The 44,465-nt window shown below is 63.0% G+C and carries 41 protein-coding genes; 25 read left to right on the forward strand and 16 right to left on the reverse strand.

Features of this window, described 5'->3' with window-relative positions:
* Positions 1 to 95: 95 nt before the first annotated feature.
* Positions 96 to 800 carry a glutathione S-transferase family protein gene (locus EOB36_RS16550; RefSeq protein ID WP_128243444.1) on the forward strand — a complete coding sequence of 235 codons (705 nt, stop codon included), beginning with the start codon at positions 96 to 98 and terminating at the stop codon, positions 798 to 800.
* 92 nt (positions 801 to 892) lie between these two features.
* Here EOB36_RS16550 and EOB36_RS35970 read toward each other — a convergent pair whose 3' ends face one another.
* Entirely contained in the window at positions 893 to 1,081 is a 189-nt protein-coding gene (locus EOB36_RS35970; protein WP_348631801.1) for a winged helix-turn-helix transcriptional regulator, read from the reverse strand.
* Between EOB36_RS35970 and EOB36_RS35750 the strand changes: the two genes are divergently transcribed.
* The 3 genes from EOB36_RS35750 to EOB36_RS16565 all read left to right on the forward strand — a co-directional run bounded on the left by EOB36_RS35750 (position 1,037) and on the right by EOB36_RS16565 (position 3,158).
* A complete protein-coding gene (locus tag EOB36_RS35750; protein WP_281035491.1) occupies positions 1,037 to 1,171 on the forward strand; it encodes a hypothetical protein in 135 nt (44 codons plus the stop codon). The two genes, EOB36_RS35970 and EOB36_RS35750, sit on opposite strands and share 45 nt — an antisense overlap.
* 176 nt (positions 1,172 to 1,347) lie before the next feature.
* Positions 1,348 to 2,097 (forward strand): SDR family oxidoreductase, encoded by a 750-nt coding sequence (locus EOB36_RS16560; RefSeq protein ID WP_128285256.1) that lies wholly within the window; start codon positions 1,348 to 1,350, stop codon positions 2,095 to 2,097.
* 233 nt (positions 2,098 to 2,330) lie between these two features.
* The gene (locus EOB36_RS16565) at positions 2,331 to 3,158 is read left to right on the forward strand and encodes a DUF2189 domain-containing protein (RefSeq protein ID WP_127290469.1); all 828 of its coding nucleotides are present in this window, start codon (positions 2,331 to 2,333) and stop codon (positions 3,156 to 3,158) included.
* A gap of 114 nt (positions 3,159 to 3,272) precedes the next feature.
* Here the strand turns inward: EOB36_RS16565 and EOB36_RS16570 are convergent, their stop codons facing one another.
* Together EOB36_RS16570 and EOB36_RS16575 are read right to left on the reverse strand one after the other, a co-directional pair.
* Complete coding sequence (locus tag EOB36_RS16570) at positions 3,273 to 3,905, reverse strand: LysE family translocator (RefSeq protein ID WP_127290471.1); 633 nt, start codon at positions 3,903 to 3,905, stop codon at positions 3,273 to 3,275.
* 172 nt (positions 3,906 to 4,077) lie between these two features.
* Entirely contained in the window at positions 4,078 to 6,030 is a 1,953-nt protein-coding gene (locus EOB36_RS16575; protein WP_128243445.1) for a pilus assembly protein, read from the reverse strand.
* A 340-nt stretch (positions 6,031 to 6,370) separates the two neighbouring features.
* Here EOB36_RS16575 and EOB36_RS16580 point away from each other — a divergent pair, with 340 nt between their 5' ends.
* On the forward strand, positions 6,371 to 7,231 hold the full coding sequence (locus tag EOB36_RS16580; protein WP_128243446.1) for a TIGR01459 family HAD-type hydrolase: 861 nt from the start codon (positions 6,371 to 6,373) through the stop codon (positions 7,229 to 7,231).
* Positions 7,232 to 7,257: 26 nt separating this feature from the next.
* Positions 7,258 to 8,241 (forward strand): bifunctional riboflavin kinase/FAD synthetase, encoded by a 984-nt coding sequence (locus tag EOB36_RS16585; protein WP_128285257.1) that lies wholly within the window; start codon positions 7,258 to 7,260, stop codon positions 8,239 to 8,241.
* 58 nt (positions 8,242 to 8,299) lie between these two features.
* Here the strand turns inward: EOB36_RS16585 and EOB36_RS16590 are convergent, their stop codons facing one another.
* Positions 8,300 to 8,854: an HdeD family acid-resistance protein gene (locus EOB36_RS16590; protein WP_127204650.1), complete on the reverse strand. Its 555-nt coding sequence runs from the start codon at positions 8,852 to 8,854 to the stop codon at positions 8,300 to 8,302.
* Positions 8,855 to 9,062: 208 nt separating this feature from the next.
* Between EOB36_RS16590 and EOB36_RS16595 the strand changes: the two genes are divergently transcribed.
* Positions 9,063 to 9,875, forward strand: a complete 813-nt coding sequence (locus tag EOB36_RS16595) for a MipA/OmpV family protein (protein ID WP_128285258.1) — start codon at positions 9,063 to 9,065, stop codon at positions 9,873 to 9,875.
* Here the strand turns inward: EOB36_RS16595 and EOB36_RS16600 are convergent.
* The gene (locus EOB36_RS16600; protein WP_128285259.1) at positions 9,851 to 10,138 is read right to left on the reverse strand and encodes a hypothetical protein; all 288 of its coding nucleotides are present in this window, start codon (positions 10,136 to 10,138) and stop codon (positions 9,851 to 9,853) included. The two genes, EOB36_RS16595 and EOB36_RS16600, sit on opposite strands and share 25 nt — an antisense overlap.
* A gap of 43 nt (positions 10,139 to 10,181) precedes the next feature.
* Between EOB36_RS16600 and ileS the strand changes: the two genes are divergently transcribed.
* Both ileS and EOB36_RS16610 read left to right on the forward strand, forming a co-directional pair.
* Positions 10,182 to 13,166, forward strand: coding sequence for an isoleucine--tRNA ligase (gene ileS, locus EOB36_RS16605; protein ID WP_128285260.1), 2,985 nt, complete (start codon positions 10,182 to 10,184; stop codon positions 13,164 to 13,166).
* Positions 13,167 to 13,476: 310 nt separating this feature from the next.
* Positions 13,477 to 14,154, forward strand: coding sequence for a hypothetical protein (locus EOB36_RS16610; RefSeq protein ID WP_095485829.1), 678 nt, complete (start codon positions 13,477 to 13,479; stop codon positions 14,152 to 14,154).
* 23 nt (positions 14,155 to 14,177) lie between these two features.
* On the opposite strand, the gene EOB36_RS16615 is transcribed toward EOB36_RS16610, so the two are convergent.
* Complete coding sequence (locus EOB36_RS16615; protein ID WP_095485627.1) at positions 14,178 to 14,630, reverse strand: nucleoside deaminase; 453 nt, start codon at positions 14,628 to 14,630, stop codon at positions 14,178 to 14,180.
* 77 nt (positions 14,631 to 14,707) lie between these two features.
* On the opposite strand from EOB36_RS16615, the gene EOB36_RS16620 reads away from it, so the two are divergent.
* The 5 genes from EOB36_RS16620 to EOB36_RS16640 all read left to right on the forward strand — a co-directional run bounded on the left by EOB36_RS16620 (position 14,708) and on the right by EOB36_RS16640 (position 21,219).
* Positions 14,708 to 16,816: a pseudouridine synthase gene (locus EOB36_RS16620; protein WP_128285261.1), complete on the forward strand. Its 2,109-nt coding sequence runs from the start codon at positions 14,708 to 14,710 to the stop codon at positions 16,814 to 16,816.
* Entirely contained in the window at positions 16,797 to 17,351 is a 555-nt protein-coding gene (gene rsmD, locus EOB36_RS16625; protein ID WP_128285262.1) for a 16S rRNA (guanine(966)-N(2))-methyltransferase RsmD, read from the forward strand. The genes EOB36_RS16620 and rsmD overlap by 20 nt, the downstream gene beginning before the upstream one ends.
* A 97-nt stretch (positions 17,352 to 17,448) precedes the next feature.
* The gene (locus EOB36_RS16630) at positions 17,449 to 18,813 is read left to right on the forward strand and encodes a pitrilysin family protein (RefSeq protein WP_126107022.1); all 1,365 of its coding nucleotides are present in this window, start codon (positions 17,449 to 17,451) and stop codon (positions 18,811 to 18,813) included.
* 223 nt (positions 18,814 to 19,036) lie between these two features.
* Positions 19,037 to 20,329, forward strand: a complete 1,293-nt coding sequence (locus tag EOB36_RS16635) for a pitrilysin family protein (RefSeq protein WP_245465560.1) — start codon at positions 19,037 to 19,039, stop codon at positions 20,327 to 20,329.
* Positions 20,330 to 20,349: 20 nt separating this feature from the next.
* Complete coding sequence (locus EOB36_RS16640) at positions 20,350 to 21,219, forward strand: patatin-like phospholipase family protein (RefSeq protein ID WP_095485632.1); 870 nt, start codon at positions 20,350 to 20,352, stop codon at positions 21,217 to 21,219.
* Positions 21,220 to 21,331: 112 nt separating this feature from the next.
* On the opposite strand, the gene EOB36_RS16645 is transcribed toward EOB36_RS16640, so the two are convergent.
* Positions 21,332 to 22,201 carry an ADYC domain-containing protein gene (locus tag EOB36_RS16645; protein ID WP_128285263.1) on the reverse strand — a complete coding sequence of 290 codons (870 nt, stop codon included), beginning with the start codon at positions 22,199 to 22,201 and terminating at the stop codon, positions 21,332 to 21,334.
* A 102-nt stretch (positions 22,202 to 22,303) separates the two neighbouring features.
* Complete coding sequence (locus EOB36_RS16650; RefSeq protein ID WP_128285264.1) at positions 22,304 to 22,696, reverse strand: hypothetical protein; 393 nt, start codon at positions 22,694 to 22,696, stop codon at positions 22,304 to 22,306.
* Positions 22,697 to 23,023: 327 nt separating this feature from the next.
* Here EOB36_RS16650 and EOB36_RS16655 point away from each other — a divergent pair, with 327 nt between their 5' ends.
* A complete protein-coding gene (locus tag EOB36_RS16655; protein ID WP_128285265.1) occupies positions 23,024 to 23,719 on the forward strand; it encodes a hypothetical protein in 696 nt (231 codons plus the stop codon).
* A 49-nt stretch (positions 23,720 to 23,768) separates the two neighbouring features.
* On the opposite strand, the gene EOB36_RS16660 is transcribed toward EOB36_RS16655, so the two are convergent.
* Positions 23,769 to 24,482 (reverse strand): response regulator transcription factor, encoded by a 714-nt coding sequence (locus EOB36_RS16660; protein WP_128285266.1) that lies wholly within the window; start codon positions 24,480 to 24,482, stop codon positions 23,769 to 23,771.
* Positions 24,479 to 27,139 carry a PAS domain-containing sensor histidine kinase gene (locus EOB36_RS16665; protein WP_128285267.1) on the reverse strand — a complete coding sequence of 887 codons (2,661 nt, stop codon included), beginning with the start codon at positions 27,137 to 27,139 and terminating at the stop codon, positions 24,479 to 24,481. The genes EOB36_RS16660 and EOB36_RS16665 overlap by 4 nt, the downstream gene beginning before the upstream one ends.
* Before the next feature lie 282 nt (positions 27,140 to 27,421).
* Between EOB36_RS16665 and EOB36_RS16670 the strand changes: the two genes are divergently transcribed.
* Positions 27,422 to 28,123 (forward strand): response regulator transcription factor, encoded by a 702-nt coding sequence (locus tag EOB36_RS16670; RefSeq protein ID WP_128285268.1) that lies wholly within the window; start codon positions 27,422 to 27,424, stop codon positions 28,121 to 28,123.
* A gap of 11 nt (positions 28,124 to 28,134) precedes the next feature.
* Here the strand turns inward: EOB36_RS16670 and EOB36_RS16675 are convergent, their stop codons facing one another.
* Positions 28,135 to 29,286, reverse strand: a complete 1,152-nt coding sequence (locus EOB36_RS16675) for a helix-turn-helix transcriptional regulator (protein WP_128285269.1) — start codon at positions 29,284 to 29,286, stop codon at positions 28,135 to 28,137.
* Positions 29,287 to 29,643: 357 nt separating this feature from the next.
* Here EOB36_RS16675 and EOB36_RS16680 point away from each other — a divergent pair, with 357 nt between their 5' ends.
* The 3 genes from EOB36_RS16680 (at position 29,644) to EOB36_RS16690 (ending at position 31,302) form a co-directional block, all read left to right on the forward strand.
* Positions 29,644 to 30,003 carry a hypothetical protein gene (locus EOB36_RS16680; RefSeq protein ID WP_127290495.1) on the forward strand — a complete coding sequence of 120 codons (360 nt, stop codon included), beginning with the start codon at positions 29,644 to 29,646 and terminating at the stop codon, positions 30,001 to 30,003.
* A 113-nt stretch (positions 30,004 to 30,116) separates the two neighbouring features.
* On the forward strand, positions 30,117 to 30,734 hold the full coding sequence (locus tag EOB36_RS16685) for a cupin domain-containing protein (protein ID WP_128285270.1): 618 nt from the start codon (positions 30,117 to 30,119) through the stop codon (positions 30,732 to 30,734).
* 163 nt (positions 30,735 to 30,897) lie between these two features.
* On the forward strand, positions 30,898 to 31,302 hold the full coding sequence (locus EOB36_RS16690) for a c-type cytochrome (protein ID WP_128285271.1): 405 nt from the start codon (positions 30,898 to 30,900) through the stop codon (positions 31,300 to 31,302).
* Positions 31,303 to 31,329: 27 nt separating this feature from the next.
* Here EOB36_RS16690 and EOB36_RS16695 read toward each other — a convergent pair whose 3' ends face one another.
* Entirely contained in the window at positions 31,330 to 32,457 is a 1,128-nt protein-coding gene (locus EOB36_RS16695) for a CapA family protein (protein WP_128285272.1), read from the reverse strand.
* Between the two features lie 115 nt (positions 32,458 to 32,572).
* On the opposite strand from EOB36_RS16695, the gene EOB36_RS16700 reads away from it, so the two are divergent.
* On the forward strand, positions 32,573 to 33,391 hold the full coding sequence (locus tag EOB36_RS16700) for a phosphosulfolactate synthase (protein WP_095485644.1): 819 nt from the start codon (positions 32,573 to 32,575) through the stop codon (positions 33,389 to 33,391).
* Between the two features lie 217 nt (positions 33,392 to 33,608).
* On the opposite strand, the gene EOB36_RS16710 is transcribed toward EOB36_RS16700, so the two are convergent.
* Positions 33,609 to 34,499, reverse strand: coding sequence for an MBL fold metallo-hydrolase (locus EOB36_RS16710; protein WP_206637173.1), 891 nt, complete (start codon positions 34,497 to 34,499; stop codon positions 33,609 to 33,611).
* Between the two features lie 159 nt (positions 34,500 to 34,658).
* Here EOB36_RS16710 and EOB36_RS16715 point away from each other — a divergent pair, with 159 nt between their 5' ends.
* Positions 34,659 to 35,570: a LysR family transcriptional regulator gene (locus tag EOB36_RS16715; protein ID WP_128285274.1), complete on the forward strand. Its 912-nt coding sequence runs from the start codon at positions 34,659 to 34,661 to the stop codon at positions 35,568 to 35,570.
* A 49-nt stretch (positions 35,571 to 35,619) separates the two neighbouring features.
* Here EOB36_RS16715 and EOB36_RS16720 read toward each other — a convergent pair whose 3' ends face one another.
* Complete coding sequence (locus tag EOB36_RS16720; RefSeq protein ID WP_245329876.1) at positions 35,620 to 36,894, reverse strand: hypothetical protein; 1,275 nt, start codon at positions 36,892 to 36,894, stop codon at positions 35,620 to 35,622.
* A gap of 313 nt (positions 36,895 to 37,207) precedes the next feature.
* On the opposite strand from EOB36_RS16720, the gene EOB36_RS16725 reads away from it, so the two are divergent.
* A complete protein-coding gene (locus tag EOB36_RS16725; protein WP_095485648.1) occupies positions 37,208 to 37,474 on the forward strand; it encodes a LysR substrate-binding domain-containing protein in 267 nt (88 codons plus the stop codon).
* Between the two features lie 364 nt (positions 37,475 to 37,838).
* Here EOB36_RS16725 and EOB36_RS16730 read toward each other — a convergent pair whose 3' ends face one another.
* Positions 37,839 to 38,381: a dihydrofolate reductase family protein gene (locus EOB36_RS16730; protein ID WP_095485649.1), complete on the reverse strand. Its 543-nt coding sequence runs from the start codon at positions 38,379 to 38,381 to the stop codon at positions 37,839 to 37,841.
* 214 nt (positions 38,382 to 38,595) lie between these two features.
* Between EOB36_RS16730 and EOB36_RS16735 the strand changes: the two genes are divergently transcribed.
* Positions 38,596 to 39,489, forward strand: a complete 894-nt coding sequence (locus EOB36_RS16735) for an HNH endonuclease (protein WP_095485650.1) — start codon at positions 38,596 to 38,598, stop codon at positions 39,487 to 39,489.
* 156 nt (positions 39,490 to 39,645) lie between these two features.
* Here EOB36_RS16735 and EOB36_RS16740 read toward each other — a convergent pair whose 3' ends face one another.
* Positions 39,646 to 41,376: an adenylate/guanylate cyclase domain-containing protein gene (locus EOB36_RS16740; protein WP_095485651.1), complete on the reverse strand. Its 1,731-nt coding sequence runs from the start codon at positions 41,374 to 41,376 to the stop codon at positions 39,646 to 39,648.
* Positions 41,377 to 41,829: 453 nt separating this feature from the next.
* Here EOB36_RS16740 and EOB36_RS16745 point away from each other — a divergent pair, with 453 nt between their 5' ends.
* On the forward strand, positions 41,830 to 42,867 hold the full coding sequence (locus EOB36_RS16745; protein WP_095485831.1) for a LacI family DNA-binding transcriptional regulator: 1,038 nt from the start codon (positions 41,830 to 41,832) through the stop codon (positions 42,865 to 42,867).
* Between the two features lie 236 nt (positions 42,868 to 43,103).
* Positions 43,104 to 44,345, forward strand: coding sequence for a sugar ABC transporter substrate-binding protein (locus tag EOB36_RS16750; protein ID WP_095485652.1), 1,242 nt, complete (start codon positions 43,104 to 43,106; stop codon positions 44,343 to 44,345).
* Positions 44,346 to 44,465: the final 120 nt, after the last annotated feature.

Below are 44,465 nucleotides of genomic sequence, written 5' to 3' on the forward strand. Positions count from 1 at the left end.
TTACAGAATAGTGCGTAATTTACATGGGGCGACCAGCGTTTAGGGTCAAGTTTCGCTGCGCAGCGTGATCCCTAAATCATGGAAGAGACAAAGAAATGGAACCTATCCTCCTTTACGGCATCCCGGCGGGAAGTTCGATGGGGCTTGTCGCTGCTTTTGAACGCGTCGGACAGCCCTACCGCCTGTGCCGCGTCGACATGCTCGCTGAAATGAAGAACGACGCCTATGCCAGCATCAACGGCCGTCAGGAAACGCCGGTGTTGATCACGGACCAAGGCAAGGTGCTCACCGAGACCATGGCGATTGCCGCTTGGCTCGAAGCCCGCGACACGCAACGTCGTATCAGCTTCGACCCTCGCTCGCCGGAAGCCGACCGGATGCATCAGCTGATGGCTTTCGTGAACACCGGCTTCACCGCCGCTTTCACCCCACTCTGGGCCGCATATGAAATGGAATCGGCCGAGCCTGTCCTGCTGGCGACCTTGCGCGACTTCGGCCGCAAGGCCGTTACCGAACGCCATGACCGGCTTGAGGCGATGATCGCCGACACCGACTTTCTGGTCGGCGACCGCCTGACGCTTGCCGACACCACGCTGATTGGCGTGGCACGTTGGGCGGGATTCCACCAGGCCGTCGACGCGACGAGCTACCCCAAGCTGGCTGCGTTGCGCGGCAGGATCGAAGCCGATCCGGCCGTGCGATATGCGCAAGCCATCGAGGATGGCGAAAAGCTCGCTGGTTCGGGCGCCTGCCTCGGCCATGTTCCATTGGCCGAGGTGATCGAACGCTTCGCTGCCTAGTTTTGTCACGCGTCTCACCGCGCGGCGCCAAAGTGTGGCGCCGCGCGGTGACCGGCTGTGGCTTGGTCGGGCAGGGTGGAGAATCCGTCAAGTCAGGTGATCAGGTGGGATGCGTTGACACGCATCCAGTGGGCCAGCGAATCCAGCGTGCCGCGCAAGGTTCTGCCCAGCGGCGTTATCTCATACTCCACGCGCGGCGGCATCTCGGCATAGACCCTCCGATAGACCAGGCCGCGATGTTCGAACAGGCGCAGCTGCCGCGTGAGCTCCTTTTGCGTAATCGGCGCGACGGCCCGCTGGAGCTCGCCGAAGCGGATCGGGCAACCGGTGACGATCAGGCGGAATGGCCCATTTTCCCGAAACCAGATTGACGAAATCGATCATCGGGCAACGATCGGTCGCGCCATTTCCGCCTTCGATTGGCGGGACCTCGATGGCTTTTGCCTGTGCCATGAAATTATTTTCTTTAGTACCCATTCGGTGCCTACTATACAAAGCATACTATCATGCAAACAATGCCGTTCTCATCTCATTGGGAAGGCAAATCATGGGTCGCTTAAAAGGCAAATATGCCCTCATCACCGGGGCAACCAGCGGCATCGGTCTCGAAACCGCGCGCCAGTTTCTGGCCGAGGGCGCTACGGTGGCAATCACTGGCAGAAACCCGTCCGGGCTCGACGCTGCGCAGCGCGAGCTGGGCGGATCGGCGCAGGTGATCAGGAATGATGCCGGCAATCTCGCCGATCAGCGTGCGCCTGCCGCCGAGCTTGCGCAGCGCTGGCCTCGGCTCGATATACTCAACGTCAACGCCGGCGATGTGATGCACCAGCCGCTGCAGGATTGGGACGAGGTGGTCTACGACCGTCTGATGCAGACCAACCTGAAGGGGCCGTTCTTTCTGATCCAGGCCCTGTTGCCGATGTTTTCCAACCCGTCGTCGATCATTCTGTGCGGCTCGGTCAGTGCCCATATCGGCCTGCCCCAGAGCAGCGCCTACGCCGCCAGCAAGGCGGGTCTCCTGTCATTGGCGCGCACCCTCTCGGGGGAGATGATCGAGCGCGGTATTCGCGTCAATGGCCTCAGCCCCGGCCCGACCGAGACGCCGGCCCTGGGCAAGCTGGGTCTGCCCGAAGCGGAAGAGAAGGCGCTGGGCGATCGGATACGCGCGCTGGTGCCGATCGGCCGGATGGGCAAACCCTGGGAGCTCGCCAAGGCGGCGGTGTTTCTGGCCTCGGATGAGTCGAGCTTCGTCGTCGGCACGGAACTGCTCGTCGATGGCGGCGTCGGAAATCTCTAGAGCATTTTGCAGCCAAGTGGTTACACTTGGCGTCGCACAAATGCGGCTGAAACACAGATAAAGCGGGATGCCCCGTTCAACCCAAATGCATCCCGCTCTAGCCGGATTTACCATCGCGACCGTCGACTTGGCGACAATCACCCCTAAATCGACTATCATAGTGCTTGTACGAGAAGTGGCAGCTACGGGCGGCCATCCTGGCGGTGACCGCCCCGACACACGGGAGAATGGTCATGGCAAGCTTTCATGTCATGTCGGACGCACGTGGAATGCACGTGCAGCCCACGGTGCGCCGCATCACGACGGCGGACCTGATGGATGTGCTGCGGCTCGGCGTCGAGGATTTCTGGGCCAAGCCATCGCATTACGTGTTCCTGTGCCTGATCTATCCGGTGGTCGGATTGATCCTGGCGCAGTGGACGACATCCGGGTCCTATGCCATCCAGCTCCTCTACCCGCTGATGTCCGGCTTCGCCCTGCTTGGACCCTTCGCCGCGATCGGGCTCTACGAGATCAGCCGCCGCCGCGAACTCGGCATGGACACGTCCTGGTGGCACGCGCTCGATGTGCGTCACTCGCCGGCGCTGCCCGCGATCGCGGTCATCGGCGTCATGCTGGTGGCACTGTTCCTGCTCTGGCTGTTCACCGCGCAATCCATCTACACCAGCCTGTTTGGCAATCAGCCGCCGGCCTCGATCGGCGGCTTTGTGCGCGAGGTGCTGACGACGACCAAAGGCTGGACGCTGATCCTGCTCGGCAATGCGGCTGGGTTCGTTTTCGCCGTGATCGTGCTGGCGACGACCGTCATCGCCTTTCCGCTGCTGCTCGACCGCGATGTCGGCGCTGTCTCGGCAATCGAGACCTCGGCACGGGCGGTGATGGCTAACCCGCTGCAGATGGCGCTGTGGGGCTTGATGGTCGCCGTGCTGCTGGTCATCGGCTCGATCCCGCTGTTTGCCGGGCTCGCCGTCGTCATGCCCGTGCTTGGCCATGCGACGTGGCATCTCTATCGCAGGGTGGTCGAGCCGGAGCGGGTGCAGCAGGACCGGCGGCCGATGTAAGCAAGCGCAGCGGTGCCGCCGCTCTATCTTTTTGTTTGAGCATCGGATTTTCCCAAAACCGGTATCCACCCTCGGGTCAGGCCCGAGGGCATGCTTTTGGATCCGATGCTCAAGTCAACGCTGCGCGTCGGTCGCCATCTTCAGGGCCAGCACGGTCAGCACCGTGCCCATCATCCAGCGCTGGATCACCAGCCACAGCGGCCGGCCGGCGAGGAAGACGGCGATCGAGCCGGCGGTGACCGCGATGATCGCGTTGACGGTGAGGCTTATCGCGATCTGGGTGGTGCCGAGCACCAGAAGCTGCGACAGCACGTGGCCCTTACCGGGGCTGATGAACTGCGGCAGCAGCGACAGATAAAGCACCGCCACCTTCGGGTTGAGCAGATTGGTCATCAGGCCCATGGCGAACAGTTTGCGCGGCCTGTCCTTCGGCAGTTCCCGAACCTGGAACGGCGAGCGTCCGCCTGGCCTCACTGCTTGCCAGGCAAGCCACAAGAGGTAGAGCGCGCCGGCAAAGCGCAGCACGTCATAGGCGTAAGGCACGGCAAGCAGCAGCGCGGTGATGCCGAATGCCGCCGACAACACGTAGAAGACAAAGCCGAGCGCCACGCCACTGAGCGAAATCAGGCCGGCCTTCGGCCCCTGTGACAGCGACCGCGAGATCAAATAGATCATGTTCGGGCCAGGCGTCAGCACCATGCCAAGGCAGACCAGCGCGAAGGCGAGATGGTTGGCGGCGTCGGGCACGGGCGCATCTCCGGTGGCGGTGGGGACACTCACCATGTCCGTTCGACCGCCGCAAGGGCAAGGTGGCGATAGCCTTTGCGCCAGCCCCGCTGTCAGCCGGAAGAACGGTTAGGTCAGCGATCCTTCGCCCCCTTTGTCCTGCCAACCTGTCATTTCTGGGCGATGGCGCCCCTCAGCCGACGATGCGCAGGTTCGACAATTCGTTGGCGATTTCCTTGAAATTGTCTGACAGAGTCGCCCCGGTAGCGTTCCAGAACAGCTTGGCCGGCTTGGTCGGATCGGTGGGATCCTTGCGGAAGCGCGAGTCCGAGGAGCATGCCTTCAGGGCGTCGAGCGCTTTCTTGTCGCCGGCGTCGGTGGTCGACAGGTCGAGCGCAACGGTCATGACGAGAACGTTCGAATTCTTCGCATTGGCGCAAAGGGTCTGCATCTGCTCGTCCAGCGCGGCCGTGTAGTTGCCGCCGGTATAGGTCGTCTTGCCGATGTCGGTGCTTGTGTTCATGAACAGGCGCGTCACGCTTCCCGACCCTGGATATGTGAGGCCGGTGTAGCCGTAAGCGGCATAGGTCGACCTGTTATTGGCATAGTCGCTGTCGCTGACGGCGCTGTAGGTGTTGGCGCCGTCGGTCAGCACGATGACCACTTTGTCGTTGCCCTTTTCGGCGTTCGGTCGGCCTTCCGTGAAAGGTTCGTTGCTCGACACCGTCCGCCAGCCCCAGGCAAGGCCTTCCGGCACGTTGGTGTTGCCGTTCGGTGCCATGGCGTCGATGGCGTCGTTGATCTCCTCTTTCTGGGCAAGCTGGCTTACGTCTTTGAGCGTCGTGACCGGGTTGGTCGTGCAGGACGCATTCGGGCCGTCGCCCGCGGCAGCCGACTTCGAACCGTAAGGCTTCACCAGGAAATATTTGCGCATGTCCGACTGCCGCTGCGAGGCGGTTGGGCTATCGCTGTAATACGGCCAGTCGGCCCACCAGTTGTTGCCGTAGCTATAGGACAGGTAGGTCGCGTCGTTGACACCGTCTCGGTCGAAATCGAGCCAGAGGGTGCCAGCTTCGTCCGGCGCAAACATTGGCACGAACAGCGTGGCAGGCGCGGCGCTGGTCGGCGTCGTGTCGTCGTTATTATACGGGTACGGCCTCGCCTCCACGCAACCCTGCCAGCTCGCATAGCGGCTGGTGGTGTAGATGTATTCCGGGGTGGTCCAATGGCCGCTGCTGCAGTTGCCTTTTTTGTTATAGGTGTCGCAGATGTACTGTTTCGTGTTAGGCACTTCTTCGCGGCCGGACTCGACCGTGATGTCGGCGTAAAGGCTGAAGCGGGTCAGTGGTTGATCCTGAGTGTCGCCCCAGCCGGTGCCGCGCTTGTACCAGACGCCGTTGAGCTTCTCGGCGTATTTGTCCGGATTGTTGGCGGGGGTCATCGTCGTCCAATCGAAATCCTCGTGCTGGATCGGGGAGATGCCGTCCTGATCCATCCAGCCTTCTTGGTCATGGGTGGGGCCGACATTGACCGAAGCAGCGAACGGCACGAGGGAGAACTGCACCGGTTTGCTGACCTGCTTCATCTGCTGTGCCTGCAGCGCCAGCGTGTCGACAAGCTGCTTGGCGGCAGTCTTCAGCAGGTCTATTCGCTTCACGCCGGTGCCGGAACCGAGGTTGTTCATCGAGCCGGAATTGTCGAGCACAAGGGCTACTTCCAGCGTGTTCTTGAGGCGGATTTCCGAGCAAGCCGTGAAGGCTGTGCCGCTCCCACCCGTCAGCATGGCGGCAGCCGGCAGGAAATAAGGCGTATACGTCAGGGCGCTGCAGAGCTTCAACGTGCCGCCACCCGCATTGTTGTTGGGCAGGGTGACGGTAAGCGACGTATTCGCCGGATCGACGGGACCAAGATTGGCTTCGAAGAAGGTCTTGGCAAAGGCCACGGTGTCGGCGTCGCTTGCGCCGGCGACGATGTGCTGAGCGGTGGCGAGGCCGGCGGCGTCAAGGGCGTTCAACGTACCGTGCTTCTGGCGGAGCAGTTCCGAGTAATCGACGCTGAGCGCCAAGCCCCCCATGAGCGGCACAATCGTGATGGCCGTCATGAGCGTATAGTTGCCACGCCGGTCCCTACCGAATTTACGGAACATTGCCTTCAGAACCCCGCCAGAACCCTTTGTCGGCGAACGATGCCACCAATAGTTAAATTTCAGATTGCTAAAATATGTCCAAGATCGGCACAGTTTTTTAAAGCTCGTTAACCATGCCGCAGATGGCGGCAGTGCTGCCCACGATTGGACCCCGGGGAAGACTCCGCAATGGGCTAAACCTCTGGAAAGAGGCGGCTTTTATGCTTTGTGCGCCTGCCTTGATCATCGCCAGGCAATCCTGAACGTTGCGAAAGCTGGTGACAGGATCAAGCGCTTCGGTTAATGCGGGCCTGCCGCACGGACCGTCGGTAGCGGCCGATCATGACTTGGGAAAAATAGTATGGCGGATTCACCCGACATCATCGGCTCGCTCGCAGATTTGTCGGGAGCCTATTCGGCCATCCTGTGCGATGTCTGGGGCGTGGTTCACAATGGCGAACGGCATTTTCCGGCCGCGGCTCTGGCGCTGGCCACTGCGCGCGAGGCGAAAATACCTGTCGTGCTGATCACCAATTCGCCGCGGCGAAGCACCGACGTGGTGGCGCAGATGAATGCGATCGGTGTTCCCCCAAGCGCCTATGACCGCGTCGTCACGTCCGGCGACGTGACCCGCGACCTGATCATCGAGGGGCCGCGAAAAATCTTTCACATCGGCGGTGATCGCGATCTCACGCTCTATGACGGTCTTGATGTCGAGCTCGTCGAGGAGTTCGAGGCGTCCGGCGTGGTCTGCACCGGGTTGTTCGACGACGAGGTGGAGAAGCCGGAAGACTACGCCGAACTTCTGCGGCGGTTGCGCGCCAGGAACCTGCCGTTCATCTGCGCCAATCCCGACATCGTGGTCGAGCGCGGCGAGCGGATGATATGGTGCGCAGGGGCCTTGGCCCGCGACTATGCCCAGCTCGGCGGGCGCACGCTGATCGCCGGAAAACCTTATGCCCCCGTCTATGACGTCGCGATGAAAGAGATCGCCGAACTGCTCGGCGGCCCGATCGAGCGCTCGGACGTGCTGGCCATCGGCGATGGCATGATGACCGACATCAAAGGTGCTGCCGACAACGGCTTCGACGTGCTCTACGTATCGGGCGGCATCCATGCCCGCGACTATGGCGATCCGCTACAACCGGATCCGGCCAGGCTAATTGCCTTTCTGGAAAAGCACGGCTACCGGCCGGTCGCGGTCATTCCGAGACTGCGGTAGGGTCGCTCGATGACGGAAGCCTCGAAATGACGCAAGCCTTCGAACGCGTTTCTGCAATCTCGCCGCTGCCGGCCCATTTGCGCGGCGGCGTGGTGGCGATCGGCAATTTCGACGGCGTTCACCGCGGCCATCAGGCCGTGCTCGAGCGCGCGCTTGCCGAGGCGCGCCAGCGCGACGTGCCGGCTCTGGTGCTGACCTTCGAGCCGCATCCGAGAAAGGTGTTCCGGCCTGATATACCGCTGTTCGTGCTGACGCCGCCGCCGATGAAGGCACGACTGCTGTCGTATCTAGGCTTTGCCGCACTCGTCGAACAGCCGTTCACGCGCGACTTCGCCGCGCTGTCGGCGGAAGCGTTCGTGACCGACGTGCTGGACAGGAATCTCGGCATCGTTCACGCCGTGACCGGCTTCGACTTCCACTTCGGCAAGGACAGGCAGGGCGGCCCGGCCTATCTGATGGCGGCCGGCGAACGCCACGGCTTCGGTGTCACGCTGGTCGACGCGTTTCGCGACGAGGGCGCCGAGGTGGTGTCGTCGAGCCGCATTCGCGCGCAGCTCGGCGAGGGCGAGGTGACCGAGGCCGCCGGCCTGCTCGGTTATCGCTTCACGGTCGAGAGCGAGGTGATCGGCGGCCAACGGCTTGGCCGGACGCTGGGCTTTCCAACCGCCAATATGAGGCTTTCGCCGGAAGCCACTCTGAAGGAAGGGATTTATGCCGTCCGCTTCCGTCGCGCCGACGGCACGCTTCATGACGGCGTTGCCAGCTTCGGCCGCCGCCCGACCGTCGACGACAACGGCACGCCGCTTCTGGAAACCTTCGTTTTCGATTTTTACGGCGACCTCTACGGTGAGATATGCGCGGTATCCTTCTTCGGCTTCCTGCGCGCCGAGGTGAAGTTCGACGGGCTCGACGCGCTGGTCGCGCAGATGAAACGCGACGAAGCGGAGGCGAGGGCGCTGCTGGCCGGCGTCAGCCCGCTTTCCGAGCTCGACGCGGCCATTGCTTTCTAAAGCATGATCCCAAAAAGTGGGAACCGGTTTTCGGACAAGATCATGCTAAAACAAGAACCTATTTCTTCAGCGCCAGGCCGACTGCAATGAAGGCCCAGCCCTGGAAGATCAGGTCGATAGCGAGAAACAGTCCCAGCACCCATACGCTGTTGACTGGCCAGCCCATGGCGATGACCAGGCCTGCCAGCGCGCTGATGATGCCCGCCGCAACGAGCCAGCCCCAACCCTTGGCCGGTCTGTGCTTGTACCCGACCCAGGCCCTGAGCACGCCTGAAGCGAGAAGGGCGACCGCCAGCAGGAAGGTCAGCACCGCCGAGGCCAGCAGCGGATTATAGAAGGCGAAGAACCCGGCGACTGCATAGAGAAGACCGCTGAGCAGCCAATAGAAGAACCGGCTCCATGTCTTCACACCTAAGGCATGCATGATCTCGATGACACCGGCCATCAGCATCAGCCAGCCGACGACGTAGACCGAGGCGACCGTGGCAATGAACAGATTGCCGAAGGCGATGCCGCCGAGGATCAGCAGCAGCACGCCGAGCCCGACGAACCACCCCCATTTCGCCTGCGTCTGCCCAATCGCATCCTTTAAAACATCGCCTTGCAGGGTCATTGCCGCCATCTCCACCGAAGTTGCCTGGCATCTTGCCAATTGGAGGGTAGCGCCTAAGGCCTTGCCCGTCCAGCGAGCAGCTTGCGCCGGACGCATGCCAAAAAAGCGAGGAACCGTTTCGAATTTAAATCAAAGTTTACCGAACCGGCGCCATGGCTCTTGGCCAGGCCGGTTGTTCCTGCCGGTGTTCCGTGCGTATGGAGTGACGATGCGTTCTGTCAGGGTGTTTCAGCTGGTCTTGGCCACCTTCATGCTTGGCGCGCCCAGTGCCGCCGAAGCAGGCGAGGGCGCCTTGGGCTGGCTGTCCGGCGACTGGTATCTGACGGTCGGCGCCACCGGCATGGTCGCGCCGGATTTCGAGGGCAGCAAGAAGTACCTGCTCAGCGCCTCGCCGATCATCTCGCTCGGCAAGGCGGGTCCCGCGGCCCGCTTCACCTCACGCAACGACAACATCTCGCTGGCGCTGATCGACGATGGCGGCCTGCGCGCCGGCTTGACCGGAAAAATCCTGTTTTCGCGCGATGGCGGCGACGCCGACGAGCTGAAGGGCCTCGACCCGGTGCGCTGGGGCGGCGAGGCCGGCGGCTTCTTCGAATTCTATCCTTTTGACTGGTTGCGCGCTCGCGCCGAATTGCGCCACGGCATTCGCGCCCATAGCGGCTTTGTCGCCGACATCGCCGCCGACGCCTTTTATGATGTGACGCCGGAGATCAGGATTTCGGGCGGGCCGCGCGTCTCGTTCGCATCATCGGACTATTTCGACGCCTATTATGGCGTCAACGCCGAGGAAGCTGTGGCTTCGGGCCTCAGCGAATACCATCCGGGCGGCGGGGTGAGATCGACAGGCCTTGGCGGCGCGGTGACCTGGAAGGTGACCGAGCCGATGACGGCCAGCCTGTTCGGCGAATATTCGCGCCTGATGGGTCCGGCGGCCGATTCCAGCCTGGTCAAGGAGCGCGGCGACCGCAACCAGTTCACGATCGGCGTCTCGACGACCTACCGGTTTGATTTCTCGATGTGAGTGCTTTGTTCCGGCAATCGCCTATTGGCCGGATGCATCCGGATGCATTGTAACGGCACACGCTGCAAGGAAGGCACCGAGAGTTCGGGCTTTTCAATGTCGCCTGTCTCGGTTAAAAGCCCAGCCATGACGAGCTTTTCGCGCCTTCTCGCGATTGCGATACGAATTACGAGCCCGGTGTTCCGGGCGGCTTGAGCGCCGCCGGAGCCGCCGGGAATCTTGCGTGCGGCCTCTCGCGCTTTTTCCAGATCATGATAGTTCAACGCCCGGGCTCTTTTGCCGCCGGGCAATGCATATGGCAGACCAATGACCGACACTGTTGAAACGATCGACTATTCCAAGACGCTTTATCTGCCGCAGACGGATTTCCCGATGCGCGCCGGCTTGCCCGAGAAGGAGCCGCTGCTGGTCAAGCGCTGGCAGGACATGGATCTTTACCGCAAGCTGCGCGAAAACGCCGCCGGCCGCGAAAAATACGTGCTGCATGACGGGCCGCCCTACGCCAACGGCAATATCCACATCGGCCACGCGCTGAACAAGATCCTCAAGGACGTCATCACCCGCTCGTTCCAGATGCGCGGCTATGACTCGAACTATGTGCCCGGCTGGGATTGCCACGGCCTGCCGATCGAATGGAAGATCGAGGAGCAGTACCGCGCCAAGGGCAAGAACAAGGACGAGGTGCCGGTCAACGAGTTCCGCAAGGAATGCCGCGAGTTCGCCGCGCACTGGATCAAGGTGCAGGGCGCAGAATTCCAGCGGCTGGGAGTCGTCGGCGACTTCGACAATCCCTATACGACCATGGCGTTCCATGCCGAGGCGCGCATCGCCGGCGAACTGTTGAAATTCGCCACGTCGGGCCAGCTCTATCGCGGCTCCAAGCCGGTGATGTGGAGCGTGGTCGAGCGCACCGCGCTGGCCGAGGCCGAGGTCGAGTACCAGGATTATGAGAGCGACACGATCTGGGCGAAGTTTCCGGTCGTCAGCCTCGCTCGTCAGGTCACCAACGTCGAAGATGGGCAGCCAGCCTTGGATCCAAAGCTGACGGAGACGTCACTGGACTTGCTGGAGGCCCACGTTGTCATCTGGACGACCACGCCGTGGACGATCCCCGGTAACCGCGCCGTCAACTATTCGCCACGCATCAACTATGGCCTCTATGAGGTCACGGCAGCTGAGAACGCTTTCGGCCCGCAGTCCGGCGAAAGACTGATCTTTGCCGACGCTCTGGCGGAAGAGTCCGCTCTCAAGGCCAAAGTGACGATGAATCGTCTTCGTAGCGTTTCCGCCGAAGAGCTTGGAAGCCTTACGCTTTCCCATCCCTTCAAAGGTTTGAATGGCGGTTACGATTTCCCCGTGCCGATGCTCGCCGGCGACCATGTCACCGACGAAGCCGGCACCGGCTTCGTCCACACCGCGCCCGGCCATGGCCGCGAGGACTTTGACGCCTGGATGGATGCTGCGCCGGACCTGCGCCAGCGCGGCGTCGACACCGCCATCCCGTTCACCGTCGACGATGCCGGCTTCTTCACCAAGGACGCGCCGGGTTTTGGTCCGGACCGCGAGGGCGGATCGGCGCGCGTCATCGACGACAACGGCAAGAAGGGCAATGCCAACCAGGCGGTCATCGACGAGCTGATCAAGCGCAACGCGCTGTTCGCGCGCGGGCGATTGAAGCATTCCTACCCGCATTCGTGGCGGTCGAAGAAGCCGATCATCTTCCGCAACACGCCGCAATGGTTCGTCTATATGGACAAGGAGCTGGGCGACGGCACGACGCTGCGCAGCCGTGCCTTGAAGGCGATCGACGACACCCGCTTCGTGCCGGCCGCCGGCCAGAACCGCATCCGCGCCATGATCGAGGAGCGCCCCGATTGGGTGCTGTCGCGCCAGCGCGCCTGGGGCGTGCCGATCGCCGTCTTCGCCGATGCCGACGGCAACGTCCTGCGCGACGAGGCCGTCAACCAGCGCATCATGGATGCCTTCGAGAAGGAAGGCGCCGACGCCTGGTTTGCGGCCGGCGCCAAGGAGCGTTTCCTTGGCAATCACGATGCCTCGATATGGCAGCAGGTTATGGACATCCTCGACGTCTGGTTCGATTCCGGCTCGACCCATGTCTTTACGCTCGAGGATCGTCCGGACCTGAAGTGGCCGGCCGACGTCTACCTGGAAGGCTCCGACCAGCATCGCGGCTGGTTCCATTCCTCGCTGCTTGAAAGCTGCGGCACCAGGGGCAGGGCGCCTTACGACACCGTCGTCACCCATGGCTTCACCATGGACGAGGAGGGACGGAAAATGTCGAAGTCGCTCGGCAACACCGTGGTGCCGCAGGACGTCATCAAGCAGTCGGGTGCCGATATCCTGCGGCTATGGGTGGTGACGACCGATTACTGGGAAGACCAGCGGCTCGGCAAGAATGTGCTGCAGACCAACATCGACGCCTACCGCAAGCTGCGCAACACCATCCGCTGGATGCTGGGCACGCTTGCCCATGACGATGGCGAGGAAGTGCCGCTGGACAAGATGCCGGAGCTGGAGCGGCTGATGCTGCACCGGCTCTCCGAACTCGATGAGGTCGTGCGCGCGGGCTACGACGCTTTCGAGTTCAAGCGCATCACCCGCATGCTGCTCGATTTCATGGTGGTCGAGCTGTCGGCCTTCTATTTCGACATCCGCAAGGACGCGCTCTACTGCGAGGCCCCGTCCAGCGTGAAGCGCAAGGCCTCCGTTCAGGTGGTGCGCCATCTGTTCGACTGCCTGGTGAAATGGCTGGCGCCGATGCTGCCCTTCACGATGGAGGAAGCCTGGCTCGACCGTCATCCTGACGCCGTCTCGGTTCATCTCGACCAGTTTCCGCAAATCCCGGCCGACTGGAAGAACGAGGCGCTGGCGGAAAAATGGCGCAAGGTCAGGCAGGTCCGCCGTGTCGTCACCGGCGCGCTGGAGATCGCACGCGCCCAGAAGGTCATCGGCTCGTCGCTGGAAGCGGTGCCGGTCGTCACGCTCGACGATGCGGCGCTCGAAGCGGCGATATCAGATGTCGACATGGCCGAGATGGCGATCACCAGCGATCTGGTCATTGCGCATGGCAGCGCGCCTTCTGGCGCCTTCACGCTGGACGACGTCAAGGGCGTCGCCGTCGTGGTCGAGAAGGCCGAGGACCGGGGCCTGGTCAAATGCGCGCGCTCATGGCGCTATACCGCAGATGTCGGCAGCGACGCGGAATTCCCCGATGTTTCGGCCCGGGATGCCGCTGTGCTGCACGAGTTGAAGTCGCTTGGTCGTATATGATGCATGTCGCCCAAAAGTGTGAAGCGGTTTTGGGATAACGACATGCACAGCCGCCATATCGGTGCATGTCGCCCAAAAGTGTGGAGCGGTTTTGGGATAACGACATGCACAGCCGCCATATCGGTGCACAAATGCCACGGCGGGCGGCTGATCGGCCCCCGCGCGTTGCCCTTAACGAGTGGTTGAGGTAAACACGCGAAACTCCGGACGACAAATTGTCGCCGGATTTCCGTCGGAAGAGCATAAGCGATGGGGACCGGACCTTTTGGCCGGTGCGATCGAGAGGCTGTCTAGAGTGGGACTTTTTGGCATGACCGAAAGAACTTGCGCGCGCGTTGCGCTGCTGGCGCCGCTTGTCGTATCCGGCCTGGCCCTGTCCGGCTGCATGGGCTCGCCGACCTACGGCACCGACAAGCCCGCCGCTGCACAGCTTGCCGGCGATCTCACCAGCGCTTTTTCAGTCGTGCCGAAGAACAAGGACAGGATCGACTACAAGCCGCGTCCCGAGCTGGTGAAGCCGGCGCCGGGGCAGAAGGAACTGCCGCCGCCGCAAGACAGTATCGCGACGGCGAGCGCCGATTGGCCCGAATCGCCGGAGCAACGCCGTGCTCGCCTGCGCGCCGACGCCACGCTCCATCAGGACGATCCGGACTACCAGGCGCAGATCGTCGATGACGTCCAGACGGATCCAACGGCGATCAAGGCTGCGATGGCGCAGTCGGGATCCAGCCATCCGCCGGCCTGGACTCCGGCGGATTCGGACAAGGGCCGCGCCGCCGAGGTCAAGCGCCGCCTCGCCCAAGGCAAGCAGGGCGACCCGAACACCCGCAAATATCTGAGCGAGCCGCCCGTGCAATACCGCGCCGCTGCCGGCACCGCGCCTGCGGGCGATCTCGGCGAGGACGAGTACAAGAAAGAACGCCGCCTCAAGAAGGAAGCGGCCGCCAAGAACAAGAGCGGCGGCATGTTCGACTGGCTGCCGTGGTAAGCTGCTAGGGAAAGCTGGCGCCGCTACGGTTCGCGTCGCTCCCTGAAAAAATCCTTCAGAAGCAGCGCCGCGTCGCTCTCGGCCATGCCTGGGTAGATGTCTGGCACATGGTGGCAGGTCGGTGAGGCGAAGAAGCGGACGCCGTTGACCACAGCGCCGCCCTTCTCGTCGGCGGCGCCGAAATAGAGCCGGCGCAGCCTGGCGAAGGAAATGGCGCCGGCGCACATGGCGCAGGGCTCCAGCGTCACATAGAGATCGTGGCCGGTGAGCCGCTCGCTCGACAGCTTGCTGCAGGCTTCGCGGATCACCAGCATTTCGGCATGGGCCGTGGGATCGGCAAGCTCGCGGGTGCGGTTGCCGGCACTGGCAACGACCGTATCGCCGCTGGCGATGACCGCGCCGACCGGCACTTCGCCGCGCAAGGCGGCAGTTTCGGCCTCTTTCAGCGCCAGCGCCATGAAATCCGGCCGCCTCAAGCGGTTTCCATTCCTATTATCTCCTCGCTACTCAGGCGCGATCCTGTTATCTACCCGCCCAAACGAGCAAAGGCCACATGGACGACAAAAACAAGAAATTCCCGGGTCAAAAAGGCCCGCGCAAGAACGGCCCGAAACCGTCGGGCCCGCGTGGTCGTGACGCCGCTGCCGGCAAAGGCGGTAAGCCGTCTTTCGGCGCGAAAAAACCTTACGCGCCACGCGGCGACCGACCGATGGCGGCTGACGGCGAGCGGCCGAAGCGCGACTTCAAAAGCGGCGATAAGCCGTTCAGCAAGGGACCGCGCCCTGAAGGCAAGCCCTATGAAAAGCGCGAGGGTCCACGCAAGCCCTACGCGCCGCGCGGCGACCGGCCGATGGCGGCTGATGGCGAGCGGCCAAAGCGTGACTTCAAAAGCGGCGATAGGCCATTCAGCAAAGGGCCGCGTCCGGAAGGCAAGCCCTATGAAAAGCGCGAGGGGCCGCGCAAGCCATATGCGCCGCGGGGCGACCGCCCGATGGCGGCCGAAGGCGAGCGGCCGACGCACGACTTCAAGGGCGGCGACAGGCCGTTCGGCAAAGGGCCGCGTCCGGAAGGCAAGCCTTATGAGAAGCGCGAAGGTCCGCGCAAGCCCTACGCGCCGCGCGGCGACCGGCCGGCGGCTGCCGAAGGCGAGCGTGGCGAAAGGCGCTTCGACCGTCCCAAGGGAGACTTCAGTGATCGCCCCAAGCGCGACTTCGGCGATCGGCCCAAGCGCGATTTCGGCGGTGATCGACCCCAGGGGACATCAGGCGGTGGTTTCAAGCCGCGCCCGCGTCCCGCCGAGGCGACGGAAGAGGCTGGCGAGCGCATTGCCAAGCGGCTGGCCCGCGCCGGCCTTGCCTCGCGCCGCGATGCAGAGGAGCTGATCGCAGCCGGCCGCGTCAAGGTCAATGGAAGGGTGCTGTCCTCGCCCGCCTTCAATGTGATGCCCGGCGATATCATCCATCTCGACGGCATGGAGATCCCGCCGATCGAGCGCACCCGGCTGTTCCTGTTCCACAAGCCGGCTGGCGTGGTCACCACCAACCGTGATCCCGAGGGCCGCAAGACCGTCTTCGACGTGCTGCCGGCCGACCTGCCGCGGCTGATGACCATCGGCCGGCTCGACATCAACACCGAAGGGCTGCTGTTGCTTACCAATGATGGCGGCCTGTCGCGCGTGCTCGAATTGCCGGCCACCGGCTGGCTCAGGCGCTACCGCGTGCGCGTCCACGGCAAGGTCGAGGAAAGTGCGCTCGCCGGCTTGCGCGAAGGCATCGCCGTCGACGGCGTCTTCTACGGCGCCATCGAGGCGACGCTCGACCGCGAGCAAGGCACCAATGCCTGGCTGACTCTCGGCCTGCGCGAAGGCAAGAACCGCGAGGTCAGGAACATACTGGGCTCGCTTGGTCTCGACGTGACACGGCTGATCCGCATTTCCTACGGGCCGTTCCAGCTCGACGACCTGCCCGAGGGTCATGTGCTGGAGATCAAGGGCCGCGTGCTGCGCGACCAGCTCGGCGAACGCCTGGTCGAGGAGTCCGGCGCCAATTTCGACGCCGAGATCACCAAGCCGTTTTCCAACAAGCCGGTACGGCGTGAAGCGGTGCGGGAAGAGGAACCGGAGCGGCCGAAATTCACCCGCGACGGCGAACGCCGTCCGATCGGCGAAGGCGGATTGATCAAGAACCGCAAGCGCCGCGAAGGCAGCCGCGACGAGGCGCTGGGCAAGCTGTCGACAAGTCCAGGCAGAAGCTTTGGGCCGGAAAAGAGCTTTGGTGAGCGTGGCCCCAAATCTGAACGTAGCGGGCCAGGCGGCTTTGGCGGCAGACCGGGCGGCGGGAAGAAGTCCGAACGCGAGCAGCGCCCGATCGAGCCGCCGGGCCAGCGCAAGGCCAATGTCTGGATGGCGCCAGGCGCGCGGCCGATCGGCAAAGGCAGGGCGGAGGCCGATGCCGCCAAGGCAGCCGAAACCAAGGCACGCAAGGCCTCGTTCAAGCCGTCCTATGGCAAGCCCGCCAGTGGACCGGGAGGTGGAAAACCCGGAGGCGCAAAGCCGTTCGGCAAGCCGCGTGGCGAACGCCCAAATTCCGGCAAGAGTGATGGCGACCGGCCGCGCAGTGGCCCTGGGGGATCAAGGGGAGGCAATGCGGATCGTCGGCGGTGAATTTCGCGGGCGTCCGCTGGCGACGCCCCGTTCAAGCGCCATCCGCCCGACGACCGACCGCACGCGCGAGGCTGTCTTCAACGTGCTGGCGCATCGCTTCCCCGATAGGCTGGACGGGGCCCGTGTGCTCGACCTGTTCGCCGGCACCGGCGCGCTCGGCCTCGAGGCGCTGTCACGCGGTGCGTCTTACGGCGTCTTCATCGAAGAATCGGCCGAAGGGCGCGGCCTGATCCGCACCAATGTCGAGGCCTTCGGCCTGACCGGGCGCACCAAGATATTCCGCCGCGACGCCACGGCTTTGGGCGAGGCGGGCACGATGGCCGCGTTCGGCCTGGTGTTCGCCGATCCGCCCTATGGCAAGGGCCTGGGCGAGCGTGCCTTGCGCTCGGCCGAGGCTGGCGGCTGGCTCGCGCCCGGCGGGCTCTGCGTCGTCGAGGAGGCGGCGGTGGCGCCCTTCGACGCAGGGCCGGGCTTTTCGGTTGTCGACGAGCGCAACTACGGCGAGACCGTCATCCGCTTCATCGAAGCCGCCTGAGTTCGGCCGCCTTTGCGCGCGAAAATGACGAACAAATCACTTTGCCTGTTTCGCAATCCCCGCCTATCGTCCCACCCCATGACACCTGGAGCCATTGATGACATCTCAGGCTGAATGGCTGCGCGGAACGCTCTTGGCGCTGGCTCTCGTGATGACCGGCCCGGTTCTGGCCGACACCAAGCCGGACGACGGCAAGGTGACGGATTTCCTGCTCGATAACGGCATGGAGGTTGTCGTCATTCCCGATCACCGTGCGCCGATCGTCACTCATATGGTGTGGTACAAGATCGGCAGCGCGGATGAGCCGCCGGGCAAGTCCGGCATCGCCCATTTCTTCGAGCATCTGATGTTCAAGGCGACGACCAATCATGCCGCCGGCGCGTTCGACCGCGCCGTCTCCGCCATCGGCGGTTCCAACAACGCTTTCACCTCATATGACTACACCGCCTTTTACGAGACGGTGGTGCCGCAGGCGCTCGAGCAGATGATGGACTTCGAGGCCGATCGCATGCGCAACCTCATCCTCAACGACGATGTCATCGCCACCGAGCGCGACGTGATCCTCGAGGAACGCCGCTCGCGCATCGACAGCAATCCGCAGGCAGTGCTCGGCGAGGAGGTCGACGCCACGCTCTGGCAAAACCAGCCCTACCGCATTCCGGTGATCGGCTGGATGCAGGAGATGGAGAAGCTGAACCGCACCGACGCCAAGGCTTTCTACGACAAATATTACACGCCCAACAACGCCGTGCTGGTGGTGGCCGGCGATGTCGAGCCGGAGGTGGTCAAGGCGCTGGCCGAAAAGACCTATGGCAAGATAGCGCGTGGTCCAGACCTGCCGCCGCGTATCCGTCCGGTCGAACCCGAGCAGAACACCAGGCGCACGGTGACGCTCACTGACGCGCGCGTCAGCGTGCCCAACTTTTCGACGCAATGGGTGGTTCCCTCCTATCACACTGCAAAGCCGGGCGAAGCGGAAGCGCTGGACCTGCTGGCGGAGATCCTCGGCGGCGGTAGCCGCAGCCGGCTCCACCAGCAGCTGGTCGTCAAGCAAGGCATCGCCGCCGAGGCCGGCGCCTTCTTCCAGGGCACCATGCTCGATGCCAGCAACTTCACCGTCTATGGCGCGCCGCGCGGCGACGCCAAGCTGGCCGACGTCCAGGCGGCAGTCGAGGTCGAGGTCGCCCGCATCGCCAAGGACGGCGTCACACCAGGCGAGTTGGAGAAGGCCAAGGATCGTTTCGTTCGCTCGATGATCTTCGCCCGCGACAAGCAGGATTCGATGGCCAACATCTACGGCGCGACGCTCGCCACCGGCGGCACCGTCAGGGATGTCGAGGAATGGCCGGGCCGCATCCGCAAGGTCACCGCCGACGAAGTCAAGGCGGTTGCCGCGCGCTACCTCAATCTCAACCATTCGACATCAGGCTATCTCTTGCCGCAGACACAGGCAGGGAATTGATTTGATGATGAGGAAACAGCATAGCGGCGACTTCCCTTCTCCCCTTGTGGGAGAAGGTGGATTGGCGCGCAGCGCCAAGACGGATGAGGGGTGTTGGAAGAAACTCCAACGCTGCGATCCGTCCAGCACCCCTCATCCGTCGCCTTCGGCGACACCTTCTCCCACAAGGGGAGAAGGCAAGGCCCGGCGTGCCGTCGCACCTGTACTCACTTTACTTCTCTCCCTGCTCTTCCTCGTCCTGCCGGCGCTTTCCGCTCGCGCGGCCATGAGCATCCAGGAGGTGACCTCGTCAAAGGGCATCACTGCCTGGCTGGTGGAGGACTATTCCGTGCCGCTCGTCGCCATCCGCTTCGTCTTCGACGGCGGCACGACGCAGGATCCGGCTGGTAAGGAAGGTCTCGCCAATCTGATGAGCGGCCTGTTCGACGAGGGCGCCGGCGATCTCGACAGCGAGGCCTTCCAGATAAAGCTGGACGACGTCGGCGCCGAGATGAGCTTCGAAGCGGCGCGCGACGGCACCTACGGCTCGATGCGCATGCTGGCCGAGCAGCGGGACGCGGCGTTCGACCTGTTGCGGCTGGCGGTCACAGAGCCGCGTTTCGACCAGGCGCCAATCGACCGCATCCGCGCGCAAGTGCTGTCCGGCATCATCGCCAACGAGCTTGACCCCGACACGGTCGCCCAGCGCAAATGGCTGGAAGCACTATACCGCACCCATCCCTATGCGCGACCCGACCAGGGCACCAGGCAAAGCATCGCCACGATCGCACCGGACGATCTCATCGCCTTTCACAAGGCGAACTTCGCCCGCGACGGGCTGCATGTAGCGGTGGTCGGCGCTATCGATGCCGAGACGTTGAAGAAAAAGCTCGATATGGTCTTCGGCGGCCTGCCGGAACACCAGGCGCTCAGCGCGGTCGCCGATACGGATCCGAAACTCAACCAGCAGCTTGAGGTCAATTACGACCAGCCGCAGACTTCGCTGCAACTGGCCTATCCCGGTGTCAAGCGCAATGCGCCGGATTTCTTCGCCGCGGTGCTGATGAACGAGATCCTCGGCGGCAGCGCCTTCACCTCACGGCTGTTCGACGAGGTGCGCGAAAAGCGTGGCCTGGCCTACAGCGTCAGTTCCGACCTGGTCGATCATCAGCATGCCAACGCACTGGCCATCACCACTGCGACCCGCTCGGACCGGGCGGCGGAGACGCTGGCTGTCGTGCGCGAGGTGGTGAGGCGCATGGCTGAGGAGGGGCCGACCGAAGCGGAACTGGCCGCGACCAAGAAATACATGATCGGCGCCTATGCAATCAACAATCTGAACTCCTCCGGCGCCATTGCCGCGACGCTGCTCGAACTGCAGCTTGACAAGCTCGGCATCGATTACATGCAGCGGCGCGCCGCCTTCATCAACGGGGTGACGCTGGACCAGGTCAAGGCGGTGGCGAAAAAGCTGCTCTCCGCCGAGCCGGCCATCATGGTCGTCGGGCCGAAACTCGGCGAGGCCAAGAAGGAATGAGCCCAAATGGGGGGCAAAGGATGAGCCCGAGCTTCGGCATCGCCTTTGGCGGCGGCGGCGCACGCGGTCTGGCGCATATCCATGTCATCGAGGCGCTGGACGAGCTGGGCATAAGACCGGTTGCCATCTCAGGCTCGTCGATCGGCGCCATCATGGGCGCCTGCATGGCGTCGGGCATGACAGGCAAGGACATGCACGCCTATACGCGCTCAATCCTCAGCCGCCGCGCCGAGGTGGCGACGCGCATGTGGCGGGCGCGGCCCGGCACCTTCGCCGAGGTGCTGCAAGGCGGGCTGCGGGTCAGCCAGTTCAATGTCGAGCGCATTCTCAAGGCATTCCTGCCCGACGCCATTCCCGAAACCTTCGCCGAACTGTCCATACCGCTGAAGGTGACGGCGACGGATTTCTTCGGCCATAAGCTAGCCGTGCTCAACGACGGCGACCTGCACTCGGCGCTGGCCGCCTCGGCGGCTATTCCCGCGGTGTTCCGCCCGGTGATGCGCGACGGCACGCTGCTGATCGACGGCGGCATCTACAATCCGGTGCCGTTCGACTTGATCGAACTCGACGCCGACATCATCATCGCCGTCGACGTGGTCGGCGCACCGACCGAAGCCGGGCGCAAACATCCAACCTCCGTCGACCTGATGTTCGGCGCGACGCAATTGATGATGCAGTCGATCATCGCCGCCAAGCTGATGCAGAGCCGGCCCGACATTCTGATCCGCCCGGCAGTGTCGAAATACCGGGTGCTCGATTTCATGAAGATCGACGCCTTGATGGCCGAAACGGTAGCGATCAAGGACGAGCTGAAGCGCGAGATCGAGAAGGCGGTGGAGGCGCGAGCCAAGGTCGACGCGGCCAAGCGCACCAAGCAGGTGGGTGGGTGAGGGAGTGGCGCGGAAGGTCGGATGCTTGATGGCCTCAGTCGAACGAGCGCATGCGTTTGACCATTCGGGACATCCGCACTCCGACAAGCCCAGCAGATCTTCCGCGCTATGACTATTTCGCTGCGGCCTGAACCGTTCGCGGATCGATCGAACGGTTGAGGATCAGCGCCCCGGCATCGCTTTCGCACGCCGCTATCTGTGGCTGCTGCCGCACGCCTGGGCAGATCGCCGCCAGACCCTCCATCGTGAGCACGTCGGGTATTCTGGTGTGGCTGACGCAAAGCGCGCCGTCGGCACTCCACGCCGCCTCGAACGACATATCAGGCGCGGCCTCGTCCTGCTGAATGCCCTTGCGATCATAGATGACGATCGGCGTCCCGTTGCGGGTATGGCCGACGCCATCGCCGCAATAATCAGCGCGGATCATGCGGGTGCATGCTTGATGATGATCCCACAGCGATGTGCCGTCCGACGACGTCTTCCAAGGCCGATATCCAAAGCGCACGCATTTCGCCTGGGCGCCGCCGGTGCAGGTAATGCTGAACGCCGTGTCGGATGGCAAATGGCGACCATCCTGCGTCCAGGCGCCGCCGAGCGGAAAGCCCATGCGCCGGCCCTCGATGTCCGGCTCGCAGATGTTGCGCCATGCACCGCTTGCCGCGTCGCGGGCCGACATGGTGTAGAGCATGATCTCGCCATCCGGGTTCCTCGGATCGATCTCGACCGCGTCGATGCGCAGTGGCATCCGGTCCTGTCCGTCACCACCAATCGTCAGAACGGCGCCGACGAGATCCTCCTGAGCGACAACGCGACCATCTGCCGTCGTCACCTCGAATCTGGTGCCGACAACGGAGATCGAGCTGATCGCATGTCCGGTCCCGGCCTCGGCGGGAGGCATGGCGGCCATGCTGGAAATGGCTGCGGCGACAGCGACCAACGCGTGGCGGCCGATATGAACGAGGCGGTTTCTGTGGGCTGACATTGTTGGTTCCTGACGGCATATCTAGCAGGTGAAGCGCGGCCAAAGAGAACGGACAGCACAACGCCATCCGTTCTATTGACGACGGGCGCCGGGGTGCGGACCTCAACGCCTCGGCGAAGGAGTCGGCCGGTCAGGGTTGGTCCCGGCGTCGCTGCCGGTGCCGTGCTGGGCAGACGGAAGGCCATTGCTTTTCTTACCAATGGTCGAGGATTGGACATTGCCGTGCTGAACAGCCGGCAAATTGCCGTTGTTCGAGTGGACGACGGAGCCGCCGGCCGGAGCGAGGCTTTTCGCCAGAACGATGCCGTCGGCATGCACGCCGTTGAGTGCAAGAACGCCGAGGCCGTTGCTGGTTACCGCGTTGCTGGTCACAGCATTGAGCTGCAGGCCGTTCAGCGATTTGCCGTTCATGCCTTCCGGGCCTCCGGCGCTAGCCGGTGCGGCGAGGCAGGCAATTGCCGAGGCAGCAGCCAGGTAAGTCTTGAAGCGATTCATGTTGATTTCCCTTTTCGTTTTCAGCGGAGCCGTCCCATCAGGTTCGCTCCATGGCGCGGCTTTTCGCTCCCGACTGTTTCGGACGAATGCCGAAATCCGTCCGAATTGTTTCAGTTGTTGCGATCCGGGCAGTGCGCTTGATCAGCGAACGTCCGCCTTGTCGTGATGCAGACGGGCATGACGCCCCCGCGTCTGCATCCCCTCAAATGAACAATCGCGGCGTGCGCCCGGTGCGGCGACACAAAGGAAACCTTCAGCCGGCAAATCGGCAAATCAGTGCAACATCCCTGCCTCATCGGTGACGCCAGAACGAGGAGATTTCTGGCGATGCAACCTGCGCGAAAAACCGATGACAGACTGAACGGCGAGGCGACGGCTGCCCGAACGGCACGTCTGGCGGTGCTGGCGGGCACGCCGGGCCTGCTTTTGACGGCATATGCGGCGGCGACATCCACATCGCTGACCATTCGCGCCGATCTCGCGCTGACGCTGATGGACATGCTCGTGCTGGTCTCCGTCCTGGTTGTGGCTGGCGGCAGCAAGAAACTGGGCATGAGCACGCGGCGAGCGGCCCTGGCTGAAACGCTCGTCAACGCGCTTGCTGCCGTCGGCATGTGCCTTTCAATGGCTGTCGTCGCCGGCGTCGCGGTCCAGCGCATCGGGGCCGGCGGTGTCGAACCGCATGGCTCCGGCGTTGTTCTCGCCATGAGCCTGAACGTGGCCTACGCGGCGATCAATTTCTGGATTCTGCGCCGGTGGAAGGCCCGCAACATGGTTGCCGCTTCCGCGCTGGCCCGCGCGCAAATCTGTCTGTTTTCGGACAAGCTCTCGTCGAACCTGCTCATCGCCGCGTCGCTCGCAACAGCCATGATTTGGGAAGGCACGATCATTGCCCGCTTCATCGATCCGGTTGCCGGGCTGCTGATCGCGACGATGACCGCGCGCTGGACCATACCGGTCGCGCGCGACACGGCTCGAAGCCTGCGAAGGGAATTTCGCCGGGCGCGCAAGCCGATCGCGTAAGCTGTGAACCGTCACAGCTGGACGGCTCAGCCTCTTTGAAGCGCCGTATCTACCGGCGCCGCGCCTCGTCCTGGGCAGGCTCGTAGACATAGCCTTCGCCGCGAACCGTCACCAGAACGGTCGGAGCGTCGGGCTCGCTCTCGAACTTCTTGCGCAGTCGGGTGATGCGGATGTCGATGCTCCGGTCGCCCGGCTCGAGGTCGCGGTTGTGGGCCAGCCTGCACAGCTGGTCGCGCGACAATATCTGCCGGGGATGGCGCGCGAAGACGCACAGCAGGTCGAATTCCATGGACGTCAACTGCACGTCGGCGCCATCCAAATCGACCATCGTGCGGCCGTCCATATCGAGGATGCAGCCACCGAAACGGATGCGATTTGCCGGGGTCTGTTCTTCCTCGCCCAGGCGCCGGATGACGCTCCTGACACGCGCCAGGAGTTCGCGCGGCTCGAACGGCTTGGCCATATAGTCGTCGGCGCCGGCGGCAAGACCTTCGAGCCGATGCGGCAGGTCTCCGACCGCGGTCAGCATCAGGATGCCGACGCGGCTGCCCTTGGCGATTTCGCGGGCGAGGTCGTAGCCGCTTTCGCCGACGAGATTGACGTCGAGAATGACGAGGTCGGGGCCAAAGCGATCGAGTTCGGTCAGCATTCCCGCCCCATCCGGAACGGATCGAACGTCGAAGCCGTGCATGAGCAGGTAATCCGACAGCATCTCGCGCAAGGGCGCTTCGTCGTCGACAATGAGCAATTTCTGTTTTGTCACGCTTTAGCCTCTTCCATTGCGCTGGTCTCCATCGCCCTCAGGCGCTCCATCACGAGCCTGCGAAAGGTCTGCGGATCGAGTGGTTTCTCGATCACCGGCGCGCCCGTCTCGCCGATGAAACGATCGATCTCGGGCGCCAGCGTGTCGCCGGTCACGAACAGAAGCCGATTGGCGAGTCCGGGACGCAGTTGCTCCAGCGCGCGATAGAGGCCGGGGCCGTCGAGGCCGGGCATGCGTATGTCGCTGATCAACAGATCGATTCCATCCGCGCGCACAGCCTTGAGGGCGGCATTCGCATCGTCGGCAATGGTGACGTCGTGGCCGTCGCGGCGCAGCATCTCGGCGATCATCGAGGCAATGTCGGCATCGTCGTCGACCACCAGAATTCGTGCCGCCGATGGCGCAGGCGGCGCCCTTCCGGCAGCCTCGGGCGCAGGAGCCGTCTCTGCCTTGCCGCTCGGAAGCCGGACCGTGAACCGTGCGCCGCCGCCCTGCGTCGAATCCAGTTCTATGCTGCCGTCGTGTGCCGTCACGATGCCCTGGCAGACAGACAGCCCGACCCCGGTGCCTTCGCCGGCCATTTTGGTCGTGTAGAAAGGCTCAAAAGCACGCGCGCGCACAGTCTCCGGCATGCCTGGGCCATTGTCAGCGACAACCACCTCGACGGCATCGCCGTCCCCTGACGTGACGATGGTCAGCCGCCGCGGGTGCGGGACCTGCAGCAGAGCTTGCTGCGCATTGACCACCAGGTTGGTGATGACCTGATGAAGCTGGTCCCTATCGCCCCAGATATTGGGGAGCGGTTCCGCCAGCTCGGTGCGGATTTCGACCCCAGCCGAACGCAGGCTGTAGGCGGCGAGCTCCAGCGAAGCGACCACGACTTCATTGATGTCGACGGCGCCCCGTGTCGGCGGCTTCTTGCGGGCCATCGCCAGAAAGGTGCGGACGATTCGCGAGCATCGCTCGGCCGCTGCGTGGATCTTGTCGGCGCGTCCCACGGTCGCCTTGTCCGTCGAGAATTCCTTCAGCATCGAGCTATAGCCGATGACGACCGACAGCGGATTGTTGAGCTCGTGCGCCACGCCGGCCAGTAGCGAACCGAGAGCGGAGAGCTTTTCCGACTGGTACAGCGTTTCACGCTGGCGGGCGATCTCCGCCTCGGATTCGCGCTGACGGGTGATGTCGGTGACGGCAGCAAGCATTGCCGAACGGCCGGCCTGCGTGATCAGCCGCGCCGAAACCAGCGTATCCATTCTTGAGCCTTGCATATTGGTCATGCCGGCTTCGAATGCGTCGACGATGCCATCTCTCAGCAACAGCCGCAGGAGATGGTCTCGCCGCGAGAGGTCTTCCCAGGTCGACGTCGCTTCGGCTCCGATCTGGCCGACTTCGATGCCGAGCGTCCTGCGCGCCGGCTCGTTGACGAACAGTATTTCGGGGCCTTCTATTGCCGAGATGGTGATCGGCAGCGGCACGCCTTCAGCTATGGCGCGAAACTGCGCCTCCCGTTCGGCCAACAGTTTTTCGGCTTCAATTCTGGCTTGCTCGGCCAGGACGCGGTCGGAGATATCGCGGCCGACGGACTGCACTTCGACAAGGCGCCCGTCGCTGTCGAAAATGCCATGATCGTTCCAGGCGAGCCATCGGCGCACGCCATCCGGCATCGCATTGAGAAGTTCCATGCTGGCATCCGGCGCCTGCGGGGTGAGGCGGGCAAGGTGGTCCAGGAACCTGCGCCGTTCGTCGGGCGGCAGCACATCGAGTTCGCACCAGGACGGGTCGAGAAGCTGTTCACGGGTCATCCGGCACGCCCGGCAATAGGCGTCGTTGACGAAGCTCAAATGACCCTCCGGCGACATCCGGACGACGAACTCGGTCTGCAGCTCGACCACGCTGCGGTAGCGCTGCTCGCTGGCCTCGAGTGCCTGACGGGCGAGTTTCTGCTCGGCAACATCGCGTCCGATCGACTGTATTTCGATGAGCTTGCCGCTGGCGTCGAAGATGCCGCGATCGGTCCAATGAATGTGGACCTCGCGGCCATCGCTCAGGGCGCCGGTCTCTTCCACTTCGCAAACCGGCCGTTCCGGGGTCACTCGACCGATGATCTCGTCGAAGCTGCCGAAATCGGCGGAAAACGAGTTGAAATAGTGCCAGTCCGGGCTCAGCAACTCCTCACGCGTCCTGCCGACGAGGCGGCAGTAGGCGTCATTGGCGAAGCTCATGCGCCCATCGGGCGCGACCCGGATGATATATTCCGTCTGCGCCTCGACAACATTGCGGTAGCGCTGCTCACTGTCGGCCAGCTCGCGCAGCGCCCTGCGGTTTTCGGCGAAGATGCTCGAAGCCATGTCTATCCAGGGCTGCCAAAGCGCCGAGGTTTTGATCGCGGCCCCGGGGTCGGTGCTTTCGCCGGCGGCGCCGGAGCGGACATGCTCGACAAGCGAGATCGCCGGGCCGACGACCTCCCTCAGAAGCATTCGGTGCAAAGCGAATGCCGAGACAAGCAACCCGACCAAAATGATCGAATAGGGAAAAAATGACTGTTGCAGGGTGTAGAACTGGTAGAGGCCGATGCCGGCGACAAGCAGGAGGAGAGGCAAAACGCAGGCCGCCATCAACGACGCGTAATGCCTGGACAGCTTCGAGGAGGTCGTCACGCGAGGTCTCCACAGACGGATGCGCCGTCACGACGGTTGCTGTTCCGTGCGGGCCAATGGACTGAACGGCCCGCGGCCTGTCAAGCCGCCTGCTCGGCCATCCGCCTGGGACGTTCGACAAATAACCGCGGGATGTTTCACGAAGATGCCGCGAACCGAATCTCCCGGCCTCTATTGTTTCAATTGTGTCGAACCAGCCCGAAATCGGCAGCAGACGGGGCACATTGACCCGGGGTTAATGCGCCCTGTAGGTTTGGAGCGTCGCTCGCCGCGGGGGAACGCATGGCCGACATCATTGTCGTGGACGACGAGACCGACGTGGCGTTCATGATCGCCGACTATTTGCAGGCGAAGGGCTACCGCATACGCATGGCATCCGGCGGCGCCGAACTGCGCGAGACGATCGCGGCGGCGAAGGCGGATCTTGTCGTTCTCGACCTCAATATGCCGGGCGAGAACGGCTTTAGCCTGGCCCGCTGGCTGCGCGAGCATCACGACACCGGCATCCTGATGCTGACCGGCGCCGATTCGGTCTTCGACAAGGTGGCGGGTCTCGAGGTCGGCGCGGACGACTATCTGGCAAAGCCCTTTGCACCGGTCGAGCTGGAAGCCAGGATCGCCGCGGTGTTGCGCAGGCGCAGGCCGAAGGGATTGAACAATGCCGACGCTTTGCCGGCCGGGCATTTCGCCTTCGGAACCTATGTGTTTGACGCCCGCGCAAGAAACCTCGTCGACACCAACGGCGTGGCCATTCCGCTGACGCCGATGGAGCTTGATCTGGTGGCCGCCTTCGCCACCCGGGCCGGCCAGGTCATTGGTCGCGACGAATTGCTCGACCTTGCGCCACCCAGGGGCGACGAGCCCTTCGACCGCAGCATCGACAGCCGCATCACGCGGCTGCGCCGCCGGCTCGAAAAGGACCCGGCCAAGCCGGAGCTGATCAAGACGATCCGCGGCGTTGGATACCTGTATCCAAAGCGGTGAATGACTGTAGTTCAGGGAACAGGCTGCCCCGCGGGCGGAACGATCTGCATGACAAGGCGCATCAGACCGGCCTGACGGGAGACCCCGGTCTTCTGGAAGATATTGTCCAGATGCGTCTTGGTGGTCGTGCTGGCAATGTGAAGGCTGGCGCCGGTCTCGGCCAGGGTGTGCCCGGCGAGAAGGCTGGCGAGCACGCGCGTTTCGGCCAGCGTGAGCCCAAAGGCTGTCGCCAGCATGTCGGCGGCGTCATGCTCGTCCGGTGCATTGCCGATGAACACCGCGGCTACCGCCGCGGGGTCCATGCCGGCGCGCAGATCGCCACCGGCCATAGGCAACACGCGGGCGAAGACGGGCGGCAGGCCGGGTTCGGTGAGGAGGACGGCAAGCCCTGTCTTGCCGATGCTCGCATCATCCTGAGCCGCAAGCATGATGGCGCTGTGAAGCTCCCTGGAAGCCGACGGGATCTTTGCTTGCAGAATGCCATGGACATCGTGGATCGGGCCACCGCTGCGCAGCATGTGCTTGGCCGCGTGATTGGCGTGCAGGATCGCGCCACGTCCATTGGTGAGGACTACGGCGCATGTGAGCGCATCGAGCGCCTCGGCCATCCGTGCGCGCTCGATCGTGCCCATGTCGAGCATGTTGCTGATCATCACGGAGCGGCGCACATGCGGCAGCAACAATCCGCCAAGCTTGATTTCACGCCCGGTGATAATGCCTTGCCGCTTATGCCGGGCAATGGCGAAGCCGGCAAGGCGGGTAGGGGTGTGGATCAGGAAAAACGACATGACGTCGATCAGGCCTTGCGGCTTCAGCCACTCCTGAAAATATCGGGAGGTCTCCAGGTATGTTTGAGGGATATGGCGTGAGACCACATGCGGCACATCGAGCGAAGGCCACGTCGAGAGATCCTCGATCAGCCGGGCGTGGATCTCGGGGATATGTTTCGCCTGTTGCTCCAGCCAGTATGGCTCTATTCCCACGGTCCTGTGGATCAGCAGCCGGTCGTTGGTGAGGTCGTCAAGGTGCAGGACCGCGGTCTGGGCGTTGAGCGCATCTCTGATCCCGGCAAGCGCGTGCTCCCATCGCTCCGGGTCGAGTGCGCAATCGTAGATCGAGCCGATCAGCTTCGACAGCTCATGATGCGACAATGCCTTGGCCATCGACGGCCCCCCGCATGTCGACAGCGCGTCCGACGCGGAAAGCCGCGCGCTCTCACAGGTGCTCTCGCCTCTCCAAACTTTAGCGATCGCTTAAATTCCGATTATCTCCCCCAAACAGGGGATGCGCAAGCAACCGGGCAGTGAAATGCTTGCGCCCCAGAAGAAAAGGTCACACGGAACTGTGACAACCAGTGGGGTTCAGCGCCGTTCCCGGCTCGCGAGCCTTCGCCACAGTGATGCAGCCGGGGGGACTAATCAAGAATTCTGCCTGCGTGCGCCGACTATCACGGCGCACGACCGCTATTGCTGAAACCTTGAGCCGGGTTCGGCCCGGACAATTCGGGATGGAGCAGCATTATGTACAGGTACATTGCTTTTGCAGCACTTTGCATGGCGGCGATGCCCGCGCATGCCGGCGAGCTTGGAGCCATGAAGGCCGAAAGCATCGATCTCGCCGGCTTTCTTGGTGTCGTCTATTACACGCCGGAGGAGGACGGCTATCGGGTGGTCACCACAATTGCGCAGGGCGAGGCTGGCTTGCCCGTGCGTTTCGTGGCGACACTGACCGAGAATCAGAAGGTCGCGCTCTCGGTGCCAGGCAAGCTGGGAGAGTCGGACCAGATCGTCGAGATATTGCGCGTTGGCGGTAAGCTTGTCGTCAGCCCGCATCCGATAGACGGGATCGTGGTTTCTTCTCCGAAGCTCGCCGTTGACTGATGACCGCCGTCGAGTGATCCGGGGGCAGGCGCGTTGCGGCGGCGCTGGCTGCATCATCGTAGCCGCCGACCAACCGCAATCCGGGGCACGTTGCATCGATAGGAGGACCAACCATGAAGCGGCATTCCCTCAGCGCCCGCCGTATTGGCCTGCTTATGTTCTCACTGTGTGCTTTCGGACTGACGACGTCAGCCTCAATGCCCGCAGACGGCAAATTCGCCGTCGAGCCGGTGGTTGAGAAAAAGGTGAGGGAACTGCCCTCCGGACCGTTGTACTGGCGGCTGGAAAATTTCCCAACGCTGGCGCAGGCCCAAAGCGCTGCGGGCCCGACCTCGCTTGCGGCGGAGGTCGCAGGCAAGGTCTGGCTGTTCACGCTTGGACCGAAGGATGGCTCTACGACCGGCGGAACCAAGGTCGCCGAGATCGGACCGGTCCCTCCGATCAGCGCAAGCGAGTATTTGCTGCGCGTCAACCGCGCCGGTGGATCACCCGGCGTCAAGACGCCGATCCATACACATCCGGGACCGGAGGCCTTCTATGTGCTGGCCGGCAAGCTCGGCCAGAGAACACCCCACGGGGTGGCCTATGCCGAAGCCGGCACGACGATGGTCGGACACGGGGCCGACACGCCGATGGAGGTGTTCAACGCCGGCACAAGCGATCTCGATGAGCTGGCCATCTTCGTTGTCGACGCCAATCGGCCGTTCTCGTCGCCGGCCAATTTCGACTGAGACGTTTCGAGTAGTGGCGCGAATGTTTGGGACGAGCGGAGGCGCGCCAAACCCAGCGAAAATCCGCACGGTTCCAACTATTTTGGATTTTCGCTTGTGCTCGCGACAGCGCGCAGCGGCGATTAGTCGAAGTCAGTCACTCTTCGCACGCGCGTCCTTGGCGATGTCTCCATGGCTCATCCCGTCTGTCGTCGTCTTTACCGTTGCCGCTGGCTTCGGCGCGTCTTCGCAAGCTGAGCTGGCCGCGGGCAAGTTCTACGAAATTGTCGGCGCTAAGGTCGACGCGCGAACCTACAACGGCTTCCGTCGCTACCATGGCAGCTGCAATCACTGCCATGGCCCCGATGGCATGGGCTCGACGTTCGCCTCGGCCCTTGTCGACCGGCTGCCCACCATCGAGGTCTTCCGCCGCAACGTTCGCGACGGCGTGCGCAGCGGCCCTTCGGTGATGAAGGGCTTCGCCGACGACCCCAACGTCGCACCCTACATCGACGACATCTATGCCTACCTGCAGGCCCGCGCCGACGGTGCGCTTGGCCGAGGACGGCCGGAGAGGCTTGAAAATTAGTATCGCTGGCTGCTAACCGCAGGCGCTTCACCAAAGGACAGTGAGACGGTTATCGAGCGCCACATGAGTGCCGAAAGGCGAGCACTCGCGCTCGAGCATAGCCGCGAGCCAGACGGCATTTTCGGGCGAGGCGCGGTTTAGCCGGAATTTGCGGAGCTGGAACGGCACGACGTCGAGCGAAACAAGCGTGCCGTCCGGTATGGCGAGCCGCGGCAGGTACATCAGCGCAAGTTCACCGCGAAAGGTTTCGTAGCCGGTGATTCCCTCATAGTCGGTGAGGAAGTCGCCGCATCCATAAAGGATCAGCCGGCCGTCATGGATTTCGATCGGCTTGGGATGGTGGGAGGAGTGCCCATGCACGACGTCGAAACCTGCAACATCGACAAGAGCATGGCCAAGCGCGCGTTCTTCCGCGGGGACTTGGTAGCCCCAGTTGCCGCCCCAGTGGATCGAGGCCACCGCGAGGTCGCCGGGCTGTTTTATGGCCTCCACGGATCGGGCGATCTGCGCGAGCGACCGGGCAGAGACATCCGCCAGCAGATTGATCCCTGGCTTGTAGGCTCCGGCTGCCCATGAAGCTGGAACGCCGCTCGTCTCGAGCGCGAAGCCGAAGACGAGCACGCGGCCGCCGCCGGCCAGTTCGATGGCGGCAGGCGCCGCCGCCTCGTCCGCGTCAAGGCCGGCCCCGGCATAGGCGAGGCCGGCATGCCGGAGCGTATCGAGGGTTTCGACGAGGCCAGGCTCATCCCAGTCGAGCACATGGTTGTTAGCGAGCACGCAGCAGCTGACCCGCGCCGCCGCCAGGCAGCCGATGTTGGCCGGGTTCATCTTGTAATTGATCCCCTTGGGCGCCAAGGACAGGCTGGTTGTGATGCTGGTCTCGAGATTGATGATGCGCGCATCGGGAGCTTCACGCTCCAATTCGCTGAGCGCATCGCCCCAGACATAGGCATCGTCGACCTTTCTCGGGATCGGGCCATTGATGCGTTCGGCAAGCTCGACATAGGTCGTCGCCGATTTGACATAGCGCTCGGACAGGTGCGGGTCGCCCGGATTGGCGAGGATCTGGTCCATCCCGCGCCCGAGCATCACGTCGCCGCACAGGAACAGTTTTGCGCTGCTTCGGGCGGCGGCATTGTTCGCGATCTGCGGCATCCCAGACCTCCTTCCCGCCAACAACCAGTGACGCCAAGGGTTCCAGCCCAATTTGCGCGGGATCGGATCGCGGGCCAAATCGTTAACGCAGGAGAACCGACCGCCGAGGCCAGAAATGCCCGACACAGCCTTCTCCTTCATCCCGCGCGCCGCACGCTCTTCCAAGCCGCGCAAGACCGGCCTGACCGAGATTCGCGGGCCTTATTACAGCGCCTATGGGCCGCGCCATCTGGCCGACGTACTGGAAATCATGGGCAACTGGATCGACGGCATCAAGTTTGCCGGCGGATCATTCGCCCTGATGCCGCCCGAAGCGGTGAAATCCATCAACAAGCTTGCGCATGATCACGATGCCTATGTGTCGACGGGCGGCTGGATCGAGAATGTCCTCCGCTTCGGCCCGGACGCCGTCGACCGCTACATCGAGGAAGCCAAGGCGCTGGGGTTCGACGTGATCGAGATCTCCACCGGCTTTATCAGCCTGCCCACGGAAGCGCTGCTGCGCCTGGTCGAAACCGTGAAAAAGGCCGGGCTCAAGGCCAAGCCGGAGCTCGGAATCCAGTTCGGGGCCGGTGGCGACACATCGGCCAAGGAGCTCGAAGCCGAAGGCACCAGGGATGTCGGCTGGCTGGTCGCACAGGCCAGGCGCGCCCTCGATGCCGGCGCCGACATCATCATGATCGAGAGTGAAGGAATCACCGAAAACGTGACCTCCTGGCGCACCGACGTGGTGGCCCGCATCATCAACGAGCTCGAGCTGGAGAAGGTGATGTTCGAAGCCGCCGACCCGGCGGTCTTCGAATGGTACGTCAAGAACTACGGCAACGAGATCAATCTGTTCGTCGACCACAGCCAGATCGTGCAGCTCGAGGCGCTACGCTCCGGCATCTGGGGAACCAAGAGCACCTGGGGGCGGATTCAGAACATTGGGTGAGGGGCGTTTGAGCGACCGCGAAGGGCAATCACTCCAGCTTTGCGCCGCCCCTCGCCCCTTGCCTTCTCCCCTTGTGGGAGAAGGTGGATCGGCGCGCAGCGTCGAGCCGGATGAGGGTTGTTGGACGGAGCGCCGTCCTTGCCAAGCTGGAGCACCCCTCATCCGACCGCTTCGCGGCCACCTTCTCCCACAAGGGGAGAAGGAAAGATTGCCGCCCTCAGCCCCACTTCATCTCGCCGGTGGCGACCTTGGAGCCGATGTCGAGCGCGACGCCCATGCCGAGGCCGGGGAAGCGGGCCTCCATGGCGCCCTTGAGCGCGGCCGCGTCCTTGGCCAGTTCTTCCTCGAAGGCAATGAGATACGCCTTGGTGTGCTCAACGCCCGACAGGTCGGTGGCGGCCTGCGGCGTCATGTGGCCGGGCACGACGATTTCTGGCTTGGCGGCAGCGATCTTTTCGAGATTGGCGAGCCAGGCGGCGCGCTGTTCTTTGCTCGGCGTGTCGGCGGTCCAGACATGCACGCCCGAAAAAATCATCATCCCGCCGAACACCGCATTCAGCGACGGCACCGAGAGATAGCGCCGGTTGGCGAGGCCTTCCGCGTCGACGATCTCGATGGCCTCGCCATCGACGGTGAGCGTCTTACCGTCGAACACTTCGGGGATGACGATATCGGCGAGCGCCTGCGGGCCGTTCTCCTTGAGCTGCGGCCCCCAAACGGCGATTTTCTTGTCGACGCTGCCGTTGATGGCGGCCACCGTCTCGGCTGCGGCGATCACCCGTGCCTGCGGGAAAGCCTCCTTGATCGGCTTGAGGCCGAAATAATAGTCCGGGTCGGACTGGCTGACATAGATGGTGGTCAGCGTCTTGCCGGTCGCCTTGGTCGCCTCGGCCACGGCTCGGCCGTCGGGGTAGGTGAAACCGCCGTCGATCAGCAGCGCCTCGGAGGCGCCGGTGATCAGCACGGGGGCGCGAAAGAAGCCGTTTTCCCCAGCCGGAAAATGTTTCCAGGAAAGTCCGCCAGCTGCATGGCCAAGCCCGGCGGGAGCGAAGACGGCGGCGGCGCCGGCGGCGAGGGTGGTTTTCATGATGGCTCTCCGTGTGAACATGGATGTCTCCTGGGGTTTGAAAATGCCGACTTCGGGCGGCTCCCGCGCAGCCTCGATCTTAGGAAGATGGCAAAGGTAGAATGCGTATTGAAGGCCAACAAAATAGACGTAATGTATGCCATTGCCTGACAATGAGGTCGCATTTGCCATGAGCCACGCATGAACCTGAACCGGCTGGCCTATTTCGCCGCGGTGGTCGATGCCGGCTCCTTCACGCGGGCCGCCGAGCGGCTGGGCATCACCAAGGCGGTCGTCAGCCAGCAGGTGGCGCGGCTGGAGCGCGATGTCGGAACGACGCTGCTGATCCGCACGACGCGGCGTGTCCATCCGACCGAAGCCGGCCGGACATTCCATGCCCGCTGCCTACAAGTCCTGCAGCAGGCCGAGGATGCCTTCGACGAGCTCGCGCAGGCGGCCACCGAGCCGACCGGCACACTGCGCATTGCGGCGCCCAACGACTACGGCACGTCGGCGGTGGTGCCGGTGGTCGCCGCCTTCAGCGCGCGCTATCCCGCCTGCCGGGTGGAGCTGACGCTGGGCGACGAGACGATCGACCTGGCTTCCGGCGGGATGGACGTGGCGATCCGCGTCGGCTGGCTGGCCGATTCCAGCCTGCAGGCGCGACGGATCGGCACCTTCCGGCAATTCATGGTGTGCGGCGCTGAGTTTGCCGGGCGCTTCACGGCCGGCGAACCGCAAGACCTTGCCGGGCTACCCTTCGTCGCCAACATGGCGCTGCGCGAACCGCTGCTATGGCAATTTTCGCGCGGCGACGCCGAGCATGAGGCCGTGCGCATGCAGGCAACGATCGCCATCGACGCGACGCCGGCAGTGCTGGCGGCCGTCCGCGCCGGCGCCGGCCTGTCGGTGCTGCCGGATTTTTTGGTGCGGGATGAGCTGGCCGCAGGGCGGCTCGTCCACATCCTGCCCGAATGGCAGCTGCCCTCCGGCGGCATCTACACGGTCTACCCCGCCGCGCGCTTCCGGCCGCCCAAGGTGACGAGGTTTGTTGAGATGCTGATTGCGGCTGAGCAGAAGGAGGGTTTGGTCGGGGAGGGGAGCGCGCTGTGAAATGTCACGCGCGTTGTTGGAGGGATGGTCTTCGCTCAAGCCTGCCGGGTCAAATCGACTTCAGGTATTCGATCAGATCACTCTTTTCCTGATCGGTTAGGTCAAGGCTCAGATGACCGTCATAGTGCTCGACAACGTCATCGAGTGTGGCGAACCGCCCATCGTGGTAGAAACCGCCCTTGTGAATTTTCTCGATGTCCCAAAGGGCTCGCAGCGATGCCGTCCGGTAGCGCTCGTCCGGAGATCGCATCGCCTGGAAATCATCGATCCCTATCTCGTCGGCGGTATGCAGGTTCCAGCCCGGTTCCGTGAAGAGCGGTGGCACGTGGCAAGTGCCGCATTTGGCCTTGTCGTTGAAGAGAACCTCTCCTTTCTCCGCAGCGGCGCTGTCGAAGGCGCCCTCCGGCGGTTTCGGTGTCGGCAGCGAAAGTTGATAGAAATGGAGCGCCGGCAACTTGGCCGTAATCCGGTCCTGCTTGTCCTGCTTGTGGCCCTGCTTCGTTCGTGCTGCGACCGGATACTTCTCGGCGTCATCAAGGCGCGGATCGTAAAACACGCCTTTCCCGTGCATCTCGAGATTGCCCACATAAGCGTTCCAGTAGCTCACCGTGCCCCAGGCTCCGGTCCATGTGTGGTTGTTTACACCGGCCAATCCGAATGCCGCCGGATTGAGCGTGGCGGCCGTCTTGCCGTCCGGCCGGAATGCTTTGCCATCGAGGTTCAGTTCGGCATCGAACTTCCCGGGACCCCACGCCTCAACCGCCTTCTTCACCTCCGCTTCGGATATCTGCAGCATCTCGGTGAACGCCGTGAGATCAGGTGCGAGGGCAACGATCGCGCCGATATTCAGGTCACGGTTGGGCCAGCCGTCCAGCCGTTGTCCGATCCCGGGCGCATAGGCGTCATCGACGGTTGAATGGCACACCGCGCATTGGATGCCCACCGAAGTCAGCGTCTTTCCGTCCTCGGCGAAGAACCCGGTCACCCCGACAACGGCATTGGCTCTCAGCAGGACAAGCGTGCTCGCGGGATCTGCGAGGTCGACCGCGCCCTTGTTGAGCGCATCGGCCACATCCTTGGGAATGGCGTTCACATCGACCTTGAGGCCGAGTTCGAGGGCTTTCTGTGGGCTCAGGCCGGGTCCCGTGCCGCCCAGCTTCTCACCTGCGATTGCCTCGTGGAGTTTAAGTTTGCCGCCCCAGAAATCCTCGCTGCCGAAGGTGTCGAAGCGGAATGTCTCGCGACCTTCCTCGAGATATCGCTTGGCCTGCTCGGCGGCAGCGTTGTCGAAATCCTTCCCGCTTATTTTCTCTTTCGCGCTCATTTGAGCCGCGGCGGGGATCAAGCTTGAAGACAGGAGCAGAGCGAAAATTGTTGCTGTACCGTTGAAACGCAAGGGCATGTCACGTCCCTCCCAAAGACGATTGCCAATCGGCGGTCATCTTTGGTTCGCGGGCCTGAATTCCACGCGAAACGGAATGCAGCCGAAGCATTAGAACATTCTAAAACAAAAAAGGTTCCGGCGCCGATTGTCGAAAGGCTTCTCGACGATTCGTCAACCGCACGCCGGTCACCGGATGACCGCCGTGGCAGAGGTGGACCGGCATTCTCGCTTTTGACCGACGACACGGCTTTGAATGAGCCGGCTACCTATGCGCATGCAGGCCACGATCGCCATCGAAGCAACGCCGGCAGTGCTGGCGGCCGTCCGCGCCGGCGCCGGCCTGTCGGCGGATTTCCTGGTGCGGGATGAGCTGGCCTCAGGGCGGCTCGTCCACATCCTGCCCGAGTGGCGCCCTCCCTCCGGAGGCATCTACACGGTCTACCCCGCCGCGCGCTTCCGGCCGCCCAAGGTGACGAGGTTTGTCGAGATCCTGGTCGCGGCCGAGCGGGAGAAGGACTGAAGCTGGGAGGGGCGGGCGCTGTAAGGTTGGAGCGAGGCGCTGATGGCCGAAACGCTTCTCCCCCCTTGAGGGGGAGATGGCCGGCAGGCCAGAGGGGGCCGTCTCGCGTAATGCGCCAACCTCCACTGTCGCAAGAGAGGGAGGCCGCGCCCGGTCGAACCGACCCCTCATCCGGCCGCTTCGCGGCCACCTTCTCCCCGGCGGGGAGAAGAGAGAAGCGTCAGCGCTGGCTCCTCTCCCCTTGGGGAGAGGTCGGATAGTCCCGAATTGCCTTTCGCAATTCGGTTGGCAATCCGGGTGAGGGGGGTACTTACCCATATGCGATAGCCCTGCTTGTGGGGGAGATTGGCTGTCATTGGCGCCATCACGACTTCGCCGTCACAGGCGCATACTCAAGCGCCACCACGCCGTTGCTGAATGGCGTGGCCGAAATCAGCGCGAGCGGCACTTGTTCGCCGGGCGGGAACAGCTTCTTGCCATGGCCGACGGCACCGGGGTAGCTGAGCAGCCTGACGCGATCGACCAGGCCATGGCGCAGCAATTCCTGCGCGACGCTGAGGCTGCCATGCACATAGATGTTGCCGCCGCTGCCTTGCTTCAGTTCCCTGACCGCTTCCGGCAGTGCGCCCGTCAGCAGCTCGGCCGGTTTCCAGTCGAGCGTCTTCAGGCTTGTCGACGCGACATATTTCGGCAGCGCGTTGAAGCGGTCGGCGAAGTCTCCGGTTTCATTGGGCCATGAGCCGGCAAAAATCTCATAGGTCGTGCGGCCCAGAAGCATGGCGCCGCTGTCGGCAAGCTCGTCCTCTTTGAATTTTTGCATTTCATCGTTCCAGGTCACGCCAGGCAATTTCTCGACCTCGGCGATGCCATCGACGCTGATGAATTCGGTGACGATAAGTTTTCTCATGGCGCTCTCCTTCTTCTGTCGGAGGACGGACGACGCGGGCCTTTTGCGACAGCTTGGTGAAAATAGCGCGGTCGCTTGTTAGCGGCTTTCCCTATTCGCCTCCAAAGGACCGATACCATGGGGAAAAGCTTCTCCGACCTGGACTAAGTTCCCAAGATCGGATTGGTGTTACATCTGAGGTAGATATTCCCAAAGAACGCATTGCAGGAAGATCATGGGATTCGGGGTCTTCATTCACCGCTCAGATTCGAGATACAACGACCGCCCCGCAGAGCAATATCAGTTTCCTCGCCCGTATCTGAGTCGCGCCGAAGCATGCGTCGGCGGCTGGATCATTTACTACGAGCCTAGCAAGGTAAACGATACCCGTGGCTATTACGCCGTAGCCAAAGTCCAACAGATCATTTCCGATCCTGTGACGCCTGATATGTACCTCGCTCTGATTGAGCCCGGCACCTATCTCGACTTCGTCAATCCTGTTCAATTTAACGGACCTAATGGTCTCGTTGAACGAGGCTTATTCAACGACCAAGGACGGATTTCCGGTCGCGCCCAAGCGGCCGTCCGCTCAATCAGTCCAGCCGATTTCAACCGCATCATCGATCTGGGCCTGGACACGAATGAGTTGTTGCTGCCGCGCGTTGATGAGGCCGGCACCGGCTTTCAGGATGAACAGGCGCCATTCGAGTTCGAGCAGAGCCGTGACCGCGTGAGCTATATCGGATCGCGAATTGTGCGGGACCGCATTTTCCGTCGCATCGTCCTGCGCGCCTATGATGAGCGCTGCGCGATCACGGGACTGAAGTTGATAAATGGCGGCGGCCGAGCAGAGGTTTCTGCCGCGCATATTCGACCGGTCGAAGCGAACGGTCCCGACGTCATCAACAATGGGATCGCGCTGTCCGGCACTGCACATTGGATGTTCGATCGCGGGTTGATCAGCCTATCCGATGACTTGGAAATCCTGATCTCGCGACAGGTCAACGACCTCGACAGCGTGCAAGCGTTCATAAACAAGACTCGCCGCGCACTTCCGCCGGGCCGACAGTTTGAACGCCCGCATCCTCATTTTTTGCAGTGGCACCGCGACCACTGTTTTAAGCAGTGAGGCGCCGCCGGCGTGGGAGCGTGTTGGTAGGTGGGTGGAACGGCCGCCTCTGGCCCTGCGCCGCCCGTCGTTCGGTCATGCCGCAAGGTCCGCATCGGGTGGGGGGCCGGTCTTTTGCCTATCCCCGATTGGATCTGGTTCGTAGTCACGGGCTGGCTACAGATGGGCAATACCGGCTTTCAGCAGTCCTTCGCGGACGTGCTGCGCATCAGCCTCCTGGGCATAGTGCAGGGTGGCGATAAATGAATCGAGGTCGAATTGGGGATCGAGCGTTCTGATCTTGGCTAGGTGCGCCGCGGCCGCGATTTCGTCGCCGAGCCAGCCGTAGCAGGCAGCGGCGAAAGCGTGCTGAACCGAGTCCATGGTTGACAGATGCATGAAAGCTTCGATCGCCTCGCCATATTGGCGCGCGGCGAAATGGGCCTTTCCCAGATGGCTCCAGAACCTCTCCGGGTGGTGCGGGTTCAACTGCATTGCCTTGCGGATCCATTCAATTCCCTCTTCCGGCCTCCCCAGCCACGTCAATAACTCGCCTTGCTGCACCACCACGAGGTCGTAATTGGGATTGAGGGCGAGGGCGCGCTCTTGATGGTAGCGCGCTGTGGTCAGCTCATTGTTGTTCACGTTCACTGCGGCGAGGATGCGGTGAACATCGGCATCGTTGTCGTCCAGCGCCAGCGCCCTGTCCAGCGCTGCCATGATGTCGTTCCAGACGGCATCCCTGTCTTCGCACCAGTTATGGACCCAGGCCTGGCCAAGGATACAGGCCCGCCAGGCATGGGCATGGGCATAATCCGGGTCGAGCGCGACGGACCTGTTTATCAAGGTTTGCGCGCGTTCATTATCCGCAATCGTGCTTCGGTGATGCAGCACCTTGGCAGCAAGCACACATTCATACGCGGCCATGTTTGCAGGTTTCGCCCGCGCGAGCTGGTCCCGCTGAGCCGCCTCGACACGACCGGGCAGCGTGGCTGCGATCGCCGCGGTCACCTCATCCTGAATCGCGAATATGTCATCCAGCTTCCGGTCATATTTGTCTGCCCAAATATGAGCGTCATTCGCCGTGTCGATGAGCTGAACCGTCACGCGCACCCTGTCGCCGATCTTGCGGACGCTTCCCTCCACCAGGTATTGGACGTCGAGTTTCTCGGCCACCTCGCGCACATTCACGGCGCGGTTCTTGTAGACGAAGCTGGAATTGCGCGAGATGACGAACAGCTCATGGTGGCGGGACAGTTCGGTGATGATGTCCTCGGTCAGTCCGTCCGCGAAAAATTCCTGCTCGGGGTCGCCGCTCATGTTGTCGAATGGCAGCACCACTATCGAAGGTTTCGAAATGGATCGCTTTGCCTCGACTTCTGGCAGGACAGCACTGTCAAACCCAATGCGATAGAGGCGAACCGGGCGGCTGATGTTCTTTAACGTCTTCTCGCCCAGGTCCTCCATGGCAATTTCGAGACGGTCGGCAATTTGGGTCGCCACCGCTGCGGTCACGCAGATACCGCCGACGTCGGCGAGTTGCTCGATGCGCGAGGCAATATTGACGCCGTCGCCGAAAATGTCGTCATCGTCGAAAATGATGTCGCCGAGATTTATGCCGATCCTGAATTCGATACGCCGTTCTTGCGGCACATCCGAATTGCGCCGTTTCATGCGCTGTTGGATTTCCACGGCGCACTTCACGGCATCGGTCACGCTCTGGAACTCAACGAGCATGCCGTCACCGGTGGTCTTGATGATCCGGCCCTTGTTCTTCGCGATGGCGGGATCGATCAGTTCTATGCGATGGGTCCGGAGGCGTGCGAGCGTGCCGGTTTCGTCGGCCTCCATTAGCCGACTGTAGCCCGCCATATCGGCAGCCAGAATTGCGGCTAGTCTCTGTTCCATCGCCTGAACCAAAAACCAAGCCTATCCTTCCTGGGCTGCCAAATCCAGCAGTTTGGGCTGGTGGCTGAATCAAGAAGTCTTCCTACCGCAGCAGTAGGAAAGGGCGGATCAGAACCTTCCGCCTTCCGCCAGGTGGCTGCGAACTCGATCGCATCAATGGCGGGAGGGATCCGCGCGGCGTCCCGGAAACGTCCGATATGAACACGGACCATAGTGGCTGCACTCGCTGACGTCTGCAAATGACGCAAAGCGATCGTGGATCACGGCACCTGGCAGAAATCTTAGACACGCCCAAAACCAAATCTATCCCTCTTGCCATCCCCATATCCTTCCCCTAATCTCCCTCTGAGAAAACCTTTTCCCAAACCGCCCGCACCGCTGACCTCACCAATCAGCGCCTCGCAGGCCAACAAGAGAAAACCTTTTCCCAACTAAGGAAATATGCCGCGCACCATGGCATCCGACGCCCAGCCAGTCTTCACCAAGCCAGTCACCCTCCGCGAGGTGGCAGCGCTCGCCGGCGTCAGCGTCGCCACGGCCTCAAAGGCGCTGAACGGGCAGGGGCGGATGACCGCCGAGACGCGCGAGCGGATTCGCGAGACGGCGCAGCGGCTAGGCTTTCGCCCGAACAGCCTGGCGCAGAGCCTGTTGCGCCGGCGCTCCTTCACCGTCGGCTTGTTGACCAACGACACCTATGGCCGGTTTTCGCTGCCGGTCATGTCGGGTATTTCGGATGCGCTGGTCGACAAGGGCGTCTCGGTGTTTCTCTGCAATGTCGAGGACGACCAGCGCCTCGGCCAGCTCCATGTCGATGCCATGCTCGACAAGCGCGTCGACGGCATCATCGCCACCGGCAAGCGCATCGATCGCCACCTGCCGGTCGACCTGTCCAATCTCGGCGTTCCCGTGATCTACGCCTTCACCCAGCCCGATCCCGACGCCATCGCTTTCGTGTCCGATGATGCCGGCGGCGCGCGCCTGGCGGTCGAGCACTTTTGGCGGCTCGGGCGCCGGCGTATCGCCCATGTCACCGGGCCGGCGAGCTTTGCGGTGGTGCATGCGCGGGCACAGGCCTATCGTGACGTGCTGACCGAAAAAGGCTTGCCGGTCATGGAACCATTGCTCGGATCGTGGTCGGAAGCGTGGGGTCACGAGGCGGTGAAGAAGCTCTTCAAGGGAAAGGGCGAAAAGCCCGATGCCGTCTTTTGCGGCAACGACCAGATCGCGCGCGGTGTCATCGACGCGCTGCGCGAGCGCGGGCTTGATGTGCCGGACGATGTCGGCGTCATCGGTTTCGACAATTGGCAGATCGTGGCCGAGGCAACCCGCCCGCCGCTGACCTCTGTCGACATGAACCTGGCGGCACTCGGGCGCGAGGCCGGTCTAACACTTCTTTCGCTCGTCGGCGGCGAACCCGCCGAGCCGGGCATCCGAAAACTGCCGTGCCGGCTGGTGGTGCGTCAGTCATGCGGCCGTCCGCCGGACGGCTGAGACTATGCATGTCGCCCAAAAGTGCGCAGCGGTTTTGGGATAACGACATGCATCAAACAGAAAATGCATGTCGCCCAAAAGTGCGCAGCGGTTTTGGGATAACGACATGCATCAAACAGAAAATGCATGTCGCCCAAAAGTGCGCAGCGGTTTTGGGATCACGACATGCATCGAAGCGAAAAGCCGCCGCGCGGGGAGCGCGGTCGCAGGAAAACAGAACCATGAGGAGGAGAACCATGAGAACTATGATTGCCGGGCTCGCTATTGCCGCGAGCATCCTGAGCTTTCCGGCGGCCGCCGCCGAGACCGCCAACATCTGGGTTCGCGCAGACGGCTCGAACTTCATGCCGCGCATCGTCGATGCCTTCAACAAGGGGCATGAGAACCAGGTCAAGCTGGACATCATCCCCAATGCCGAGATCATCCCGAAATACGGCGCCGCCGCCGCCGGCGGCACAGCACCCGACGCGCTCTCGCTCGACCTGATCTACACGCCGTCCTTCGCTGCCGCCGGCCAGTTGGAGGACATCACCGACTGGGCGAAATCGCTGCCTTATTTCAACAGCCTGTCGCCGGCACACGTCAAAACCGGCACCTACAAGGACCGCATCTACGGGCTGCCGTTCTCCGCCGATAGTTCGGTGCTGATCTGGAACAAGAAGCTGTACAAGCAGGCAGGGCTCGACCCCGAAAAAGGCCCGACCAACTGGGCCGAGATCGAAGCCGCCGCCGAAAAGGTCAACGCGCTTGGCGGCGACATCAAGGGCTTCTATTTCTCCGGCAATTGCGGCGGCTGCAACATCTTCACCTTCACGCCGCTGATCTGGGCCTCGGGCGGTGACATCCTCACCGAGGACGGCTCGAAGGCGACGCTCGACAGCCCGCAGCTGCGCGGCGCGATCGACCTCTACCGCTCGATGGTCAAGAAGGATCTGGTGCCTTCAGGTGCGCAGACCGACACCGGCTCCAACTTCTTTGCCGCCTTCGCCGGCGGCAATATCGGCATCTCGCCGTCCGGCGCCTTCGCCATCGGCGCGCTGAACACGCAATACCCAGACATCGACTACGGCGTCACCTTCCTGCCGGGCAAGGATGGCGGCTGGTCGTCCTTTGCCGGCGGTGACAATTTCGTCGTCACCAAGGGCACCACGAAGGTCGCGGTGGTGAAGGAGTTCCTCGATTTCGCCTATTCGCTCGAAGGCCAGACCATCCTGGCGAAATACGGCAGCCTTCCCGTGCGCGGCGACATCGCCAATGAGGCGCTGAAGGACCTAGACCCGCGCTACAAGGTCGCCGCAGAGGCCATGGCCAAGGGCCGCACGCCCTATTCGGTGGTGTTCAACGATCTGATCAACTCCGCCAACGGTCCGTGGAACCAGATGGTCAACGAGGTCTTCTTCGGCGAAGACGTCGACGGCGCCATCGCCAATGCGCAGGAAACCATGCAGTCGATCATCGACTCGGCGCCGCAGCAGTAGACGCCGGCTACCTCCCCCTCGAGGGGAGGTCGGACCGCAGGTCCGGGTGGGGTCGTCTGCGAAGTGCTCGACGTTCTTTTTCGTCGGCGCGCTGCACGCAGGGCCCCACCCCCCGCCTTC

Source organism: Mesorhizobium sp. M6A.T.Cr.TU.017.01.1.1 (genome assembly GCF_004023115.1).
GTDB lineage: Bacteria > Pseudomonadota > Alphaproteobacteria > Rhizobiales > Rhizobiaceae > Mesorhizobium > Mesorhizobium mediterraneum.

What these genes read in the sequence shown, in the direction of transcription:
- EOB36_RS16550 (WP_128243444.1), top strand. Translation starts at nt 96, where the DNA reads ATGGAACCTATCCTCCTTTACGGCATCCCGGCGGGAAGTTCGATGGGG.
- EOB36_RS35750 (WP_281035491.1), top strand. Translation starts at nt 1,037, where the DNA reads ATGTTCGAACAGGCGCAGCTGCCGCGTGAGCTCCTTTTGCGTAATCGG.
- EOB36_RS16560 (WP_128285256.1), top strand. Translation starts at nt 1,348, where the DNA reads ATGGGTCGCTTAAAAGGCAAATATGCCCTCATCACCGGGGCAACCAGC.
- EOB36_RS16565 (WP_127290469.1), top strand. Translation starts at nt 2,331, where the DNA reads ATGGCAAGCTTTCATGTCATGTCGGACGCACGTGGAATGCACGTGCAG.
- EOB36_RS16575 (WP_128243445.1), bottom strand. Translation starts at nt 6,030, where the DNA reads ATGTTCCGTAAATTCGGTAGGGACCGGCGTGGCAACTATACGCTCATG.
- EOB36_RS16580 (WP_128243446.1), top strand. Translation starts at nt 6,371, where the DNA reads ATGGCGGATTCACCCGACATCATCGGCTCGCTCGCAGATTTGTCGGGA.
- EOB36_RS16585 (WP_128285257.1), top strand. Translation starts at nt 7,258, where the DNA reads ATGACGCAAGCCTTCGAACGCGTTTCTGCAATCTCGCCGCTGCCGGCC.
- EOB36_RS16590 (WP_127204650.1), bottom strand. Translation starts at nt 8,854, where the DNA reads ATGACCCTGCAAGGCGATGTTTTAAAGGATGCGATTGGGCAGACGCAG.
- EOB36_RS16595 (WP_128285258.1), top strand. Translation starts at nt 9,063, where the DNA reads ATGCGTTCTGTCAGGGTGTTTCAGCTGGTCTTGGCCACCTTCATGCTT.
- ileS (WP_128285260.1), top strand. Translation starts at nt 10,182, where the DNA reads ATGACCGACACTGTTGAAACGATCGACTATTCCAAGACGCTTTATCTG.
- EOB36_RS16610 (WP_095485829.1), top strand. Translation starts at nt 13,477, where the DNA reads ATGACCGAAAGAACTTGCGCGCGCGTTGCGCTGCTGGCGCCGCTTGTC.
- EOB36_RS16620 (WP_128285261.1), top strand. Translation starts at nt 14,708, where the DNA reads ATGGACGACAAAAACAAGAAATTCCCGGGTCAAAAAGGCCCGCGCAAG.
- rsmD (WP_128285262.1), top strand. Translation starts at nt 16,797, where the DNA reads ATGCGGATCGTCGGCGGTGAATTTCGCGGGCGTCCGCTGGCGACGCCC.
- EOB36_RS16630 (WP_126107022.1), top strand. Translation starts at nt 17,449, where the DNA reads ATGACATCTCAGGCTGAATGGCTGCGCGGAACGCTCTTGGCGCTGGCT.
- EOB36_RS16640 (WP_095485632.1), top strand. Translation starts at nt 20,350, where the DNA reads ATGAGCCCGAGCTTCGGCATCGCCTTTGGCGGCGGCGGCGCACGCGGT.
- EOB36_RS16645 (WP_128285263.1), bottom strand. Translation starts at nt 22,201, where the DNA reads ATGTCAGCCCACAGAAACCGCCTCGTTCATATCGGCCGCCACGCGTTG.
- EOB36_RS16650 (WP_128285264.1), bottom strand. Translation starts at nt 22,696, where the DNA reads ATGAATCGCTTCAAGACTTACCTGGCTGCTGCCTCGGCAATTGCCTGC.
- EOB36_RS16655 (WP_128285265.1), top strand. Translation starts at nt 23,024, where the DNA reads ATGCAACCTGCGCGAAAAACCGATGACAGACTGAACGGCGAGGCGACG.
- EOB36_RS16670 (WP_128285268.1), top strand. Translation starts at nt 27,422, where the DNA reads ATGGCCGACATCATTGTCGTGGACGACGAGACCGACGTGGCGTTCATG.
- EOB36_RS16675 (WP_128285269.1), bottom strand. Translation starts at nt 29,286, where the DNA reads ATGGCCAAGGCATTGTCGCATCATGAGCTGTCGAAGCTGATCGGCTCG.
- EOB36_RS16680 (WP_127290495.1), top strand. Translation starts at nt 29,644, where the DNA reads ATGTACAGGTACATTGCTTTTGCAGCACTTTGCATGGCGGCGATGCCC.
- EOB36_RS16685 (WP_128285270.1), top strand. Translation starts at nt 30,117, where the DNA reads ATGAAGCGGCATTCCCTCAGCGCCCGCCGTATTGGCCTGCTTATGTTC.
- EOB36_RS16690 (WP_128285271.1), top strand. Translation starts at nt 30,898, where the DNA reads ATGTCTCCATGGCTCATCCCGTCTGTCGTCGTCTTTACCGTTGCCGCT.
- EOB36_RS16695 (WP_128285272.1), bottom strand. Translation starts at nt 32,457, where the DNA reads ATGCCGCAGATCGCGAACAATGCCGCCGCCCGAAGCAGCGCAAAACTG.
- EOB36_RS16700 (WP_095485644.1), top strand. Translation starts at nt 32,573, where the DNA reads ATGCCCGACACAGCCTTCTCCTTCATCCCGCGCGCCGCACGCTCTTCC.
- EOB36_RS16710 (WP_206637173.1), bottom strand. Translation starts at nt 34,499, where the DNA reads ATGTTCACACGGAGAGCCATCATGAAAACCACCCTCGCCGCCGGCGCC.
- EOB36_RS16715 (WP_128285274.1), top strand. Translation starts at nt 34,659, where the DNA reads ATGAACCTGAACCGGCTGGCCTATTTCGCCGCGGTGGTCGATGCCGGC.
- EOB36_RS16720 (WP_245329876.1), bottom strand. Translation starts at nt 36,894, where the DNA reads ATGAGCGCGAAAGAGAAAATAAGCGGGAAGGATTTCGACAACGCTGCC.
- EOB36_RS16725 (WP_095485648.1), top strand. Translation starts at nt 37,208, where the DNA reads ATGAGCCGGCTACCTATGCGCATGCAGGCCACGATCGCCATCGAAGCA.
- EOB36_RS16730 (WP_095485649.1), bottom strand. Translation starts at nt 38,381, where the DNA reads ATGAGAAAACTTATCGTCACCGAATTCATCAGCGTCGATGGCATCGCC.
- EOB36_RS16735 (WP_095485650.1), top strand. Translation starts at nt 38,596, where the DNA reads ATGGGATTCGGGGTCTTCATTCACCGCTCAGATTCGAGATACAACGAC.
- EOB36_RS16740 (WP_095485651.1), bottom strand. Translation starts at nt 41,376, where the DNA reads ATGGAACAGAGACTAGCCGCAATTCTGGCTGCCGATATGGCGGGCTAC.
- EOB36_RS16745 (WP_095485831.1), top strand. Translation starts at nt 41,830, where the DNA reads ATGGCATCCGACGCCCAGCCAGTCTTCACCAAGCCAGTCACCCTCCGC.
- EOB36_RS16750 (WP_095485652.1), top strand. Translation starts at nt 43,104, where the DNA reads ATGAGAACTATGATTGCCGGGCTCGCTATTGCCGCGAGCATCCTGAGC.